The organism is Ruegeria sp. HKCCE4148 (assembly GCF_017872495.1).
Classification (GTDB): domain Bacteria; phylum Pseudomonadota; class Alphaproteobacteria; order Rhodobacterales; family Rhodobacteraceae; genus Ruegeria.
This window is the reverse complement of record NZ_JAEDOS010000017.1, coordinates 1-49,636: the sequence shown is the minus strand read 5'-3', so window position 1 is coordinate 49,636 and position 49,636 is coordinate 1. Positions and strand designations below refer to the sequence as shown.

The following is a 49,636-nucleotide window of genomic DNA, read 5'->3' as shown; positions in this document are numbered from 1 at the left end:
TTTCCGTTCCTAAGCCGTCATCTGACTGAAAGACTCATATGACTGCCTTGAGCCCAATCCAGTCGTTGTTGCGAAACGCAGCATTTGTTGAAAAGGGCGAAGCGCCGGTTTTTGACACTCATATCCTGTTGGGTAAATTGGCTCCGCAGATTGTGCGAAACGCTGCACGAAACATCGAAGAACGCCGAACCCGCCCAGTGCAGATAATCTGCTTAAAGCCCAATTAGTTTAGCATCAAAACTCTGAAAGTAGGGACCGCATTGCTCCACCTGCGCAGACGCTAGTCCAGAGTGCAGATTTCGGCTGACCGCTTGAATATTCAGGTCTGTGGAAGTGCATGTGTCTCCATTGCGGCCTTGTAGGAGCGGCTTTCATTCACAGATTCACACAGCGCGCTGAGCTTGGGTCGTGAGCCAAAGAGAGACTGTTTGTTGGCGTGCCACTCGGTCAGCATTGTGACGTAAAAATCCAGTGCGGTCAGACCGCGCGTCATGAAGTACGGATCGCCCGCAATTGCATCTTCGATCACATCGAAAAAGGCATCGTAATCGATAGCCGCTTTTGCGCCGACCTCCTCGATCGCTTTGCTGCTGTTCGCATAGCGCTCAGGGTGCCCGAGGCGCGCTGCCGTCATGTAGCCTGAGGTCGTCATGACATTCAGCCAATACAGAAACTCTCCACGATTATCATCACCGGGCGCTGGAGCGACCCTGCTCCCAGAGTACATCTCGCCGAGTAGCGTAACGATCGCGGCAGTCTCTCCAATCGTTTTGCCATCTGCGTAGCCGAGCGCCGGTATCCGGCCGGTTGGGTTTAGACGCAGGAAATCTGGAGTCCGATGTCCGTCTGCGCCCATGTCCACGTAGTGTAGTCGATATTCTGCACCGATTTCTTCAAGGACTGACTGCACCACAATCGAGCCTGCCAAATATTCCCAATAAAGCGTGAACATTCCCCGTCTTCCCCATGGTTCTGTTTTTCATGGCGACATCCTATGCACCAATGCTCAGTATGGGTGGGTTCGATTGCTTTGCACGCTTGATTTCATTTGGCCCCACTAAAGGAAACCTTTAGGGTGTCGACATGCATCTTTCTCATTTGAACGCGTTGCGCGCGCTGGAGGCTACATTGCGGCATGGGAGCTTTTCACTGGCCGCCAACGAACTTGGAATTACTCCGGCTGCAGTTGGGCAAAGGGTACGGTCCCTAGAACTTTACCTCGGAAAAAGTCTGTTCATTCGCTCCAGCTCGGGCATCGAGCCAACTGAGGATGCATTGCGGGTTCGGGAATTGTTGGAAGACGGCTTTGCAAGGCTTGCCGAGGCATTTGAGCAACTGAAGCCGAACTACTCGGCTGGCCGTCTACGCATTACCCTGCCGGAGTCCTTTTCGGAAAATTGGCTATCGCCGATGCTTGTGGAGTTCCACCTGCAATACCCGGATGCGGACTTATACTTGGACCCATCCAATCGCGATATCGACTTAGTGAGAGAAGACTATGATCTTGCGATCAGATACGGACCCACCCGTGACACTGTATTGGAAGAACGCGTGCTTTTCGGTGATTTTGTTGCCCCAGTATGCTCGCCCGCTTTTGCAGACCAGCAAGGGCTGGATCCGTATGTGCGATCGCTAAAGGGTGTACCGCTCATCCACGTCACCAATCGCACCAAGGACCCGGGATGGCTTGACTTCCAAGCATGGGGCGATTCCTTTGGGTTTGACCGCGATCATCTAAAACATGGCGTACGCATCTCTAGAACAGGTTCAGGGCTTCAAGCGGCGGCAGCGGGTCAGGGGCTGGCGCTTTGCGGGATTGTGGAAGCATTTCACGCGTTGAAAGCAGGATCGCTCATTCTGCCATTCGGACCGTCAATGATATGCCAGACAAAGTACGCCTATCGTCTCCTATGGGCGCGACCCCGAGCGAAATCTAATCTGCGGGCGCTATTCGTCGAATGGATCACAGACAGATCAGACCGTTTCGTCAGTGAGTTAGACGCATACCTCGCTTCCCAAGGCTCAAGAGCGTCCGGCTAGTGGCCGCATTGTCCGCGACCCGGTCATTTCGGGAAGCGGAATACTGCGAGATGCACGAATGTCTGGTTTGGTGAAGCTGCATTGCGGCGCTCAAGGATGCGACCAAGGTCCGCCTTGGGCCGCCCTCAACGAAGCCTAGCGGTGCAAGTTTTGAGATGCCGCGCTTGCTCCAAGGTCGGCTTAGAGCCCAACGCGGACCTTTTTTTGCCCGAGAGCCTCATTTTATAGATATAAAACGATAAGTTGCAGTTTGCCGGAATACACGATTTACTTGCTTTCAGCCCCCATAACGGCGGCAAACATGAATGGTCAACATAGTGGCGAAAAACATGGATGCCCACAAACAACAAGCTGGGAAATCACAACCGTTTCTCGTATTTGATAACGTGAAAAAAACTTACGACCAAAAGAACTTGGTCGTAAAGGGTTTCGATATGCAAGTCGAAGAAGGAGAGTTCATCACTCTTCTTGGTCCCTCAGGCTCCGGCAAAACAACTGTTCTGATGATGCTAGCAGGCTTTGAGAGCGTTACCTCAGGCGACATCGCAATAAAGGGGCAATCGATCAATCGTATCGCACCCTATCGTCGAAATATCGGGATGGTGTTTCAAAACTACGCGCTGTTTCCGCATATGACAGTGGCGGAGAACTTAGCCTACCCGCTTTCGGTTCGGAAAGTGGCAAAGGCTGAAATAGATTCCAGAGTGGTTGCCTCGCTTAAGCTCGTAGAGTTGGACGGGTTTGGCGGACGTTATCCCGGCCAGCTCTCTGGTGGTCAAAGACAACGCGTGGCCTTGGCAAGATCGATGATTTTTGAGCCGACGCTTATCCTTATGGATGAGCCGCTGGGTGCGTTGGACAAGAAGCTGCGCGAACAAATGCAGTATGAGATCTCGCGCCTACACGAGCAATTGGGGGTTACTGTCATATACGTGACGCATGATCAATCCGAGGCGCTGTCGATGTCCAACCGGATCGCTGTTTTTAACGACGGAGTCGTACAGCAATGCGCCCCGCCCGCGGAACTCTACGAGCGGCCTTCAAATGCGTTCGTGGCCGAGTTCATTGGCGAGAATAATTTTATCGATGGCCACGTTCAGTCGATCTCAGGCGATCAGGCCAAAGTCGTTACGCCGGGCGGCGAAACCGTGGTTGCTATGGCTGGCCAAGGGTTGACCGAGAATTCCGGTTGTCGTGTGTCGGTACGACCCGAGAAGCTGTTCATACACCCGACATCGCATGATCACGACAACGAGGTGACCGCGGCGTTCATAACGCGCATCTATGTGGGCGATTTCATCCGTTATTATTTCAGGCTGGCAAACGGTTCAGAGATTATTGTCAAAGTCCTGAACGATTTGTCCGCCCCTGAGTTTTCAGAAGGCCAGGACGGGAGTCTGATGTGGCTGACTTCGGATTGCATTGCGTTCCCTGTATGAGGTTGCGCGAAGTAATGAAAGGGAAAGCGGGACCCAAAGCTTCTCGCGACAACAGGAGGTGAATGTGATTAGAAATTCTGGATTGCTTACATATGCTGCTGCACTGGCAATGGTTTCATCGGGAGCCATGGCACAAGATCTGACCGTGACGTCGTTTGGTGGCGCTTACGGGGCGGCACAACAGAAACACATGATCGACCCATATATGGCCGACAGCGGCGTCAACGTTTTGTTTGAAGACTACGGCGGCGGCGTCGCCGAAATGAAAGCGCAAAGCGAATCCGGCAACATCCAATGGGATGTTGTTGATATCGAGGTGATCGACCTAGAGCGTGCTTGCTCGGAAGGGTATTTGGAAGTCATCGATCATTCGATTTTGCCTCCGGGCGACGACGGCACACCCGCTGCCGAGGACTTTATTCCCGAGGCATTGCACGAATGTGGCGTCGGGAACATCGTTTGGACCATTATTTTCGCATACAACAACGATGCGTATTCCGACGGCCCTACAACGATCGAAGACTTCTTCAATACGGAAGCGTTCCCCGGCAAGCGCGGCCTGCGCAAACGTCCACAGGTAAACATGGAATGGGCCCTTCTGGCCGATGGCGTGGCACCAGACGAGGTCTATGACGTTCTATCCACCGATGAAGGTCAGGCACGAGCCTTCGCGAAGCTCGACACAATCAAAGACGATATCGTTTGGTATGATAGCTGGTCACAAGCACCTGTTCTTCTGAACGACGGTGGTGCCCAGATGGTGCAGTCCGCCAATGGTCGTATCTTCGCCGCCATCAAGGAAGAAAACGCCCCCTTCACAATGGTTTGGGATAGCCATGTCTATGACCTTGATGTTTGGTCGGTCATGAAAGGTACTGATAAGCTCGATACTGCGCTTGAGTTCGTCAAATTCGCAACTCAAACCGTGCCTCTGTCAGGTATGCAAGACGTGGCTTACGGCCCAACGCGCAAGTCTGCTCAGGCGCTTTTGCCGGATGACGTAAAGCAGGATCTGCCGACAGCACATCTTGACGAAGGTGTCAAAGCAGACGGCATCTTCTGGGCCGACTACGGTGAGTCACTAGGCGAAAAGTTCAACGAGTGGCTGCTTCAATAGTCTAAGAGCACCAACCTGCGCCGTTCAATCGGCGCAGGTTCATCGACCGGAGACGAACAATTGCCCGAAGCCACCAGCGTCACCCCAGATGGGTTGAGCCGCGAAGATGCCCGTAACGCCGCGCGTGAATACCGGTCACGGCGTTGGAGAGCTTTTCTGTTCGTTGTGCCCCTTCTGGCATTTATTGGTTTCTCATTTGTCGCACCTATAGCCTCGATGCTGTACCGCGGTGTCTATAATCCGACTGTTGCCAGCCTCGTACCCGAGACGCTCGAAAAACTGCCAAGCTGGCAAGGCGAGGAACGTCCAAGCGATGAGATTCTTAGCATCTTCGCCCTTGATCTAAAGAGGCTCGCCAACGATCGCACTTCTGGTCAACTGGCGGAAGAAGTGAATCGTGCCCTTCCCGGGTCCTCCAGCGTCATCAAATCCTCCGCTCGCAAGCTGCGTCGTGTTGATGACAGCGAGCTAGCCAATAATGGCGCCGCGATCCTGATTGATGCTAACGCCAAATGGGCAGAACCAGAGATCTGGCAAGCACTAAAAAAAACCGGTCAGGTCTATACCGCCGGATACTACCTGACTGCGCTCGACCTCGAGAATGACCCTGACGGCGGCATCCAACGCCGCGAGACGCAGATTTACGTCAAGCTCTATGGCAAGACGCTTCGGATGGCGCTGATCATAACGATTTTGACTGTTATTCTTGGTTACCCGCTAGCCTATTTCATGGCCAACAGCTCCAGCGGAACGGCGAACCTCCTGATGGTGTTTGTCCTGTTGCCTTTCTGGACCTCGCTTCTTGTGCGAACCACCGCATGGATCGCACTGTTACAAACAAACGGAGTGGTTAATTCCACCCTGCTTGCCCTGGGTCTGACCGATGCGCCACTTGAGATGTTGTATACGCAATTCTCGACCATCATTGCGATGACGCATATCCTGTTGCCCTTCATGATCCTGCCGCTTTATTCGGTCATGCGTGGCATTGATCCCAGTTACATGCGCGCGGCAATGTCGATGGGCAGCCCACCGATCCCGGCCTTCCTTCGCATTTACCTTCCGATGAGCTTGCCGGGCCTGTCAGCGGGCGCGTTGTTGGTTTTCATAATTTCAGTGGGCTACTACATCACTCCGGCATTGGTTGGGGGCACGGATGGCCAGATGATCTCAAACATCATCGCCTTTCACATGCAGCAATCCAACAACTGGGAGCTTGCAGCTGCCCTTGGCTCGCTTCTGTTGTTCTTAATCCTTGCGCTCTACTGGCTCTATGACCGGTTCGTGGGCGCGGGCAATATCAAACTGGGTTAGAGCGATGCGGAAGTTCCCAGAGTATTTTACCTTTTGGCACATCGCTGGACATTATAGTCTGCGTTTCTCAGCTTACCTGGTACTCGTTTTTCTGATGTTGCCAATTTTAGTTATTGTGCCCCTGTCTTTCAATGCAGAACCATTCTTTACGTTCACTGAAGGTATGCTTTCGCTAGACCCGGATGCCTTTTCCCTGCGCTGGTACCAGGCAATCGCACAGGACCAGAAATGGACGCTTGCCATCTGGAATAGTTTTGTCGTGGGCATCGCCGCTGCGATTTTAGCAACAGGATTGGGAACACTTGCGGCGGTTGGTCTCGCGTCGCCTTGGATGCCATTTAAGCGCTTGATCACTGCGCTTCTTCTCTCGCCCATGATCGTGCCATTAATCATCATCGCTGCCGGCATGTTCTTTTTCTATACAAGCTTTAATTTGGTCAGCACCTACCCTGGCCTAATAATTGCTCATGCAGCCCTTGGCGTACCGTTCGTTATCATCACTGTCACCGCAACACTGACTGGCTTTGATCGTTCACTATTCAGCGCTGGCCTTAGTCTAGGAGCTTCGCCAACTAAAGTGTTTTTCGATGTGGTTATTCCGATCATCCGGCCTGGTGTCATCTCTGGAGGACTGTTTGCTTTCGTAACTTCATTTGATGAAGTAGTCTTGGTGTTGTTTTTGGCGGGTCCAGAACAAAGAACAATCCCTCGCCAGATGTTTTCAGGGCTACGCGAGCAGATAAATCCAACGATCCTCGCGGTAGCAACGCTTTTGGTGCTTCTATCCATAGCTCTCTTAGCAACACTTGAATTGCTGCGCCGTAGATCCGAGCGTCTTAGAGGTACTTCTGACTAATTGCACCGGATTTAAGAAACTGGATTACTTCAGCCACGAAGAATGGTGACGATTCATCATAATCAAAAGAGTGAGCTTTCTTTAACCCAAAATTGATGCACTAAAAAATTGGTGATTTGTCCTCCGAGCAGGCGCTCGAAGGGCGATTGAACGCTGATGTGCGGTTAGCAGACACAAATGGCGCGTTTGTCCGCGTAGCGGTCACTCAAACAGAGCCCAGCAAACGGCTGCTCTGAGCCCAGAGTTGACAGTCGTGCTATCCTCTTTTCGTTGTTAGAAAATGGATGGAGACTATGAAGATCGCGACTGTAGCGACAGGTGGAATTGGTGGCTATCTAGCTGTAAAATTGGGCTTGCGTGGGCATCAAATCGCGACCATTGCGCGCGGAGAGCATCTGGAGGCCATTTCCAAGACCGGTCTCAAACTTGAAACATCCAGCGGCACGCTCACCCACCACCCATGGATTGCGACGGATGATACATCCCAGGTCGGAGAGGTCGACGCGATCATCTTTGGGGTCAAGGGAGATGATCTGGAATCCGCTGCCGAGGTCTGCAAACCTCTGTTGGGAACCAATACTGTCGTCGTGCCATTCTTGAACGGCGTGGAGGCCTCCGACCGACTTGCGAAGATATTACCCGAGGCCAATGTCGCCAATGGAATGGCGCAGGTTTCTACAACCATCTCGACCCCAGGAGTGATAACACAAACCGGAGAGTTCAACCAATTTGTGTTTGCCGAACGCGACAGTCGCCCCTCGAACCGAGTTGCGGCACTCCAGCAGGCATTGACTGACGCGGGCGTTGCGGCGCCGGAAACAGATGATATCGAGTGCGAACTGTGGTCCAAATTTGTTCTCTTTTCAGCCGTATCAGGTGTTACCGCTGCAGCGCGCTGCACCATTGCCGACATCACAGGTATCCCAGAACTGGCTGCCGTCTTCCGGCAAGTTCTGAGTGAAACCGCAACATTGGGCCGTGCTTCTGGAGTTGCTCTGCCGGATGACATCGAAGCAAAGACATGGGAGCGGGTGCAAGCGCTTCCACCAACCATGCGGGCCTCTACCGCAGTTGATGTCGAACATGGTAGGCGGCTTGAGATCGAATGGATATCGGGTGCTGCAGCACGTTTGTCCGATAAATGGGGACAGGAGGCACCAATGAACAAAGCCCTCTATGCTTTGTTGCTGCCACATAAGGCCGGTCGATAAGGCATTGTGGCTTTCCGAGAGAGGGACCATGGTGGTGTCGCTTTTGCTCGCGGAGCGACGACTGGAACGACCTTGATGGAGTTACATCGCGGCCAAGGGCAGCTTTGTCCGCATAGCGGTCACTGATGCACTGCGCAGCGAACGTCTGCAGCGAGCCCTTCCCGACCGATGCAGCTTTTGTCACGAACGGGCAGAATGCCGACCTTACGGACCTTCGCTGCGGGCACGAGAAGTCAGAGTTCGCAGAAACCAAGGCGGTCAAGATGGGCGGCAAGCGGGAGTTCGCTGCGGATAGCATGGAGGTCTCCTTTCCCATCGATTGCTCCCCGCGAAGGGCTCGCCGGTTCATGCATCTCTTCGGCATTACCATTGGCGACCGAGGTTCCAAGAGATTGCGGTAGTCGAGAAGTCGCAGCGGGGTCAGGCTAATCTGCAGGCGCTCCGGCAATTTGGGCCTCTTGTGCCTCCTTATTGCGCCAATCTTTCGGGGATATGCCGAAGTTCCGCGTGAAGGCTCGGGTGAGTGCCGATGTTTCGGACAAGCCGACCAATTGGGCGATCTCCTTGATCGAATGATCAGATGTGGTGAGCAGTTCGGAGGCCTTTTCCATCCGCAGCCGGTTGATCACCTTGGACGCCGTTGTTCCGTAGGAGGACAAGCGCTTGTTCAGCACCTTGGTGGTGATGCTGCACATCCGGGCGGCCTCGCTCACCGTCAGCGCCGGATCGGACAGCCTTGATCGCACGAGAATTTCGAAGCCTTCGAGGTAGTCCAGGGGCACATCGACCTGAACCGGTTCTTCGATATCATTGTCGTGGTTCACGAGGAGTTCGGGGTTGATTGGAAGCGACAGCCAGGCCGCCGGAAAGCGGATGGAGAATCCCCTGTTGTTGCACTTGATGCCCCGCACGCCATGAAACTGCTCCGGCAGCAGGGTCGGATCGCAGAGGCGCAGAACAACCTGGGTTGGATCCCATCGGAAATCGAGAACACGGTGCAGCAGGGAGATCCAGATCCCGACGAGAAAGGCGTCCGAATGGCCCGGCGACACCTCGGGTTCGAAATTGCGACTGGTGGTGAAGTAGGCGTGTTCCTCCTCGATCAGGAGCCGGAAGGACACCGCGTTGCTTTCCTTCGAGACGATCTGGGTGAACCGGGTGAAGAAATCGCCAAGGGTCACCGACTGGCCGAGGAGCGCCCCACGCGGCAGGAACTTCAACAGGTCTGTCTGTTGTCCCGCCAAGGCGCAGATATCCGGCCGGGTGATGTCGGCGATGGAGGCCAGCGCCGCATAGACCGTGTCATGCGGGATGAACTCGGCCGGGTTCAGGACCTGTTCCTCGCTCAATCCATGCAGCCCGAGCGCAAAGGCCGGATCCGCATCGAGCCGCCGCATCATCGCTACGACGGGGCCGAGGACCGTAGCACGTACGAGGGACAAACCGTCCTTTTGTTCTCCTTGCGGCATCCACATCACCCTTTCGCTCTCCGACACGCTACGGGCGCGGGCGCCTGACGGCCAAGCAGAAATTGGCTGAAATTGACCGGATCGGGTCAGAAAAATGCACCACGGGATCAGCGGGTCAAAAGAATCTCGGGGCACATGTGCATAGTGGGAGGATCGGTCCGCAGGAAGACCGACCCCTGGGAGGACACCGAATGACAACACTCAACCTGAAGGCGTTGCTGCCGGCCATGTCAATGGCAATTGCGCTCACGACGCCTGCCATTGCGCAGGATATCCCCAACATTCCCTCGGAGGTCACGCTGTTCAAGAACGTGATGGTCTTCGACGGGGTGAATGACGGCTTGAAAGATGTCGACGTGCTCGTCGTCAAGAACAAGATTCACAAGATTGCAGAGGACATTCCCGAATCCGGCACGTGGGAAGTCGAAGTTCGAACGGGCGGAAGCAAGCGCCTGCCCGATCCTGTTGGCGGTATCGACGGCTATTCTTTCACCATCCAGACCGAACGCGGTATCGAGACCAAAGAGGTCGAGGTCAATGTGATCGACGGCGGCGGACGCACCTTGATGCCGGGACTGATCGACAGCCATGTGCATGTGAATATGTACAAGGATGGCACGATCCCGGGCCTTCAGGACACGACATGGGAGGAGATCGGCGCACGTTCTGCGGCCTTTGCGCAGGAAATGCTGGCGATGGGCTTCACAACCGTGCGCGACATGTGCGGTGCACATGGTGGACTTCGTGCGGTAATCGACGAGGGTTCGCTTCCGGGCCCGCGGATATACTCGTCCGGCGCCTGCCTCAGCCAGACCGGTGGTCATGGCGACTGGGGGATCGCCGGGCAACGCAAGAACGAAAGCAATCTTGAACGGCTGGAGATCACGCGGCTTGTCGACGGCCCTGCCGAAGTGCTCCACGGCGCGCGGCGGAACTTTGCGCTTGGGGCCAACTACCTCAAGATCATGGTCAGTGGTGGTGTGACCTCCATCAAGGACCCGATCTACCAGTCCGCCTTTACAGACGAAGAAATCGCCGCTGCCGTCGAGGTGGCCGGGGACATGGATTCCTATGTCGCCATGCATGTCTTCATGGATAGCGACCTGTCGCGCGCGCTCGATCTCGGGGTCAAAGTGGTGGATCACGGCCTGACCATAACGGAACCGACGATGCAGAAGCTGGTAGAGAAGGAAGCGTTCTTCTCGCCCAACCTGACCGCGTTGGCGCCCGAGGCGCTTGAGCATCCGATGCACCAGGACCCGACCTTCCCGCCGACGGCGAAGTTCCTCTGGTTGCGGAAAAACAGCGAGCAGTTGTTTGATCTGGTGCGGAAGTACAAGCCGAAGATGGTGTTCGATTCCGACTACGTGCTGCTGACCGGTGTGCCGTACCGGCAGTCGATGGACTTCACCAAGGCTTTCATGGCGCGTGAGTTCGGCAACCTCTGGGCCTTGCAGATGATGACCTCGAATGGCGGCGAACTGGCCGCACTGACGGGACGCGGAAACCCCTATCCCGAAGGCAAGCTCGGCGTGATCGAGGAAGGTGCCTATGCCGATATCCTCATCGTTGACGGAAACCCGCTCGAAGACATCACTGCCATCGGCGCTGTCGATACATGGTTCGATGCCGAGCCACGCGGGCAGGACGTGCCGAGCATTCGAGTCATCATGAAGGACGGCAAGTTCTACAAGAACACGTTGAACTGAACTTTCGGCGGGGCGCTGGCTCCGCCGTCAACATTGCGGAAGGGCAAACTTATGAAGCATCTTTTCAAGTCCACATTACTGGCGGGCGTGGTGTCGCTCGCTGCCGGCATGTCCTCTGCGCAGGACGAAGCGCTGCCGCAGACCCTGCTCACCAATGTCCATGTTTTTGACGGCGTGAACGAGGCGCGGATCGAAAACGCCAGCGTTCTGGTCGAAGGCAACCTGATCAAGGAAATTTCGACGGACGGGATCGAAGCGCCCAACGCAACCATGATTGACGGCGGCGGGCGCACGCTCATGCCGGGGATGCATGACCAGCACGTGCATTTGCTGGTGTTCAACCCGCTCAGTGACGGGTTGCGCCAGAACATCACGCCCTTCCATCTTGGTGGCGTTGCAACGATCCGGTCCGAGCGCATCCTGATGAACGGGTTCACGACGGTTCGTGACCTCGGCGGACCGGCAAAGTCCATCGCGCGGATCATCGATACCGGTATGTTCCCCGGCCCGAGGATCTATTCCTCGGAGGCCTTCATCACGCAGACATCGGGCCATGCCGATTTCCGCAAGCTGAACGACCGGCATCCAACCCTGTCGGGGCAAGGCCCATCGCATTGGGTCGACACGGACATGAGCTTCATCGCGGATGGCCCGGAGCAGATCCGCATGGCGGTGCGCGAGAACCTGCGGCGCGGGGCAACCCAGATCAAGGTCATGGTCAGCGGTGGGGTCACGTCCGAGTTCGACCCGCTGCATTCGCTTCAGTACCAGGCGGACGAGATCCAGATGGCGGTCAAGACCGCCGAGCAATGGGGCACCTACGTCACCTGCCACGTGTTCACCGAGCAGGCGATCCGCAACTGTATCGACAACGGTGCAAAGACCGTTGAGCACATCCCGTTCCTGACCAAGGAGGCCGCCGAGATCATGGTCGAAAAGCAGATCATGTTCGCGACGGCGGTAGCCCCGGTCTACTCGGTGACGACCGAACAGGCGGAAGCCTTCTACACGCCAGCCTCGTTCGCCAAATGGAAGAGTGTCCGTGACGCCGCCGCCAACATGATCGAGGTGATCCAGACGACACCGGGCATGATCGACCTCTACACTCTGGGCACCGATCTCATCAACAACTGGGACCAGACGCTTGAGCAGGACAAGAAGATGAACGACGAGTTCAAATACCTGCACGAGGCCAAGTTCAAACCCTTCGACATTCTGCGCATGGCCACATCGAACGGCGCCCGCATGAACCGGCTTACGGGCTTGAACAATCCGTATCAAGACGGCCCGCTCGGCGTGGTCGAGGAAGGCGCTTACGCGGATCTCCTGCTGGTCGATGGCAACCCGCTCGAAGACATCCTTCTTCTGGCCGATCCTGATCCCAACCTGAAGGTCATCATGAAGGACGGCGTGATCTACAAGAACACGCTGGACTGAGGAGAGCGCGGGGCGGTCTCCCTCGTCCGCCCCGCGTTTTTTTGCCCGACGCAATCATCCCGGAAGGACTGACCGTGAAACACCTCACTCTTGCCACTCTCATGGCCCTCTGCAGTTCGATGGCGGTTGCTCAGGAGTGCGACGTCGCGCTTCTCAACGGCCGCGTCATGGACCCGGAAACCAATCTTGATGCCGTGCGCAATGTCTGCGTGACCGGCGACAGGATCACCGCGATCACCGAAGATGCCTTGACGGGCAAGCGCGAGATCGACGTTTCCGGGCATGTAGTCGCGCCGGGATTCATCAACACCCATTCGCATTCCTTTGGCGGCTTCGATCAGAAGATGATGGCCCATGATGGCACGACGACGATCCTCGATACCGAGAGCGGCGTGGCGGATGCCGACCTGTTCTACGACAAGTACGAGGGCAATTCCTTTCTCAACTTCGGTTCCGGGATGGGGCACGAGGAGATCCGGCGTGTCGTGATGGATGGGGTTTCAGTCGAGCTGGCATCCGATCCGACCTACATCCTCAAGTCACGCGGTGCAGCCGAGGAAGAAGACGGACATGCCAGCTGGGCGCTGGATATTCCGACTGCGGATCAGCTCGTCGAAGTCATGACCATGTATGAAAAGGGTCTTCGCGCCGGGGCGATCACCGTCAACACGACGGTGGGATACATGGGATACAACACCTATCCGAAGGAGATTTTCGCGCTTCAGAAAATGGCGAAGAAGTATGACCGCTTCTTTGGCGCCCATACCCGTTTCGGTCCGACCGAGAGCCTGCCGCTCTACTATTCCCTGGGCGCAAACGAGGTGATCGCAAACGCCGTTGCGCTCGACGGGGCCCTGATCCTTTCCCACATCCAGAACCAGGGGTGGGAAGAAATCTACGAGCTTGCGCGCCGCCTGCAAATGCGCGGAATGACCATCTTCGCGGAATACTACCCGGCCATCACCGGCAATCCGAACATCGCGACACCGCAACTGCTGCCGGACAAGATCGAGGCGAACAATATCGTTCCGACCCGCGATATCTTCGATACCAGCACCGGCGAACTCTACGAGTCCGACGAGGAGTTCTTCCGGCAGCAGAAGGAGGATCCGAGCAAGCCGATTTTCATCACAGTCCGCCCCGAAGCAGACCTGGAGCGCTGGATCCACATGAAGGATATTGCGATCGCCAACGACATCGTCGGCTTCACCGTCGATGGCGAACCGCTGCCGATCGAGGCCGATTTCACGGAGTACGGGGGGCACCCGCGCAATGCCGGCACCTATGGCATCGTGTTCCGCGAGGCCCGTGAACAGGGCATCGCGCTGATGGAGATGGTGAACAACGCCTCCTACATTCCCGCGAAGTACTTTTCCAAGGTGGGCCTGAAGGCGATGCAGGAACGCGGCCGGATGCAGGAAGGCATGATCGCGGATATCACGATCTTCGACCCCGACACGATCACCGAAACATCATCGATGAAGAAGGGCATGAACGGCTCCTTCACCAAGGGAATCCCCTACGTTCTGGTGAGCGGGCAGGTCATTATCGACGACGGTGTCGCTAATATCGACCTGCGGCCCGGGCAGCCGATCCGTTACCCGGTCATCGAAGGGGGCGAGATCGATCTGGACCTCGGGGACAAGGAATTCACCTGGCACGCCGACATCGAAACGCCAGAGGATGAGCATTCCGAGTTCCCGCTCCGCCCTGCCGAGCTGGAACACTCCATTCCCGGAGCTCCGGGGCATTGAACCCACAAGAACGGTCAGGGCAGCCATGCTGTACTGACCACAACATCGAAGCAATTCCGGGTGGCAAGATGAACAGGATCCTTCTTTCGACAGCCCTTTGCGTCTCTGCGACAGTTGCAGCGGCGCAGGACACAAAAGACATGCGCACCTTCCTGTTTATCGGCGCATCCAACAGCGCCGCCTGGGAGATGCAGATCGCCAATCCCGGGGACCGCGCGGCCTCGGTGAAGGGTGGGATCGAGGCGCTCGGCGGCGAGCTTTTGAGCTACTATTGGGGGCTTGGGAACGGGAAGAACTACATCACCGTCGCCCTGCCGGACGACCCCACCTTCATCCAGGCCTTCTATGTCAGCCGTCTCGGTGACGGGTTGCTGGAGGATTACCAGATGATCGAGTTGATGAGCAGCGCCGACATGGCCGAAGCCCTCGCCCGTGTGCCGGAGATCAAGGCGCAGGACGATCTCAAGTAACCGGACTGCACACTCGGGACGATCCAGAAGGGAACATCAAATGAACTTCAGCCCTGTGTGTGTCGGCGGAGTCGTATTATGCAAATAGTTGCCATTGGCCTGCTGTCCGCCTTCTTTCTCTTCGCCAGTTCGATCAAGATCCTTGGCTGGCAGAAGCTCATCTTCGAAACGCAACTGGCGATGTTCGTCAAATACGGGCTGAACCGTCAGATCATGGCGCTTGTCGGTGGTGTCGAGCTTTTCGGGGCGGTGGCGATCTGGTTTCAAGGCAGCTTGCTCGGGCCGCTCGGGGCCGCTGCCCTTCTGGGCACGTCGCTTGGCGCAATCGGTTGTCATCTGATCTGGGACACTTGGAAAGACGGTGTGCCTGCCATGATCACGGCTACGCTTTCGGCCTTCGTCCTCTGGACGGGCCGGGATGTCGTACTGGCGATACTTGCATGAGCGGGCCGAAGAAGAATCAAGAGCAACAAGAGAGACCTCATATGGGACAGGCAAGGCTTCTCGGTACGGTCATCGTCGCTGGCTTCTGGTTATCAACCGGAGCCTTGGCGCAGGAAAGCCGGCCAACGTCCGCCCTGGAGGCCGCCGCAGCGGTCTCGCTCGGTGGCCCGGCATCCACGCAGGCCCAACTGGAACAAGACCGAGTGCGGCGGTTGCAGGACTCTCGCTGGCCGGGGCTGGATGCGGCATTGGACCCCTTGGAGGCATCGCGGCAACGCTTTGCCGAACGCACCGGCCTGAACCTCTCCTTCGACTACCAGGCCTATTACCAGTCCGCGACCGAGAGCCTGACCGATATCGACGAGGCCGCCTTGGGCCAGGCGCGCATTCTGGGCCAGTGGACGCTGCTCAATCGCGGCGGCGAAAATCCCGGGCAATTGGTCTTCACATTGGAGAACCGCCATCTGCTCGGCACGGACATCGCGCCAAGCGGGCTTGCCGGGGAAATCGGCTATGCGGGCGTCACCGCAACGACATTCAGTGACACCGACACGACCCTCTCCGTCGCCTACTGGTCCCAGACGCTCGCTGGCGGGAAGGCCGGTTTCGTGGCCGGCCGGATCGATCCGGGAGATTACTCGGACATCCTCGGCTACGTGAACCCACGCACGACTTTCTCCAATTTCTCGATCCTGTTCAGCCCGGTCCTGCCGATCCCCGATCCCGGCTTCGGCATTGCGGGGGGCGGTTTCCTGACCGACCAGATCTATGCCCTCGGTGTCCTGTCGGATGCAAACGGCTCGCTGACCGATGTCGAGTGGTTTCCCGGTGGCCCCGAGTTCTACAAATACGCCGAGATCGGATGGACGCCCGAACGCTCGAAGCGCTTTCTAACCAACGTTCACCTCGGGGTATTTCACGTCGATGAACGCACCGAGGCAGGCGTGCCGGAGAGCTACGGGGCGATCCTGTCTGCCAACCACACGATCAACGAGGAATTCATGATCTACGGACGCCTCGGCTGGTCGGAGGGTGAGGCGCCGATCGCCCGACGCGCAGCCAACGCTGGACTTCTATGGCGGCCGGGCCTCTATGACGACCTCTTTGGGTTTGGCGCGACCGTTGCGGACCCGGTAGATGAAACGCTCGACACCCAGACCACAATGGAGGCCTTCTATCGGTTGGACCTGTCGGACAATGTCGCCCTGACGGCGGACGTCCAGCACATGATCAACCCGGGCTTCAACGATCAGGACACGACCGTTTTCGGCTTGAGGCTGCGGATCAATCTTTGACCTGAGTAGCGGCGGATAGAATGCCGTCTGGTTGGGAGTGTCGTGCCTGCGCCGGAACGGCCCATGCAGCCATCGCGGCCAAGGAGGCGACCCCTTGGATGATTGGCATTGCGTCAGGCGAAAGTCTTGACGGCAGAACAACCGTCGAATTTGGCTTGTTGCTCTGCAATGTCAGCCATTCCAATGAAGCTGTCGGATGCTCTCAAGCGGGGGCATGGCGGTTCGCTTAGATCTTTCCACAGAAGGCGGCCACGGAGGTCGCCACCGTCAGAAAGGTTGGAACCGATGACAAACACCCTCAAGAACACCGTATTCGCCGCCCTTGCCGCCTCACTCGCCCTCGCTGCCCCGATGGCCGCCAATGCCGGTGACATCGGTGAGAAAGCCCTCAAGGGCGCTGTGGCCGGCGCCGTGCTGACCGAAATCACCGGCGGCGACGCCAAGGACGGCCTGGCCCTCGGCGCAGCCGCCGGTGCGCTCGGTGGCAAGATCGCCGAAGACCGGGATCGTCAAGATCGCAAGGACGATCGCAAGAAGGGTGGCAACAAGCACAAGCGCTGATCCCGCAACGAGACAACCGGAACGGTTTACCCCTTCCAACCGACGCTGGAGAGATCCGGCATCTGCTTCAAACCCGTTAGGCCTCATGCCTGCCGGGTTTGTTGCGTCAGGGTGGTTCAGGAAGACGGAGAAACGTGAAAGTGCGGGCCTATGATCCGAGCAGTCCGGCCTCTACTCAGATCGTTCGCCCTATGCCAGGGGCGCTTCTGTTGCTGGCTGCTCCCTGAAGTCGCTGGGGGGCTGTCCGTACCATCTTCGGAATGCCGTGCTGAAGGTACTGGCGTCGCTATATCCGAGAAGATAGGCGATCTCGGTGAGCGGAAGCGTGCTGTTGAGCAGATAGTCCCGGGCCAGAGCCTTTCGCAGATTGGCGACGACCGCTGCGAAGCTCGTGCCCTCGTCGGTCAGTCGGCGGGCCAGCGTTCGGGCGCTCATCCCAAGTTCCGCCGCAATTGCGTCCTGCTGGGCCGTGCCGGCTGCAAGACGCGCCGTGATCTGCCTCTCAACAACCCGGGCCACACTGTTGGGTGTCTGCGGCATCCGAGCCAGCGTGTTCTCGCAAATGACCGAAAGCGTCCGCTGCAAGTTGTCGTCGGCCGTCAACAGCGGCACATCCATATCAGCCGCCTTGAAGGCAATGCTGTTCTCCGCGGCACCAAACAGGACATTGCAGCCAAAGAACCTGTCGAGGGCCTCGGTGCCGGTCAGCCGCTGATGCGCGAACCGAACATGCGTCGGACGGATTTGCCGATTGGAGTAGTCCCGCAGGGCGAAGACCGTGCCAACGGCTCCAAACTCGGCATATTGCCCGGTCGGAACGCTTGCTGGCACATCGTAGTGCCAGGTCAGCCGGGTGGTTTCCGGGCCTTCTTCCATGGCCGTCTTGCTCGCGTCACCGATCACGCGCTGAAAACGGGTGATGTTTCGAAGGTAACCGCCAACGGTAGGTGCCGAAACGCCGACATAGGCGAGCAACCCGGCCTTCCTGACCAGGTCCGGCGACTGTGCCAGGCGGTATCCGACAAGGTCGTCCCTGGTAAAAGCGCTCGCCTTTTCAAACAACCAGGCAGTCTTGTCGAAGGACCAGCGAGCATCCGGGTCTTCGAGTTGAGATCTGGTTATCCCGAACTCCTTTCGGATATCCCGCTCGGAAAGGCCTGTTTTCTGCAACTCACCGACAATGATCTGTCCCCAGATTGCGCTGTGTTTTGGAATCTCGGATTTCATTTCTGGTCCGTAGTCTCGGTGTCTGACGTGTTGCGCCACGTTAAGGCCCGTCTGACCTTCTTGCCAGTTGCCAAAGCCAACGTTCGAACAACGCAACGCCCGTTTCGTTCAATACCCGCAGTGCCTTTCACACACTCGCCACCAAGGTAGGCGCGACGTCGGTCGCGAGTAACTCGAGATCCGTGCGGTGTGACACACCGAGTAGCGGCGCACATCGTCCGGGTTGGGCAGCTTGCTTGTTCGCTGTGGCTTTCGAAGCCGCCATTCTCGGCGCGCTACTTAAAAGTCCGCTCTGGGCCGTTCACGAGGGTCTGAGATCGTGCTGCGCTTGCGAAGTGCGGTGCTCGACCAACGACCGCAATGCGCAGATAGCGGCCGTATAGGGGCGCAAGGCGAACGGCGGGAAAGTCCGCGTAGCAGGCATTCATTGAATTCTGCCGAACGACTGCTGCGAGCCCAAAGCGGCCACTCATTTAGCGTGAATACTTGGTCAAAATCTGGCTTAAAAACTCTATAATTGTTGACAAAACACGACAAATTGCTTCTCTTGAGCCCATTGCGCCCCCCTAGCAAACAGACGATGCGCCAAATTCGGTTAATGCTCCGCTTCTTTAGGACACAATTTAGCTGCTTGGCCCAAGAGTTAGTGAGCTAAGTTGTGACTGAACGTGAAAATATCGCGGAACAACACCACGCTGAGCACGGTAATCTTCCCTACGACCCTGAAGAATGGGCAAAACGATTAGCCGAGGCGCGAAAGCAGCGAGAAAAAGTACTTTTGAACCGGTCTCCTGACCAAAATCAGAAAAAGGGCGTTTCCGACAAAAAAAAACGCCAAAACAATATGCTTACGCGAATGGCGATTGCCCGCGCACAGCGCGAAGAAGTACTGCAAAAAATAACCAAGCACAAAGTTCCAAATAGCCAAAAGGGCACCGAAACTCTAAAAGTTCTGGGCGTCCGGAGAAAGCTTGATACGACTTATAATGAAGCCAAGCTTGTTATTGGCACGGACGGTCAAACAAAGCTGAATGTCATGTCCTGGGCTTCGGATATTGATGAAGTCGAGGTCAAAAAGCCTATCCAAGAACCACCTGCCGAAGAGTTGACCCAATTTACACTGACCAATGCCGAAAAACCAAGGAAACACGCCTCTTCTCGTCCTACTTCCAAGAGAAAAATAGATGTCGAACAGTCAGGTAAAGCAAAATCTCTCAGGTCACGCGAAGCAATAATTGTTCCCGTTAAAACGCCCACTGAAACTTCTAGCTTTTCCAAGAAATCAGGAACGTGGATGAACCCACAACTTGGAGTTCTTTTGGCCTTTCTCATTGCCCCCGTTGGATTGCTGTACGCGAACTCCAGCCATTTCCAAGCGCAAATTGTAAGTTTTAGCAAAAACATTTCAAACTATCGATCTTCATTCCAAAGCAACGGATACAACATTCGTATCTCACCTGCTCCTTCACAACCAAAGCTTTCCGTTCGCAAAATGACGAATACCACGCTGAGAAGCATGACTTTGCCGCACATCGAAGAGCGACCGGAAGCCTTCTCTAAATTCTCAAAACCAATTGAAATGGTGTCGGGTGAAGAAACCATACATGTTATCCAGACAGGCCATGCAGGAAAACGACCCGCAATTGCACAATATAGCCCAGTCTTGGAACTCCCCGACTACATAACAGTGTCCAATACTGAAAACTGGCCCAGCCCTCCGGCGCCAATCTCAATTAAGTCAGCGTCACTTCTCAAGGAGGTGGACCCGGCATCCTTTGCCTTATCAGATTTTTGGGCCTCACCACTTTCTTTGGAAAGCGAAACTTTCATTGTCGTGCATTTACCGAAGAACCTTCCACAGGAGCGTCGCCGAAGTGTCCTAGAACGATTTGAGGCAGAGGGAATTTCGGTGGAATCCGTTGCGTCATCACCCTTCACAATAAAAAATACGCAAGTACGCTTCTACCATCTAGAAGATCAGCGTATGGGGGAGGACTTGGCGAACTTTTTCGACGGCGTCGCACGAGATTTTACCAGTTTCGTACCGTCACCAAAACGGGGGCTTTTAGAGCTCTGGGTGTCCGGAGATGGAGCTAAATCGACGCCCTCTTTTCAGAAGCCGCCAACAGTGGCCAAGCCCCAGGTTGTTGCGCGAGCTGTATTGGCAAGGCCTCCCATGCAACACAGCAATCTGTTCGGTAAGTTGTCGGGTATCTTCAAATCGGGAATAGAACGTGGTGAGAGTACCAAAGCTGGCTCTGACAGAAACAGTGTGGGCAGCGGCGTCACTACTGAAGTTGGAAGCAATTCGACAAGCGCTGGCGGCGGCAAAAACAATGCCAGTAGTGGTGGCAGCAAAAGCAGTACAGGCGGAAACGTTGGCGGTAGCAAAGGCGTAGACAATGAAGGTAGCCAGCCCGGTAAAGGTGGAAACCGTGGAGGTGGAAAGGCCGGAGGCAAGCCTGGCGGCAAAGGCGGAAACAGTGGCGGCGGCAAAGGCGGCAAGGGCGGAAACAGTGGCGGCGGCAAAGGCGGCAAGGGCGGAAACAGTGGCGGCGGCAAAGGCGGTCACAGGAACTGAAATTCTGAATGTAACCGCTTTATCATAGTTTTGTGCAGAAGCTGACTGCTGCAAAGCAGCGAACAACAGCTTAGTCCGCATGGCAGCCGTTCGTCAGATCGGATCGAATGACGGCTCCGAACCCAATTCAGACACTCCAACTCGAACCAACCTTCGGGTACGCGTTTTTTTTGGGCCGATGGCGACGACAAGGTGATCTTTCGAAAGGCACTTGATGTACCACCGACAGAACCAGCATTGGAAGGTCCGGTCGGTCGCTCTGAATAACGGAAACTCATTACACGCCCATCTTCAAAAAAGACCCGCATCGTTCGGAGGGAAACCAAGTGAACAACGCGGGCTGAAGTTTTGGGGTGTTGTTGTTACGACACTGATCGAAGGATGGATCAAAGTTCCCCGCGCCACCTTTATCTGGGATGATAGGCAACGCGGGGTGATAATCTGACCATGGGACTAGCCAGACTATGTCGAACGTGCGGTTAGCCGCTGGTGGTCAACCAAGTTGGCATGAGCGCAAATTCTGTTCGCTACTCTCCAAGTTCGTTACCCGCCATTTGCACAGCGCGGCCACGTTTTTCAACGCGGAGGTTTCGGCCGAAACAAACAAGAAATTTTCAAGCGCGCGAGATCAAACTTTTTGGCGCGCGTAAAATTACTTGAATTGTTGCTTTTTAGATTCAAGTATTCGCATGCGTGGCAAATTTGTATTACCTCTGCAGCTCGCGCATTCGCCAGATTTGTCTGGTTGCCTCCCGGAGATTCTAGTGAGTGGTTTCGTCGGGAGGCCATTATTTTCGGTTCAATGTTCAACAAATTAGAGGCCTGTGCGTTACCAAGCTACTGAAGCAAATTGGCTGCTTTGATCCGCGGAGCAGATTTTATTGGGCTTGAAACGCTCGTTCAGGAATGGCAACCCAGCATGAATCAGCGTCACGTGGGAAACGCCAAATGAAAAACCTTTTTCTAACGTGCTGCTTTGGAGCTATTGCTCTAGGAGTTGCAACGTTACCTTCAGCCGCGCAGCACCGGCTAGGTTGGGCATATCAGGTTGATGGGCTTGCTGCGTTTCAAGGGGACGCAGATTTAAGTAACGGTGGCGAATTCTCTGCAAGCCGAGCTTTTCTACGCGCTACCGCACTTTACAATCTGGAAGGAGGAAACTCCATTGGGCTTTCAACCAGCTTCGGCAAGCTGGACTATAGCTTTAGTCAATCGAACAACCAGCCATGGGAGAATATCCGTGACTTGCGCGTTGCTGTTCCCATGCGATTTCGTGCGAGCGATAGAGCAACAGTTTTTGTGTCACCACAGATCAGGTGGGATTATCAAAGTGGAGCTTCCGCATCTGATGGTAGGACCTACGGTGTTTTCGCGGGTATTGCTTGGCAACTTAACGAGCGCCTGACGATAGGACCGGCCTTTGGCGCGTTCTCTCAATTTGATGATGGTGGTACCGATTTTTTTCCGGCCCTTCTGATCGATTGGGACCTAAATGATCGCTGGAACTTGAACACTGGTTCAGGGATTGGAGCGACACAAGGCCCCGGGTTGACGCTGAGCTACACGTTGACTGAGACCATAGACCTTTCCTTAACCGCACGATCGGAGAGAATTCGATTCAGGTTGGATGGGGAAGGTCTCGCGCCAGACGGGGTGGGCGAAGACAAGAGTGTCCCCGTCGTACTTTCCGTTGGATACAACCCAAATCCTGGTGTTTCATTGAGCGTATTCGCAGGCGCAGAATTTGACGGCCGCCTTACGCTAGATGATGCGAATGGAGCAGAAATAAGTCGCCAGAGCTACGATACTGCGCCATTGGTTGGACTGGCGTTTAGGGTCAGGTTCTGATCACAGCATTGACCAGGTTTGCCAGTTGCGTGGGAATTGCTCTTGTGGCTGAGTTCGAACGCCCACTTTGTCCGCATAGTGGTCGCTCATGACTTTTCAGCAAACGTCTGCATAAAGCTCAAAACGGACGCGGAAGAGCGATTTGCTTGCCGCTGTCTGAAGTTTTGTATTCGGGAAAAATCGAAAAAATTTTTCTGAGGGGTGACGGGCTTTGGGGGTGCCAAGCTCCACTCGCCCCCGTGTTTTTGTTGGGGTGGGGGGGTAACTTCTGGATTTTGCCTGGCATCACAAAATCCACCCCGACGCTTGCCTCTTGATCGACGAAGCCCCACCGCATGCTGGTACCAAGTCTATCTCATTGTGTATCTCGATCGCCATTGGTTTGTGGTTTCGCGGGTTGAATGACGCAGGCCACGTCTCGCGTATTCTCATTCCTGCGCTTATGACGGTTCATGAGCGAGCCTCGGAAAAGATAAGTGCGCCAACACTGGCCAATTTGCGCCAACCGCTACCCCACCTCTTATTTGTAAATATTCAAATCGTGTTTGAGTTTTTCCGAACATATCTGCGCGGACGAATTGGCGCTTTTTGGGGTTTTGGGCGCATGTTAAATGAAATCAGGTACTTAGCTTTTTTTACTTTTCGATCCCCCAAACTCCTTCACAAACAAAACTCGGGCGCTTTCGCTAATTTCGGGTGCATCTTTCGTCCGCTCCACTCGAAACACCCATCTGGCCTTTCGACCGGTACGCCCGCCGAGGTTCATGCGCGCGGCCCTGAGTGTGTAGGCGTCATCGACCTTGGTGTCGCGGTTGCGTCGCAGGTATCCCGTCACCGCTTGGTTTGATGGTCTCGTCTCGCCCGGAAACGCCTTTTCCATGATGCGATCACCGACATGGGTGTTGATTTCCTGAGCCGTAACCCAGTCACCCTCGGGCGGTTGCAGCATCCCGCCGACTTCGATCAGGGTGATGGCTTTAAGGAGGTCGCTCAGGCCGGACGGTGCGACCCCTTTGACATCCTCCTCCCCTGCCTCGACCCACGGCTCAAAAAAACCCGGCGCGTCGACCACGTTCAGAACCGGTCTGGCAACCTCGCGTTCCCACTGAGGGAACCGGCTCTTGGGTTTTTCTGAGGCCACCTTGGCGGTGGCGATGCAGGCGAGTGCGCCGATGATGCGGCCTCGGTTCTCGCGCGTCCACCTGATGATGTCCGGGTGCTTGAAGTCACGCAGGACCATGTTTTCGATACCGCGCGGCACGAGGCGGATTTCGATGGCACGAGACGCTGTGTCCCCGACCATGAGGATGTTGTTGCCGTTCAGGGCGACAACCATGCCGGACGGCCCGGAGTAGGTCTTGGACACGCCCAGCACCCGACCGTTCCACATACCTGACGTGACGAGTTGGTGTAGGTCGCTGTAGCTGTTGCCGATGGTCGAGCCGGTGCGGACGTTATCGAAGGCGAGCAGCGACGCGCTTTCCATGACCGTGCTGGTGATCAGCTTGCCGCGTTCCTCCCGGTTGTCAGGCAACTGCGTCATGGCGGCGATTTGGCCGGTGACGGCGCAATTGAGGCAGTCGAGCAGGATAGACTTGCCGATGCCTGCGCTGGGCGCTGTCAGGGCGTTGAGTGGTATCGCCGACCCGTACAGGCTTGTTTTGTTTTTCAGCAGTGAAATCGCCAGCATCAGGGCGGCTGCAAAGTCCGCGTCTGTATCGAACGGGAAATCGCACAACCACTCGTCGCGCAGGAACGCGACGGCCTCATGTGGGTCGTCCCAATCCTCAATCTCAGCGTCACCTGTTTCCAGCCACAGGCCCGAGGGTTCGTGGTAACCAGACCCGGCCAACAACTGCCCGCCATACAGGACCGGATGCGAGACCACGCCTTTCAGGGTGGGCAGCATTGGTCCCACCGCCTTGGTCATGTGGTTGACGAGCGCGTTGGGGGCGAACACCGGCGTTGCAGTCACACCCCTGTCCGTATGTGTCACGCGCTGAAAATAAGCGATATGATGCAGGAGGCCGACCATGTGCCCGGTGGTGAGGGGTTCGGTGCGAACGACAAGGGCCGGGTCTTTAATCGGCTTGCCGTCCTCGTCGCGGATGACTTCGCCCGTGTGGTCCCGCCGTGTGGTGGTGAGGTAAGTTGAACGGGTCTTGCGGATACCGACACCGACGCCGCCATAAGAGAATGCAAGACACGCCTCGCCTAGCAACGTTTCAAGCAGCGGTGCACCATCCATGAGTAGGTTCGGGTCAGCGGTGTCTATCACCACCTTGTCGCCGGTATCTCGCGCCGCCTCGGTCACGAACACAGTGCGAGCGCGTTTGCGCGCCCGGTCCCACTCGGTCTTGGCTTTCTGGTCCCGTGCCTTCTGTTCCAGCGCCGCGATGGCCTCGGGGTTATCCTCGACGGCCAGGGCCAGTTCGATGGCGTCGAAGTCCAAGACATCCTCAACCCGCTCGACATGCAACGCCCAGCGCGCCCGGAGGTCCGCCACACGCGCCCGCCAAATCTCGTCAAATTCCTCGTCGCTGCCCAGAACGTAGGTTTTCTGGACGCCGTGTGCCTGACTGACGATGCGGCGGTTGCGGGTGTACACAATCGCCGTTGCGCGCCCACCGCCGTAGTCCGGTTCCAGCGGGTCGGACAGGTTTTCGCCCTCGTATGTGGCCGGATCTCTCAGCATGTTGCCGACTGTAACCGGTTCGCCGCTGCTCGCGAGGTACACCACATATGAAGCGTGGAGGATTGGGCGCTCGCTACTAGCCTGCTTTTCCAGCACCGTGCGACGCCCACGCTGGGTGAGCCGTTCAACCTCGGCGTCGACCTCCGCCTCACTGGCGTCCTCGCCCACGATGGCGATGGCTTCCTTCCTCAGGCGTTGCTCCAGCCAAATCTCGCGCTGGGCGGTGGCGTCCGCATCGGTTGCGCCTTTAGCCTCCTCCACCAAGCGGGTGTAGGTGCGTTCCTCAGCCGCAGTCAGGTCTTTGAACACCTCGCGGGTATCGATCAGGCGCTCACCCTCGCTGATGAGCCGTGCAGGCCACGGGCGGCGCTGCTCCAGACCCTCGCCACACACGGCCCCACCGGCATAGTCCAACCGCGAGGGTTGATACATGCAGGGGTCGGTCGTAGCGCGGATGAGTTGTGCGCCGCTGCCCGAGATGAAAATGTAGCCGAACCTGTTCAGCCACATACGCTTGAGCAGAACGTCAGCGGCACGGGGTATGTCCGTGGCATCCGCGACACCGATGTAGAGGCGCTGCCCTTTCAGCCCGATCAATTGCTCGTCGGTATCGCTGTCATAAACGAATGAGGATGAGGACGGTGCCCACACAACGTCATGTTCCTCAAGGTCGGGGATGACCCGGCACAACTGCTCCCACAGTTCGTCAGGTGACAGGACCGCGTGGCCCTCCCGTGGGTCGTAGTCCAATGCCATAATGCCGGGGCCGTCGCTCCAAACGAAATGGCTCTCGGTTCGGGTGATGCCTTGTTCCCTGTAGCGAGCCTTTGAAAACACACCCACGCCGTCGACGTCCACGGGAACGATTGGCAACCCGTAGGCAATGACATCCACACCCGGTATTACTTTGTCGTTCAAAACTGCGGCGAACTCGGCCATGTCCGCGACGCCATCCACGTAGGCGCGTCCCTCGTTTAGGTAGCCCACCGTTTCCTTGTGCAGCGTCCCGTCCGCGTCGCGGCGGTAATGCTTGCCGCCGGTCTTTGGGTCCACCAACTGGATGTTGGTGTATTTGATCTGTTTAGGATCCATTACGGCGTTCCTTCCTGTTGCGCCTACAGAAGCTTGTGTTGCGGGCAATTCATCGTTTTCCTGAGTGTTTCGGCGGCTCGGGCAGAGGCGATCACTGTTCGCGTCACTGATGCCCCTCCGAAGCAGCACTTATTTCCCTCACGCTCGCTGGTTCAGGAGCGCCAGGTCCAGATCACGCGGCATCGTCTCGCTCCTTTGGCTGGATGCGGTTCCGTTCCTTGAAGGCGTCGATGCTGGCGCGGTCGATGCGCGTGACGCGCCCGTTCGAGTAGCCGGTCAACTCGCCGCTACTGAGCCAGCGCCAGACGGTCGAGGACGACACTTGCAACTCGCGACAGGTTTCCTTGACGGACAGGTCCGAGGATTGATTTGGGGTAGGGACCGGGGCGCTCATGCTGCGTCTCCTGCCACCTTAGCCAAAAGGGCAGGGTCGGGCACGTAGGCGTTGTTCGCCTTGTACTCATCTAGTGAGGTTCGAGTGATGCGCTCTTGCTTGCCTACGAAGTAAGTAGACAATTGCCCGGACGCTATCAGCTTGCCGACCGCATTACGCGAGACGTTCATCTCAGTGCATGCCTCGGCGATAGTCAGGTCAGGCTCTCTAGCCATGTGTCACTCCATTAATTAGGTCGTGACACTTGGCTAACAGGGGGTGTTCCAGATGGACGAATTCGTAACTCAGTTACGCGCAAACTATCTTTTTAGCGGTCCATTTTTCTTGAATTCCGCTCGTATCCAGCGGGCTATGCTGCCCTCGGAAGGTAGTTTCGCCACCTCATCCGCAGTCCGTTCTAACGACATCTCATCATAAACCCGTTCCGCGAGGTGTTTCGCCGAACCTGCCATGTTTGGGCTGCGTTCAACTATCGCCATCGCTCGCCTAATCACCTCGTCATGGTGAGGACGACGACCGGGGCGGGCGTTCTTACCGCGCGCGCTGTTGCGCTCGCTCAGGACACTTTGCACTGCCGTGTAAGCCGATTCTGCCTCTATGTGATCCTCTCGGGGGTCAGGTCCGTCTAGGTTCAGCAGGCGCAATTTGATGAAGTCCAGCGCACTCACTTTACCCGGTGGCAGCGCCGCCAGCCGCTCGGCTTCTTCGCGGCTCACTTTCAGGCGGCGCATGATCGTGGCCGAGGTATCGACGCGCTGGGCGTCGGCGAACGGGTTGGGTTTCGGGTTGGTCATGCCCGTCCCTCCGACAACTGCACCACGCTCTCAGCGGTGAGCCCGTCGAGGAAGTCCGCCCATTTCTGCCACCATTCGGCGGCGGGCTGGTTCAACTCGGATAGCTGATAATGCGCGCCCGCCTCGCTGGTGTCAGGGCTATGTGCGGACAGGCGGTCGCGGATGTCCTTGCCGCCACCGTTTTCGGCAACCCAACTAAGCAGCGCCTTACGGTTGGCGTGGCTGGTGTAGTCGGTGGGCAGGCTCAACTCGTCGCGCTGCCGCGCCCAATTCAACGAGACAGTCTTGCGGCCACGACGACCGAACACACGACCCTTTCGCGTGGGTTGGTTGCGCAGCAACTCGACCGCCTGCGCCGAGAGCATGACCAGATGTTCTTTCTTGGCTTTCATGCGCTGGGCGGGAATGGTCCAGCGTCCATGTTCAAGGTCAATCTCCGACCACTCAGCGCCCAGCGCCTCGCTGATGCGGGTGCCCGTCAGCAGTTGCAGGCGCATGATGTCCCGGTCGATGTCTTGCAGTTCGTCAAGGCCCCGGACCATCGTGCGCAGTTCGGACATGGACGGGCGGTAGTCCTTGATCTGTGATTTCGGGGTCTTATCCAACTGCGGGACCGGTACGCCTGCGGGCATCATTTTCTTCTCGCTGGCCCACTTGAACATGCTTGCCATCGCCATGCGGATGTTGTGCGCCGCACCGGGCTTGTCATCTATCAGGTGGGTAAACGTCGCGTTCAGGGCCTCCACGTCCAGCGCGCCGAGGCGCATGCCGCCATGGTTGGGCAGAACGTTCTTGGTGAGGATGTTCTCTGACCGCCGCCACGACTTTGTGCCGCGCGTCTGCATGGCTGTGATGTAAGCCTCGGTCAGTTCGTCCAGCGTCGTTTCAGACCGCTTGTCGGCGACCTTGGTGACGGGCTGCGCCCACGCCTCTCGTGCCTCGGCAAGGCTCATGGCGGGGTAGTGCCCGAGGGTGATTTGTCGCTGCCGCTTGCCTTTCTGGGTGCGGTAAATCCAACGCTTGCCCCGCGTGGTGGCTACAAGCGTAAGGCCCGCATATTGCGGGTCCGAGAGACGCCGACCGGGTTTCAGGCGGCGGCAGGCCAGATCAGTCAATTCCTTGGCAGCGGTTCCGTTCGCCTGTTCGAGGGCAAACGCAACACTGGCGCGCAGTTCCTTGCGGATGCCCGTGTCGAGTGCAGCCTGCATCAGGTCAGCAACAACCTCGCGGGGGTCGCGGTCGTCCTGATCCACGAGACTTGCAACTGAGGTCAGAAAGTCAGATGTGTTCTTTGTCATGGCCGTGTCCTTATGCAGTTCGGTCGTGTCAGTCGGGCGGGTGTTGGCGCATCCCCCGACACCTTGGATTTAGCAACGCCATCGCACCGCTACCAGCCCTTCGTCACTGATGCGTCACTGTTGTGGCATGATATCCACGCGGGTTGAGTGGGTCTGACAGGGGCAGTGAAACGGTTTGGTGATACAAGCAAACGCCTGTTTTTTAGGTATTTTTCCATGAATTTGCAGGGGGTTCGCTGGCGCGGGGTATGAGAACGCCCGGTTGCGGGTTATGTGTGTTGGGTCGATTTGGCAGGTAGGGGGGCTGGTGTCAAGGGCAGGAGCGAGGGGCCAGCCCCTCGCGCACCCCGAGGTATTTAGAGCCAGATGAAGAGGGATCCGGGAATTGCACTTGGGTACGTGGCGTGCATGATGCTGCGAAAGGAAAGAGGATTTCATGGTAACGACAAGTTTTCTGGAGACGGCGCAGGGCCGTCGGTTGGCCTATCACAAAAGCGAGGGCGCGGGACCGACCATCGTTTTCCTGGGCGGTCTGAAGTCTGATATGGAGGGCACCAAGGCCGTGCATCTGGAGGCCTGGGCGCAGGCGCGGGGACAGGCGTTTTTGCGGTTTGATTACTCCGGGCACGGTGAAAGCTCGGGGGTATTTACCGATGGCTGTATCGGCGATTGGCATGAGGACGCCGTTTCGGCGGTGGCGGCGCTGACCGACGGGCCCCTGGTCGTCGTAGGGTCTTCGATGGGCGGATGGCAGGCATTGTTGCTGGCCAAGACGCTGCCAGATCGAATTGCGGGCATGGTCACAATCGCCGCCGCGCCGGATTTTACCGAGGACGGGTATTGGGCGGCATTCAGCGATGAACAAAAAGCCGCTTTAGACAGCGTTGGTCATGTCGAACTGCCCTCGGACTACATGGAGCCCTACATCATTACCAAACGAATGATCGAGGACGGACGGCGGCGATTGGTCCTTAGAGACCCGCTTTATCTGCCCTTTCCGGTGCGTTTCCTACAGGGAACAGCGGACACGGCGGTGTCGACGGAAACTGCGGTGCGGTTGCTGGATCACGCGACCGGGCCGGACATTCGCTTGCTGCTGGTCAAGGACGCAGACCACCGCTTTTCCGACGGGCCTTGTCTGGGGTTGATCGAAAACGCGGTTTTAGACGTGTTGGGGGCTAACTAATGCGGCGCTTTGGTTGGGTTCTGGGGCGGATTCTTCTGGCACTGATCGTCGTCGGGGGTCTGATCTTTTGGTTCGGACCGCGAGAGGATGTCGACCTGAATCCAAGCTTTGAGTCCCGCAAATTTGGCGAAGGGGTGCAGGTCTATTTTGAAAGCACCGAGGCGTCGTTTGATGACATTGTTCCGGGCGTCGAAAAACGTGTGATCTGGCAGGACGGATTCAAAGAACAGCGCACACCTTATTCTGTTCTATACATCCACGGATTTTCAGCCAGTTCCGAAGAAATCCGGCCCGTTCCAGATCTGGTGGCTGACGCGCTTGAAGCAAATCTTGTTTACACGCGATTGCAAGGCCACGGCCGCGATGGGCCCGCCATGGCGGAAGGCACGGCAACGGGCTGGATGCAGGACACAGCCGAAGGTCTGGCTGCGGCGCGCGCTGTTGGGGAAAAGGTCATCGTCATCTCGACCTCGACCGGCGGCACATTGGCGGCGGCGGTGGCGCTGGACGCCAACCTTAGTCAGAATGTGGTCGGGATGGTTTTTGTATCCCCGAATTTCGGGGTGAACACCGCGGCGGCATGGGTGCCGACATTGCCTTGGGCGCGGCATTGGCTGCCGTTGCTTATGGGGCAAGAAAGGGATGTATCAGGGCCGGATCCAGAAAAGAACACGTATTGGTCCGCTGTCTATCCCTGGGAAGCCGTCGTACCGATGTCCGTTCTGGTGGATACGGTTTATGCACTGGATTTCTCGCAGGCATTGGTACCTGCGTTGTTCTGGTTCTCGGACGATGATCAGGTTGTGCGCCCCGACAGGACACATAAGGTCGCCGAGGCCTGGGGTGCTCCTGCAAGGGTCGAGTTGGTCAAGATGGGGCCGGGGGACGATCCCGCGTCACATGTCATCGCAGGGCGGCTGATGTCACCGGGGCAGACCGATGCCGCCGTCACGGGTATCCTGGAGTGGTTGAAAGAGCTTGGGGTTCAGTGAAGCCTGATCAGAGGTAAGGAGATAGAATGCGAAAACCGGGAAGCATGTGGAGCCTCGAGACTTTGGGTCGCGTCCGCTTGTCCCGGCACTTCTTCATGCGTGACTTTCTGTATTCCGAGATTGGCAATTTTCACCAGCAACAGAACATCCCTGACAACCCGGATCTGGCGATTGAAACAGGGCGTGCGTTTTGCGAATCCCTGCTGGACCCATTAGAGGAAACCTTTGGCCGCATTGCCGTGCGGTCAGGGTACAGGTCGCCGTCGCTAAACCAGTTCGGCAATGAAAACCGGCTAAATTGCGCCCGCAATGACAATCCGTTGGAATGCCATATCTGGGATCGCGGCGAAGGCGATGCGCGGATCGCCGGAGCGTCAATCGTCATCCCCTGGTTTGCGGATCAATACGGGCAGGGGCGAGACTGGCGGGATTTAGCGTGGTGGATGCATGATCACCTGAACTATTCCGAGATTTGGTTCTTTCCGAAACTTTGCGCGTTCAATCTTGTGTGGCGGCCCAAACCAATGCGCAGGATTGACAGCTACATTGCCCCGCGCGGATGCTTGCTAAAGCCGGGTGCCGAACCCGGTGAAGACAAATCCGAGCGCCAGAGGCGTTACGTGGATTTTCCCGCATTTCGGGCCATCGCCTATCCGTAAAGTTTCCCTTGCCCGGCCGTGGCAAACCTTCCATCCTGAAGAAAAAGCAAAGAGTTCGGAAAACCGAGCAAATGGAGGCCCCTGCGTGATCGAGCCGCTGGTGTTCTTGCCTGGATTGATGTGTGATGCCCGACTGTTTCGCCCGCAGATCGAGCTGTTGTCCCGTACGAGGGCGGTGACCGTTGCGCCCATTTCTGGTGGCGAGCGCATCGAAGAAATTGCTTCGGGGTTATTGGACCAACTGCCGCATCGCTTCGCGCTGGCCGGACTCAGCATGGGTGGGGTCGTGGCTTTGGAATTGATCCGGAGAGCGCCGGAGCGAATTTCACGCCTGTGTCTGATGGCGACTGACGCTCAGGCCGATACACCGCAAATAGCCGCCAGTAGAGAAGATCTGATCATCGCGGCCCAAGGCGGGCGTTTGGAAGACGTGATGCGCAAACTTGTGGGGTCGGACGCTCTGGCACCGGGGCCGAAGCGTATTCCCATTCTCAATGATCTTTTGACGATGGCCGAGGGGCTGGGCTCTGAGGTATTTGTGCGTCAGATGCGGGCATTGCAGCGCCGCTCGGATCAGCAGGCCGCTTTGCGGAAAATCAAGGTTCCTACCTTGGTTCTGTGCGGCACGCATGACACTCTGACACCGGTTCGACGGCATTCCTTTATGGCCGATCTGATACCAGAGGCTGAGATACTTGTTCTTGAAAACGCGGGACACCTTTTGACCCTGGAAGCGCCAGATCAGGTCAACGAAGCCTTGCACACCTGGCTGAGTGCACCACAGCGTTTCGATTACGGATAAAGTGCGGCACGTTCGTCTTTGGATATCACGACGGGCGCCGCGACGGGTTCGCCGGTTTTCCTGTCGAAAAACGGTGTATTCTTCCAACGGCCAGACAGACGCGAAATCGCAACACGGCGTATCAGTCCGAAAGCGGCGAACCTAATCTTTTCGTGCTTTTGTTTGCCATTGGGCCGAGGCACAAATCCACGGGTTGTGACAGGACCCAAATCAGAAATGTCATCGGTGATCCTGCGCACCAGAAAACCGGCAAAGGGAAGTGATGCCCCTGGTGGCGTTGTCGCCAGCGGTGTGTTGCAGCAGTTGGCATACCATCGCAGCATGCCATTGGGGCTGAGCTTCATGGCCGCCAGGAATTGGCCGCCAGCGGAAATCTCAATTTCATCAGGCGCCATCTGCAGAATATCGACGGCTCCGGGCGCGGGGTCCGGTTGTTTGAAGTACAATTGCGCGGCCCGGCAATCGTGGCAGAAACACTCGACATGCGTCCCTTGCCGGACACCCCTTGCCGATATGCGCCCCTGCAGACTGCCGCACCGACAGGAAAAGGCGAGACCGCTATGCGCAGGCTCGCTCATGTCGCTCAGGCTACTTTGTTGGTATTCGCGGCGCGTCGGCGCGTCTTGCGGCTGTTTTCATTCATGAAATCAATCACAAGCGGGCGGATGTTGTCACGCCAACTGCGGCCTGCGAATATGCCGTAATGGCCTGCGCCGGGTTCCACATGGCTTGCCTTCTTGCTGTCGGGCAGGCCGGTGCACAGATCAAGCGCGGCGATACACTGACCAGGGGCCGAAATGTCGTCATTTGCCCCTTCGACCGTTTTCACTGCAACATTGGTGATCTTGGACATATCCACCTTGTGGCCAGCTACGACAAACTCGTTCCGGGCAATCTCGCGGTTCTTGAAGACGCGCTCGACGGTCGACAGGTAAAACTCGGCGGTCATGTCCATGACTGCCAGATATTCGTCATAGAAGCGATTGTGCGCATCCAAATCCGAGGCTTCCTCGCGAATGACACGTTGAATCTGATCCGAAAACGCCTTGGAGTGCCGTTCGGCGTTCATGGACATGAAAGAGGCCAGCTGCAACAGGCCGGGATAGACCATGCGGCCAACGCCTTTGTATTTGAAGCCAACACGCTGGATCATCGTCTCTTCCAGCTGCCCCATTGTCACGCGCCGCCCAAAATCCGTCACATCGGTTGGGGTCGCATCCGGATCAACCGGCCCACCGATCAGGGTTAGAGTGCTGGGCTGGGCTTTTGGTTCGACTTCGGCCAAATAGGCTGTGGCCGCAAGGGTCAGAGGCGCAGGCTGACATACTGCAACAACATGCGTGTCTGGGCCTAGCTCTTTCATAAAATCGACAAGGTATAGGGTGTAATCCTCGACATCGAACTTGCCGGCAGACACAGGAATATCGCGCGCATTATGCCAATCGGTGATGTAGACTTCGCAATTGACCAAAAGGCTTTTGACAGTCGAACGCAGCAGCGTTGCATAGTGGCCCGACATCGGGGCGACAAGCAGCACCTTGCGCGGTTGTTCTTCGCGGCCGTTGACGCGAAAATGGACCAGATCGCCAAACGGGCGTTCCAGAACCGTTGTAATTTCGACCAGATGGTCTTTGCCGTCTTCGCAGGTGAAAGTGCGGATGCCCCAGTCGGGCTTCACAACCATGCGTTGGAAGGTGCGTTCTGTCACCTCGCCCCAGGCCGCCATCCAGTTGAAAGCGGGGTTGGGAACCATGGAAAACATCGGGTAAGAGGCCATCGCGCTGGCTGTGGCACCAAGCCATTGGTTGGTGTTGCGCATGGTTTCCATAAGGTCGTAGGTCATCATATAGCGCATAAATGGGGCCTCCTGAGTGTCAGTCTGATAGTTCGGACCATTCGTCGCTTTGCCCCCCAGCACCCACGACGTTATTCTGCATAGCAGCGAGGTTAGGGGGGAATTGTTAAAATGACAACAAGTGAAGACCAAATGCCAGACGTATCAGACGAACACATTGAACGCCTTAAAGAAAATATGGAAAAGGTCGAGCAACTCTCGAAGCGTTTGATTGAGGTCATGGCTACTAAAAAGCCTCACACACCTGCATTAGATGGCCCGAATCAAGAGCTTTTCGCACGAGCAGCAACGGCATATTGGGCCGAAGCTTGGCAAAATCCCGCCAAACTGTTGGAGCAGCAGATAGAATTCTGGGGAAAGTCTGTTCTGAACTTTGCTGAAGCGCAGCGTGCGTTGACAAAAGGCGAAGCGGATGACGAAATCTCCTCCCCCGGAGACAAGCGCTTCTCGAACCCCTTGTGGGAAACCAACCCCTATTTCCGTTTGATCCGTCAACAATACCAAACCAACGCCCAGGCTATTGCGCAAGCTGTCGCTTTGGTCGACGATCTTGATACCAAGGACAAGCGGCGCTTGCAGTATTTCTCGCAACAGATCATCGACATGATGGCGCCGACCAATTTTCTGGCGACGAACCCTGATGCTTTGCAAAAAGCGGTCGAGACAGAAGGCCAATCGTTGATCAAAGGGCTGGAGAACCTTGTTGCCGACCTGGAAGCCAACGATGGCGAACTGGTGGTAAAGCTGGCGGACGAAAATGCGTTCGAGGTCGGCGGAAACCTGGCAACCTCACCGGGTGAAGTGGTCTATCGCAACCGGATGATGGAGCTGATTCAGTACAAGCCTGCGACAGACACTGTCTACGAGACACCAATCGTCCTGTTCCCGCCCTGGATCAACAAGTTTTATATCCTGGACCTTAAAGCACAGAACAGCATGATCAAGTGGATCACCGAGCAAGGCTACACCCTATTTGTTGTCAGCTGGGTCAATCCGGATGAAAGCTATGCCGAAACCGGCATGGAAGATTACATTCAGGACGGCTTTTTGACGGCAATCGACGTTGCCAAGAAGATCTGCAAGGTCAAACAGGTCAACGCGGTCGGCTACTGCATCGCGGGCACTACTCTTAGCCTGACTCTTTCGCTGATGAAGCAGCGCGGGGATAAGTCGGTCAAATCAGCCACGCTGTTCACGGCATTAACGGATTTTTCTGATCAGGGTGAATTCACGCCTTTCCTGCAAAACGACTTCATCGACGGGATTGAGGAAGAGGTGAACAAGGAAGGCGTGCTGCGCTCGTGGATCATGGCGCGCACGATGTCGTTCCTGCGGTCACGCGACCTGATCTATGGACCAGCCATTCGCAGTTACATGATGGGCGAGGTGCCTCCGGCCTTTGATCTGCTCTACTGGAACGGCGATGGCGCGAACCTTCCCGCGAAAATGGCCGTCGATTATCTGCGCGGCCTGTGTCAGCGTAACGAGTTCGCAACAGACGGTTTTGAGCTGTTGGGACACAAACTGTCCGTCAGCGATGTAGATGTGCCTTTGATGGCCGTTACATGCGAAACCGATCATATCGCTGCCTGGAAAGACTGCTACCGGGGCGTTCAGAAAATGGGATCGCGTTCGAAGACTTTCGTGGTTTCCGAGTCGGGCCATATCGCAGGCATCGTGAACCCTCCGAGCAAAAAGAAGTACGGACACTACACCAATCCAGACCTGAAACTGGATTCCGACACTTGGCTTAAGGAGGCAGACTTTCATGAAGGGTCCTGGTGGCCGATGTGGGACGCATGGCTGAAGAAACGGTCCGGGAAACAGGTGCCCGCACGCGTTGCCGGCGATTCGGAATACCCAAGCCTAGCTCCGGCTCCGGGTACCTACGTTTTGGCAAATCCAAACGCCTGATTTCATTTTGAAACTTAAATTTTTCTGCATCGCAGCAAGAAAAAACTTGCAATGCTGCGATGCAGCAATCATATTGTCCTCAAGCTGATGAAGCCCGGGGTGGGCCCGGACCGGCTAAAAGGATTAGGACAATGGCAAAGACCCAAGACTTTAGCGCGATCATGAAAGACATGATGGGCGCATTCCCGGTGGACACCACCGCAATGGAAGACGCATTCAAATCGACCGCTTCGCTGAACGAAAAGCTGTCGGGCGTTGCTTTGGAAGCTGCTGAGAAATCGGCCGAGATCTCGAACAAATGGACCAAGGACACCCTGGCCAAGCTGACCGAGATGTCGAAAGCAAAGACAGAGCCTGCTGACTACGCAAAAGCGGCAACCGATTTTGCAAGCGCGTCGGCTGAAGTCGCAGCTGAAAACCTGGCTGCTTTCGCTGAAATCGCAAAAAAAGTTCAGACCGAAACCGTCGAGCTGCTGATGGCTGCTGGCAAAGACGCTGCAGAAGAAGCAACTGCTGCTGTCAAGAAAGCAACCAACGACGTGACCACTGCTGCTAAGAAAGCCGCAGCGGCCAAGTAAGAACGTCCGCGATAGGCACCTTATCCTCCCTAAAGGTGCAATCGCGTTGGGCAGGTCCATTGACCTGCCCTTTCTTTTTGTGCTGCAGTCGCATAACCTGTGCTGCAACGCATCATCCTTGGGGAGGGTACCCGGTGTCGGACCAAGAAAAACCGCTGCTGATCAAGCGCTATGCCAGCCGTCGGCTGTATAACACCGAGACCAGCGATTACGTGACGCTCGAAGATATTGCGGGGTTTATCCGTGATGGGCGCGAGGTTCAGATCATCGACCTGAAAACCGGGGATGATCTGACACGTCAATATCTTCTGCAAATCATTGCTGAACATGAAAGCCGCGGTGAAAACGTACTGCCGGTTAATGTGCTGAACGATCTGGTCCGCAGCTATATGGTGCCGGGTGGGGGTATGATGCCACAATTCCTGCAAAGCTCGTTCGAGATGCTTCGTGAAAGCCAAAGCAAGATGATGGAGAATATGAGCGCCATGAACCCGATGTCGCAGATGCCGGGCTTCGACGCGCTGCAAGCGCAGCAACAAGCGTTCCTGAAAGCCATGACTGGTGGTTTGTCCAGCGGCTGGTCCTCGCCTGACGCGGAAGAGGAAAAGGCCGAGCCGAAAGAGGACCTGGACGACATCAAGAAACAACTGGCAGAGCTTCAGCAGAAGCTGTCCAAGCTGAACTGAAATCGAAAAGAAAAGGCCCGCAGTTAAGCGGGCCTGTTTTTTTAGGTGCCATAGACCGGCATCGGGCCGGTCACTTCGCCCACAGAAGCCAGCAGAATATCCGCGATCACATCCAGCTCTTCGCGTGTTAGTCGCACGGGAAGGCGCACGTCGCATGCTTTCATCAGCATGGCGCGGGTTTGGGGAAGCTCGAATTTCTCGGGCAAGAACTGCCAGTTCCAGAATGCACGGGCATTGTCCTCGCTCAGACCAAAGACCTGCACTTTCACACCACGTGCCTCGGATGCGGCGGCAAAGGTGCGAATCTCGGCCTCGTCCATGCCAACAAGATTGAACTGGATCGAGTCGGGCGCTCGCCTTTCAGGTGCCAGCGGTGCGGGAACATCGATATAGGGTGATGTGTTCAGGCGCTCGGCCACATAGTCGTGATTTGCCAGGCCGTCGCGAACACGGCGCGCAAGTTCAGGGATCTGAGGACGGATCACCGCCGCGCTCAGATTGCTGAGACGCAGGTTATACAGCGGCAGTTTGTTCTGCCAGCGGGCAAAGGCCTCTTCCAACTCGGACGAGTTGTCGCCGTGCGGAGTTTTGTGCTTCTTCCAGTTATGCTCATACGCGCCAGACATGATGACGGCGCGGGCCACCATATCAGCATCATCCGTGACCAGTATGCCGCCTTCGCCTGCGTTGATCATCTTGTAAGACTGGAACGAGAAACAGCCGACCTTGCCAATGGTGCCAATATTGCGGCCATGCCACGTGGTGCCCAGCGAATGTGCTGCGTCCTCGATCACCGGGATGTCGCGCGCGTCGCACAGGTCCATGATGGCATCCATGTCTGACGTATGTCCGCGCATATGGCTGATGATCACGGCTTGAGCGTTGCCCAGCTTGGCCTCGAAATCTACCATGTCGATGCGATAGTTTTCACCCACCTCGCACAGAACCGGAATGCAGTCCGCGTGCACGACAGAAGAGGGCACTGCGGCGAAGGTAAAGCCGGGTATCAGAACGCGTGCGTCGCGAGGCAAATCCAGCGCCTTGAGCGACAGGAACAGCGCGGCCGAGCAAGAAGAAACCGCAAGAGCGTATTTCGAACCCAGCAATTCCGCGAACTCGGCTTCCAGCAAGGCCACCGGGGCATCTTGCGGTGCGGTATAGCGGAACAGATCGCCTGATTGCATCAAGGCGTCGATGGCTTCGCGGGCGGCTGCGGGGATGGGTTCGGCGTCATGAACGTTTGGTGGAAGCGTCATATTTGGTTTTCCCGAATTCTATCTTTGGGAAAGATAAAGCTATTCACGTGGCAAGCCAAGCGCTCATTCCACGCTGCGGCGAGAATTCACCAATCTGTCATAATGTTTAAGTGGATCAGACCCCAAGACGGTCGCGCAGCGCGAACCAGGTCATCGCAAGTACCAGCAGCGGGTTGCGCAGGGCGGGTCCGCCGGGAAAGGGCAGGGCAGGCACACGCGCCATTGTATCGAACCCTTCAGCCTGTCCCTGTATTGCCATGGCCATGAGTTGTCCGGCATGTGTCGCAGTGCCGACGCCATGACCGGAATAGCCCGAGGCCGACAGGATATTTGGTGCCACGCGGGTAAGATAGGGCATTCGCCGCATGGTGATTGCGAGCGTTCCCCCCCAAGCATAATCGATTTTGACATCGCGCAGATGCGGGAAAATCTCGGTCATGGGTTTGCGAACCTTGGCGGCAATATCTGAAGGGAAACGGTAGCCATAGCTTTCGCCGCCCCCGAACAACAGTCGACCATCCGCACTCAGGCGGAAATAGTTCACAACGAACTTGGTATCAGCAACCGCGACATCCTGTGTCAAAACACGTCCGGCATCGCTGCCTAGTGGTTCGGTGGCGGCAATGAAGTTGTTGATGGGCATGACCCGAGAAGCCACAGAGCGATCGAGGTCGCCCAGATAGCCGTTACACGCCAGGATCACATGCTCGGCCCGAACGGTCCCGTTAGAGGTATGGAGTACTGCAGGTCGTGCTTCATCAATCCCGGTGACCTCGGTGTTTTCGTAGATCCGCACACCCGCTTTCGCCGCCGCGCGCGCCAACCCCAAGGCATAGTTCAAGGGGTGAAGGTGCGCCGCGCCCATATCCAGATAGCCGCCTTTGTAAGCCGGGGACGGGCAGAGCGCGCGGCCTGCGTTTTCATCCAATAGCTCAATCTGATCATAGCCATACCGTCCCGACAGATGACCGGCGTGATCATGCAGCTCTTTTTGCTCTGAAGAGCTTAGGCCCAAAACCGCAATTCCGGGTTTCAAGTCGCAGTTGATTTGGTGTTTGGCGATCAGAGACTTGACCAGATCCTTGGCGTCTTCGGCCAAATCCCACAGCTTGGTAGCATCTGCATCGCCAACAAGGCGTTCGAGATCTTCCTGATCCATCCGTTGCGCACTGCCCAATTGGCCACCATTGCGACCGGACGCGCCGAAGCCGACGCGATGGGCTTCGAGTAACACGACGTCGAACCCGGCTTCGGCCAGATGCAGCGCTGCTGACAGGCCGGTGTAGCCACCACCTACAACGCATACGTCTGCTTTGGTATCCTTTGACAGAGCAGGAAAACGATCCATCGGGTTCGCAGTCGCAGCGTACCAACTGGCAGGGTATTCGCCCTTGCGGTCATTCGAATAAAGCAGGTTCACGGCGTGTCTCAGACGTTGATCAACAGATGCTCGCGTTCCCACGGAGAGATGACCTGCAGGAACTCCTCGTACTCGGCGCGTTTCACGATGCCGTAGACGCGGGCAAATTCGGGCCCAAGGACCTCATGCAGGGCCGTAGCCTCGTCAAACAGATCCAGCGCTTCCCCCATGACCTGAGGAATATCCCCTTCGCCTTCATAAGCGTCGCCATAGAATTGGCGGCGGGGGCGCTCCTGTTCGACCAGGCCCAGATAGCCGCAGGCCAGTGACAATGCGATGCCCAGATACGGGTTGCAGTCCATCCCGGCGATACGGTTTTCGACACGGCGCGCCGCGGGGCCAGAAAGCGGGACGCGGATGCCGGTTGTGCGGTTATCGCGGGCCCATTCCAGATTAATCGGCGCTGCATGGTCTTTCACATAGCGTCGGTAGGAGTTCACATAAGGCGCCATCACGGCCAGGCCGGCGGGCAGATGGTTCTGTAACCCTGCAATAAAGTGGTAGAACGCGTCCGTCTCACCGCCCTGCGGACCGGAGAAGAGATTCTCTCCCGTTTCCATGTCGATGATCGAATGGTGGATGTGCATGGCCGATCCGGGCTCTTCCTCGATCGGTTTGGCCATGAAAGTCGCAAAGCAGTTGTGGCGCAACGCAGCTTCACGGATCAGGCGTTTGAAGTAAAACACCTCATCCGCCAGCTTGATCGGATTGCCGTGACGCAGATTGATCTCTAGCTGTCCGGCTCCACCTTCCTGCGTGATGCCGTCGATCTCGAACCCCTGATGTTCGGCGAAATCATAGATGTCGTCGATCACCGGACCAAACTCGTCCACTGCTGTCATGGAATAGGCCTGTCGTGCCGCCGCCGGGCGGCCAGAGCGACCCATCATAGGCTTGATGCCCTGTGCCGGGTCGACATTGGGCGCGACCAAGAAAAACTCCATCTCGGGCGCGACAACGGGTTTCCATCCCTTGTCGTGATAGAGTTGCACAACACGCTTAAGAACATTGCGCGGGCTGTACGGTATAGGATTGTAGTCCCGGTCATAAGCGTCGTGGATCACCTGTAGCGTCCAGTCTCCGGTCCAGGGCGCAGCGGAGGTGGTCGAGAAATCGGGTTTCAGGATCATATCCCGCTCGATAAAGCCATCTTCACCCGCGGCCTCGCCCCAGCCACCTGTGATGGTCTGGTAGAAAATGCTGTCGGGCAGGTGGAAATACGACTGCTTTGCAAACTTCGAAGCAGGCACAGCCTTACCCCGTGCGATACCAGGCAGGTCCGAGATGATGCATTCAACCTCGTCCAGCCTCTGTCCGTGGAAATACGCTTTGGCGGCGTCCGGCAGTTTATCAGTCCAATCAGCCATCAGGCTCTCTCTTTCTTTAGAAACTCGGCCATTTGGCGCGCGATTCTTGCATTGTCATCGGGTGCAGTTTCACGGTTTGCGGCTGCTCGCATAAGGTTATCGGGAACCACGCCTTTGCCGCGTGTCCGCATCAGGCCCGAAACGAATCCGTTAGAAAATTCTGGATGCGCCTGAACTGTCCAGATCGTGTCTCCATAGGCCAGCATCGCGTTTTCGCAGAATGCATTCCGTCCCAGAACACGAGCCTGATCAGGGAGTTGTACAACCTGATCCTGATGCCAGGCATTTAGCCAGACCTTGTCCCCATCATAGTCATACTCTGTCCGCCCCACGGCCCACCCGCCCGAGAATTTCTCGACCTTGCCACCTAGGGCCTGCGCAATGATCTGGTGGCCAAAACACACGCCAATGAGCGGCCTGCCGCTTTGGTGGATCTCTCGGACCAACGCTTCCAGCGGTGCAATCCAAGGCAGGTCGTCATACGCACCATGGCGCGATCCGGTGATGACCCAACCATCTGCGTCATCGGCTCCGTTTGGGAAGACATTGTCCACAACCGCAAATGTTTCGAAATCAAACCCGTGGCCATCAAGAAGTTTGGGGAACAGAGCGTCGTAATCCCCAAATTCATCCTGCAGCACATCTGGGGTGTGGCCGGTTTGTAGTATGCCGATTTTCATGTGACACCAAATTTGATCAAATTCATTCTAGCTGAGTCCGTGCAGGGCGGCAAGAGGGTCAAACCGCCTCAAGATAGCTCAGCCAGTGTGCCTCTGAAGGAATATTTTCAAATCGGGCAATCTCTTGCCGCTTGGTCATTGCCAGGTACCGGATTAGATCGGCAGGGAACAGGCGGGCGATCAGGGGATCTGCCTCAAACCGGTCTATTGCCGTGGACCAGTCTGGCATCAACTGCGGCAGGTCCGGATGATCGTAGGCGTTTCCGGTGATTGGGGCAGGGGGCTGCAGCCCGTCTTCGATACCTATTAGGGCTGCGCCCAGAACCGCACTCAGCATAAGGTATGGATTGATGTCGCCCCCAGCAACACGGTGTTCAATGCGACGTGCTGCCGGCGCGCCACCCGGAATACGAATGGCCGCGGTTCTGTTCTCGTAGGCCCAGCACGCTCCGGTCGGCGCATGTGCGCCCGGCACTAGTCGCGTGTAAGAATTTCCATGCGGCGCAAAGATCAATGTGCTGCCAGGCATGGCCGCAACACAGCCCGCTACGGCCGACGTCAGAAGCTCTGTGCCTTCGGGCCCGCCATTGTCAAACACGTTACGCCCGTCTTGATCCAGGACCGAGAAGTGCACATGCATCCCATTGCCTGCATCCTCGGCGTAGGGCTTGGACATGAAAGTTGCCGCAAACCCGTGTTTGCGGGCCAGCCCCCGCGTCAAGGCCTTGAAAAGCCACGTATCGTCAGCGCAGCGCATGGCGTCTTGGTGGTTCAGGTTTATCTCGAACTGGCCCACGCCGCTTTCTGAAATGGCAGTCTGCGCCGGGATTCCCATGTCGGCGCAACCGTCATACAGGTCAGTGAAAAACGCTTCGAAGGCGTCCATTTCGGCAACTGATAGAACGGCCTCATGCGAAAGACGGCGACCGGTGATTGGATTCAACGGAGGCTGCGGTTGCGGGCCAGAGGCATCAACAAGAGTGAACTCTAGCTCGGTTGCAGCCAAAACCGACCAGCCACGCTGTGCATAGCGCTCCAACGTGGTGGCCAGGGCATGGCGCGGGTCTCCGGCAAACGGAGTCCCATCGTCGTCAAAAAGGCTCATTGGAACCAACGCCGTTTCATTTACAAGCCAAGGAACCGGCACTGGTCCACGTTCCGTCGGGCGCAACACGCCATCGGCGTCGCCTGTTTCAAAGACCAAAGGGCTGCCGTCGATATCAGCACCCCACAGATCAACGTTCAAGGCCGAGAACGGCATCCGCACCGCACCTTTTTCCAGCTTGTCTGCATAATTAGCGGGGACGCGTTTGCCACGCATCTGACCGTTCAGGTCACATGCGGCAACTCGGAAATTGTGCAGGGCGCTCAGGTCCATTGGGGGCTCCGTCGGTGCTATTCCCCCGAGATGTACTTCAATGGATTTGCTTTGTCATCAAATTTGATCAAATTGTGCGGGAAGCAAAAGGGCGTCGACGCAAGTAACGCCGAAGCCCTAAAGTTTTCGGTCAGGCGAATGTAACGCCGTTTTCCGCCATCGGCAGGGTCGTGACCTTAACGCCCGTCAGGGCGCGGATCGCATTCGCCAGCGCCGGAGCGGATGGGGGCGTGCCCGGCTCACCCACACCGGTCGGCGCCTCAGCCGAAGGAACGATGTGCACGTCGATGGCCTGGATGTCACTGATCCGCAGCGGCTCGTAATCCGGGAAGTTTGTCTGATCCACGGCACCGCTGGTGAGCGTGATCTGATCGCGCATGACGTGGCCGATGCCGTAACCGACACCACCTTCGATCTGCGCCTTGATCACGTCGGGATTTACGGCGATTCCGCAATCGACGGCACAAGTCACCTTTTCGATGCGAATGCCGCTGTCCACGTCGCCGGACACTTCGACAACCTCGGCAACATACGAACCAAATGACTTGTGCACCGCGATGCCCTGCGCATGACCAGCCGGTGCATTTCCCCAACCCGCCTGTTCGATAGCCAGTTTCAGAACGCCGGCCTTGCGGGCCTGGTCGGCATTGGTCGCATCGTTCAGATGCGCCAGACGGAATTCAACCGGATCACGCCCTGCTGCTTCGGCAGCTTTGTCCATCATGGTTTCCATGACATAGGCCGTATGGGTGTGACCCACCGAACGCCACCACAAAAGCGAGGTCGCCTTGGCCGTGTCGGTCAAACCCAGTGACATGCCCGGGATGGCGTAAGGACTGTCTGCGATACCCTCGACCGAGCTGTGGTCGACGCCGTCATGGACCAGCACAGACTCAAACGGTGTGCCTTTCATGATCGACTGTCCCGCAACCTTATGCTGCCAGCCGACTACATTGCCCTGACCGTCCAGTCCGACACGGACCTTGTGGCCGAAAGCAGGACGGTAGTATCCACCGCGGATGTCATCTTCGCGAGTCCAGACCAGTTTCACCGGGCGCGTCCGATCAGTAAGTACAAAGGCCAAGGCGGCTTCGACCTGATAATCCGCATCCGGAGTGGCGCGGCGACCGAAGGACCCACCTGCAAGCAGCGTCTTGATCTGGATTTTTTCCGGAGGAAGCTGGAAAATCTCGGCGAAGGCGAAATGGGTGATCGTGGGGATTTGCGCAGCGTCGTGCAGCAGGATGCCACCATCTTCGGTTTGTTCGATGGTGCAGTTCATTGGCTCCATCGGGGCATGCGCCAGAAGCGGGAAGAAGAATGTCTCTTCGATCACCGTGTCCGCACCGTCGACTGCCTTTGCAACGGCTGCCATGTCCGCTTTATTCACATTGTGCTGTGGCTCGGCGTCCAGAGCGGCACGAATCTCGGCCTCGATCTCATCCGAATTGCGCGTTTCGGCTGCGGATATGTCCCACTCGACCTCAAGCGCATCACGGGCCTGAATCGCAGCCCAAGTGTTTTCGGCGTAGACAGCGACGCCCGCATTGTTGGGCAGAGTCGCAGCGTTGATGAAGCCCTTAATCTCTTTCGCGACACTATCGTCAAAGCCAGTAACAGTGGCACCGCGCGCCTCAGGGCGTTTGATCATGGCGATCATCTGGTTGGGTAAGTGCAAATCCATACCATAGATCGCCTGACCGTTGCCCTTGATGGCTGAATCCTTGCGGCGCACATCCGGGTTGCCGATCAAACGAAACTCTGACAGATCTTTCAGGCGCGGCTCTGCCGGAGTTTCGAGCTGCGATGCAGCCGCCACAAATTCGGCGATTGGAGCTTCGTTGCTGCCCGCCTTCACAACACCTTCATCGATCGTCACGCCCGACGCGTCCACGCCCCAGGCTTGCGCGGCGGCTGTGATCAGCATCTCACGCGCAGCGGCACCGGCCTGGCGGTATTGCTGCCATGAGTTGGCGATAGCGGTCGAGCCGCCGGTACCCTGGGCCTGACCAAATGCAAGGTTGGCGTAAACTTGGGGGTTTGACGGTGCAAAGTCATACTCGATCTGGTCCATCCGCAGGCCGATTTCATCGGCAATAATCGTCGGCAGACCGGTCGCTGGGCCTTGACCCATTTCAAAATGCTTCACGATCGCAGTCACGGTGCCGTCGGCATCAATCCGCACAAACGGATTGAGCTGAACGTTCTCGGACGACGCTGCGGCAATCGCGCCATCGGGACGCGCACCAACCAGCAGAACCGCACCGGCGGCAGCTGCACCCTTCAGAAACCCCCTGCGGGAAGTGTTGATAGTCATGAATCAGGCCTCCAGAATTTCGGATGCACGCTGGATACCGGCGCGGATACGTTGGTAGGTCGCGCAGCGGCAGGCGTTGCCGTACATGTATTCGTCGATCTCTTCGGTGCTGGGCTTGGGGTTCTCAGACAGTAGGCCAACGGCCGACATGACCTGACCCGACTGGCAGTATCCACATTGGACGACATCAAGCTCGACCCAAGCTTGCTGGACGGCCGAGCCGATCTTGTCCGCACCGATCGCTTCGATTGTGGTGATCTCGGCATCTTCGACATCTTCGATATACGTCTGGCACGAGCGGACGGGTTCTCCGTTCAAATGCACCGTGCATGCGCCACAAGAGGCAACGCCGCAGCCGAATTTGGTTCCCGTCAGTTTCAGTTCATCCCTGATTACCCAAAGCAAGGGGGTGCCGGGTTCGGCTTCGACCGTATGCGTCTCGCCGTTCAGTTTCAGATTTATGGCCATGAGGGGGTCTCCGTGTTGGCTTGTTGCCCGAGTCGGTAAACTGGCGGGTTTACATGTGGCACAATACTTCGCGCCTGTAAACTCCTGCGTTTACCTAGGGTTTGACCGGCCCCCGTCAATAGGTCTATAGCTCGGGTATGAATGAATGCAGCACACCGAATGCGTCCAAGTCCGCACAGATCATCGAAGCTGCCGTGGCCGAATTCCAGGAAAAGGGTTTTGCCGCAGCAAGCATGGATCGCATTTCTGCGCGGGCCGAAGTGTCGAAGCGTACGCTGTACAAGTATTTTGAAAGTAAAGAAAATCTGTTCCGGTCTATCGTGATCGAATTGTCCAGCCGTTTTGCCGAGGTGCTGGAAATCCGGTATGAAAAGGGTCGCGATATTCGCGAGCAACTCACCGAGCTGGCTTGGGCCGAGGGACGAATTCTAATGCTGCCGGATGTCATTGCGATGGCGCGGATGGTCATCAGCGAAACCTTGCGCAACCCTGTGCTCGCGGCTGAGGCGCAGGGCAAACTGGATAAGACCGCTACATTTATCGCCATGCTCAAAGATGCGGCTGAAGATGGGCAGCTGAGAATCGACGACCCCGAACAGGCCGGGCAAGAGTTTATCGGCCTGATCAAAGCACGCGCCTTCTGGCCTTTGTTGTTTACCGGCGGAACGCTGACCAAGGCTGAAATGGAGGACACGATCGAAAGCAGTGTTCAGATGATGATCAGCAGATACGGCATCGATCCGGACTTGCCCGCCTCTTGAGCGCACGTGGGTGTCACGTAGGCCACACATTGCGTCAACAACACGGCACCGATCCAGCTTAACCTTTCGCAATGCGCGGCGGCTTGCGGAAAATAGATGCAGCTATCGGATTCTTCCGAAATCGGCCAACCGGCATTGAAAGAATGCGCGCTTTGCCAACCAGCCCTAACCATCCAACTGTAACTCAATTTGGGGCTCCAGAAGCGGCGGTCCCAAGGCGTCTGTCGGCCGCGCGAAATCCTTGGCATTCTGTACTGATCGAAAAGAACGCGACCCAACATCGGATTTCAAATTATCAATACGACGGCTGACTGCTGATTTCGGTGTTTTCAGTTCTTAGGCGGTACGACGAAGTCCCGAAATCGCGCTACCACTTCAAGGGTTATCAGTGAGCTCTTGGGCGGCAATTTTCGTAAGTGGAACATCATATCAATTTTGGTATGAGTATGAGCACAAAAAAGCAATGGGAATGCAAAGCAAAACAGTTCTAACTCTCTACCAGGTTTCTCCAAGGGAACAGATGAGCGATGAACAGTTACGTAAAGCCACCCAAGTGGGAAAACCCCAAGGTCAAGCTCTTTCCGCATCAGGTTGGTTTTACTTGTCCTCCGCATGACTTTGACGCGGCCCCGTCTGATTTCTTGCGCATGGCACCGCGCAGTGTTGGTGTGCACGGCCGTATGCTTCATGTGCCGGACTATGCTCACAGGCTGGATCAACGCAAAAAGAACTTCGGCCTGCTGGAAGAATTCATGGAATGCATGGCCAACAATGGGGCGGACGTCTGTGGGCAGGTCGGTTCAAATTGGGTGCATGCCAGTGGTCTGGGTGTAGAAGGTATCCGTCAGCATATCGAAATGCTGAGCGACAAGTACGAAACACCGTTTCACATGGCAGGCTATTCGATGGTTGAAGCGCTGCGTGATCAGAATGTGGAAAAGGTCGCGCTCAACGCCTGCTATCACAGGGACACTTGGTATCAAGGCACAGTTGGGTTCCTGAAAGAAGCCGGGTTTGATGTGGTCTGGGCCGGTAACTTTTTTGATCAGGGTTGGTTCAACAGCCAGGAAGCGGTCGATGATTGCATTTGGTGTTTTGAAGAAGAGCTGATCTACAAGTCCTTCGATTATACTGCTGACAAGGCCCCCAATGTCGATGCTTATCTGATCAACGGGATGAGCAATTATCGCCGCCCGACCGACGGTATTGCCCAGCGTCCGGTTCACTATGAAGTCGAACTGGAGAAACGGCTTGGCAAGCCGGTCATTGGCCATGACACCGCGCTTTACTGGCGCATTTTCAAAACCCTGGGCTTGGCTCCGGAAACCCAGCAGGGCAGCCTGCTTTCCTCACTGAAAGACTGAAGCGAATGCACAAGATTGTAGCTCTCTGGGCGATTCCCCGCTCTACCTCGACCGCGTTTGAATGGATGATGCGCCAACGTGGCGATCTGGATTGCCTGCATGAACCATTTGGCGAAGCCTGGTATCAGGGTGAAGACCCAATGTGGCCGCGTTTTCAGGAAGGTGAAGTCACAACCCCCGGCCTGACCCTGGAAAGTGTGTGGGACGATATCAAAGCCCGTGCCGCAAAAGGGCCGGTCTTCATCAAGGATTTCCCACATTATATCAACCATATGTGGGACCCCGAATTCTTGTCGCATTTCACACATGCCTTCCTGATCCGCGACCCGGCCAAGACGATTTCGTCCATGTACAACAAATGGCCGGATTTCGATGAGCTCGAGGTCGGGTTCCCCGAGCAGCGCGCTTTGTTTGATCTGCTGACAGCCTTGAACGGCGGCAAAAAACCTCCGGTTGTTGACAGTGACGACCTGCTGGAAAACCCGCATGACATGACCCGGGCATTCTGCGATGCGGTTGGCATCCCCTTCGTCAAAGAGGCTCTGACCTGGAAAGCTGGTGGCGACCCGTCCGAGCATAGTTGGTGGGACGGTGGGTCTTTTCATGCCAACCTGGCCCAGTCTACCGGTCTGAAACCGCAAAAACGAAAGTACGTTGAAGTGGCTGATGCCCCTGAACGCGTGCGCCGTGTGCACCGTCGGATGAAGCCTCACTATAATCACCTGTACAAGCACCGCATCCGCGTGTCGGAAACTGCCTGAAAAGAAGCAAGATCAAAAAGCGAGTCAAAACAGCGGCGGTTTCACGCCCCGCTAAGGTTATGCCTTACGGTCCAATCCCGGAACTTTATGTGTCCTATGAGTCTGCTCAGAAACTTAAGTTCGAAGCTTCTGATCTGACCAGCCATG

General features: G+C 56.6%; 42 protein-coding genes. 25 read left to right on the top strand and 17 right to left on the bottom strand.

Annotation, left to right across the window (positions count from 1 at the left end; all coding sequences use genetic code 11):
* Positions 1 to 319 precede the first annotated feature (319 nt).
* Entirely contained in the window at positions 320 to 952 is a 633-nt protein-coding gene (locus I9187_RS21545) for a glutathione S-transferase family protein (RefSeq protein ID WP_171181268.1), read from the bottom strand.
* A 131-nt stretch (positions 953 to 1,083) separates the two neighbouring features.
* On the opposite strand from I9187_RS21545, the gene I9187_RS21540 reads away from it, so the two are divergent.
* The 6 genes from I9187_RS21540 to I9187_RS21515 all read left to right on the top strand — a co-directional run bounded on the left by I9187_RS21540 (position 1,084) and on the right by I9187_RS21515 (position 7,977).
* Complete coding sequence (locus I9187_RS21540) at positions 1,084 to 2,040, top strand: LysR substrate-binding domain-containing protein (protein WP_171181270.1); 957 nt, start codon at positions 1,084 to 1,086, stop codon at positions 2,038 to 2,040.
* A 329-nt stretch (positions 2,041 to 2,369) separates the two neighbouring features.
* Positions 2,370 to 3,479, top strand: coding sequence for an ABC transporter ATP-binding protein (locus I9187_RS21535; protein ID WP_171181273.1), 1,110 nt, complete (start codon positions 2,370 to 2,372; stop codon positions 3,477 to 3,479).
* Positions 3,480 to 3,606: 127 nt separating this feature from the next.
* Entirely contained in the window at positions 3,607 to 4,596 is a 990-nt protein-coding gene (locus I9187_RS21530) for an ABC transporter substrate-binding protein (protein ID WP_245223352.1), read from the top strand.
* Between the two features lie 60 nt (positions 4,597 to 4,656).
* The gene (locus I9187_RS21525; protein WP_245223351.1) at positions 4,657 to 5,910 is read left to right on the top strand and encodes an ABC transporter permease; all 1,254 of its coding nucleotides are present in this window, start codon (positions 4,657 to 4,659) and stop codon (positions 5,908 to 5,910) included.
* Positions 5,911 to 5,914: 4 nt separating this feature from the next.
* Positions 5,915 to 6,766 carry an ABC transporter permease gene (locus tag I9187_RS21520; RefSeq protein ID WP_171103639.1) on the top strand — a complete coding sequence of 284 codons (852 nt, stop codon included), beginning with the start codon at positions 5,915 to 5,917 and terminating at the stop codon, positions 6,764 to 6,766.
* A 293-nt stretch (positions 6,767 to 7,059) separates the two neighbouring features.
* Positions 7,060 to 7,977, top strand: a complete 918-nt coding sequence (locus tag I9187_RS21515; protein WP_171181278.1) for a 2-dehydropantoate 2-reductase — start codon at positions 7,060 to 7,062, stop codon at positions 7,975 to 7,977.
* 425 nt (positions 7,978 to 8,402) lie between these two features.
* Here I9187_RS21515 and I9187_RS21510 read toward each other — a convergent pair whose 3' ends face one another.
* Positions 8,403 to 9,446: an AraC family transcriptional regulator gene (locus I9187_RS21510; protein WP_170357385.1), complete on the bottom strand. Its 1,044-nt coding sequence runs from the start codon at positions 9,444 to 9,446 to the stop codon at positions 8,403 to 8,405.
* 191 nt (positions 9,447 to 9,637) lie between these two features.
* Here I9187_RS21510 and I9187_RS21505 point away from each other — a divergent pair, with 191 nt between their 5' ends.
* The 7 genes from I9187_RS21505 to I9187_RS21475 all read left to right on the top strand — a co-directional run bounded on the left by I9187_RS21505 (position 9,638) and on the right by I9187_RS21475 (position 17,116).
* The gene (locus tag I9187_RS21505) at positions 9,638 to 11,155 is read left to right on the top strand and encodes an amidohydrolase family protein (protein WP_170343540.1); all 1,518 of its coding nucleotides are present in this window, start codon (positions 9,638 to 9,640) and stop codon (positions 11,153 to 11,155) included.
* 51 nt (positions 11,156 to 11,206) lie between these two features.
* The gene (locus I9187_RS21500) at positions 11,207 to 12,592 is read left to right on the top strand and encodes an amidohydrolase family protein (protein WP_209509426.1); all 1,386 of its coding nucleotides are present in this window, start codon (positions 11,207 to 11,209) and stop codon (positions 12,590 to 12,592) included.
* Between the two features lie 74 nt (positions 12,593 to 12,666).
* Positions 12,667 to 14,346, top strand: coding sequence for a hypothetical protein (locus tag I9187_RS21495; protein ID WP_170392031.1), 1,680 nt, complete (start codon positions 12,667 to 12,669; stop codon positions 14,344 to 14,346).
* Positions 14,347 to 14,486: 140 nt separating this feature from the next.
* Positions 14,487 to 14,816 (top strand): hypothetical protein, encoded by a 330-nt coding sequence (locus I9187_RS21490; protein ID WP_170357382.1) that lies wholly within the window; start codon positions 14,487 to 14,489, stop codon positions 14,814 to 14,816.
* A gap of 78 nt (positions 14,817 to 14,894) precedes the next feature.
* Positions 14,895 to 15,260 carry a DoxX family protein gene (locus I9187_RS21485; protein WP_170342826.1) on the top strand — a complete coding sequence of 122 codons (366 nt, stop codon included), beginning with the start codon at positions 14,895 to 14,897 and terminating at the stop codon, positions 15,258 to 15,260.
* Positions 15,257 to 16,555, top strand: a complete 1,299-nt coding sequence (locus I9187_RS21480) for a carbohydrate porin (RefSeq protein ID WP_170364430.1) — start codon at positions 15,257 to 15,259, stop codon at positions 16,553 to 16,555. The genes I9187_RS21485 and I9187_RS21480 overlap by 4 nt, the downstream gene beginning before the upstream one ends.
* Before the next feature lie 285 nt (positions 16,556 to 16,840).
* Positions 16,841 to 17,116: a glycine zipper domain-containing protein gene (locus I9187_RS21475; RefSeq protein ID WP_170343544.1), complete on the top strand. Its 276-nt coding sequence runs from the start codon at positions 16,841 to 16,843 to the stop codon at positions 17,114 to 17,116.
* Positions 17,117 to 17,305: 189 nt separating this feature from the next.
* Here the strand turns inward: I9187_RS21475 and I9187_RS21470 are convergent, their stop codons facing one another.
* Positions 17,306 to 18,343, bottom strand: coding sequence for an AraC family transcriptional regulator (locus I9187_RS21470; protein WP_209940332.1), 1,038 nt, complete (start codon positions 18,341 to 18,343; stop codon positions 17,306 to 17,308).
* Between the two features lie 658 nt (positions 18,344 to 19,001).
* On the opposite strand from I9187_RS21470, the gene I9187_RS21465 reads away from it, so the two are divergent.
* Positions 19,002 to 20,924 (top strand): hypothetical protein, encoded by a 1,923-nt coding sequence (locus I9187_RS21465; protein ID WP_209509901.1) that lies wholly within the window; start codon positions 19,002 to 19,004, stop codon positions 20,922 to 20,924.
* A gap of 948 nt (positions 20,925 to 21,872) precedes the next feature.
* Positions 21,873 to 22,772 (top strand): hypothetical protein, encoded by a 900-nt coding sequence (locus tag I9187_RS21460; protein ID WP_209509902.1) that lies wholly within the window; start codon positions 21,873 to 21,875, stop codon positions 22,770 to 22,772.
* A gap of 625 nt (positions 22,773 to 23,397) precedes the next feature.
* On the opposite strand, the gene I9187_RS21455 is transcribed toward I9187_RS21460, so the two are convergent.
* From I9187_RS21455 to I9187_RS21435, 5 genes are all read right to left on the bottom strand, one after another.
* Positions 23,398 to 26,559 (bottom strand): hypothetical protein, encoded by a 3,162-nt coding sequence (locus tag I9187_RS21455; protein WP_209940331.1) that lies wholly within the window; start codon positions 26,557 to 26,559, stop codon positions 23,398 to 23,400.
* 172 nt (positions 26,560 to 26,731) lie between these two features.
* The gene (locus I9187_RS21450) at positions 26,732 to 26,953 is read right to left on the bottom strand and encodes a helix-turn-helix domain-containing protein (protein ID WP_171177354.1); all 222 of its coding nucleotides are present in this window, start codon (positions 26,951 to 26,953) and stop codon (positions 26,732 to 26,734) included.
* Positions 26,950 to 27,168 carry a helix-turn-helix domain-containing protein gene (locus tag I9187_RS21445; protein WP_170602299.1) on the bottom strand — a complete coding sequence of 73 codons (219 nt, stop codon included), beginning with the start codon at positions 27,166 to 27,168 and terminating at the stop codon, positions 26,950 to 26,952. The genes I9187_RS21450 and I9187_RS21445 overlap by 4 nt, the downstream gene beginning before the upstream one ends.
* A gap of 84 nt (positions 27,169 to 27,252) precedes the next feature.
* Entirely contained in the window at positions 27,253 to 27,747 is a 495-nt protein-coding gene (locus I9187_RS21440) for a hypothetical protein (protein WP_171177352.1), read from the bottom strand.
* Positions 27,744 to 29,045, bottom strand: coding sequence for a tyrosine-type recombinase/integrase (locus I9187_RS21435; protein ID WP_209940330.1), 1,302 nt, complete (start codon positions 29,043 to 29,045; stop codon positions 27,744 to 27,746). The genes I9187_RS21440 and I9187_RS21435 overlap by 4 nt, the downstream gene beginning before the upstream one ends.
* Before the next feature lie 436 nt (positions 29,046 to 29,481).
* On the opposite strand from I9187_RS21435, the gene I9187_RS21430 reads away from it, so the two are divergent.
* From I9187_RS21430 to I9187_RS21415, 4 genes are all read left to right on the top strand, one after another.
* Positions 29,482 to 30,231 carry an alpha/beta hydrolase gene (locus I9187_RS21430; protein WP_171177347.1) on the top strand — a complete coding sequence of 250 codons (750 nt, stop codon included), beginning with the start codon at positions 29,482 to 29,484 and terminating at the stop codon, positions 30,229 to 30,231.
* Positions 30,231 to 31,223: an alpha/beta fold hydrolase gene (locus I9187_RS21425; protein ID WP_171728194.1), complete on the top strand. Its 993-nt coding sequence runs from the start codon at positions 30,231 to 30,233 to the stop codon at positions 31,221 to 31,223. The genes I9187_RS21430 and I9187_RS21425 overlap by 1 nt, the downstream gene beginning before the upstream one ends.
* 44 nt (positions 31,224 to 31,267) lie before the next feature.
* Complete coding sequence (locus I9187_RS21420) at positions 31,268 to 31,882, top strand: hypothetical protein (RefSeq protein ID WP_171178072.1); 615 nt, start codon at positions 31,268 to 31,270, stop codon at positions 31,880 to 31,882.
* Between the two features lie 85 nt (positions 31,883 to 31,967).
* Complete coding sequence (locus tag I9187_RS21415) at positions 31,968 to 32,684, top strand: alpha/beta fold hydrolase (protein ID WP_171177343.1); 717 nt, start codon at positions 31,968 to 31,970, stop codon at positions 32,682 to 32,684.
* On the opposite strand, the gene I9187_RS21410 is transcribed toward I9187_RS21415, so the two are convergent.
* Both I9187_RS21410 and phaZ read right to left on the bottom strand, forming a co-directional pair.
* Positions 32,675 to 33,262 carry a DUF6151 family protein gene (locus tag I9187_RS21410; RefSeq protein WP_171177341.1) on the bottom strand — a complete coding sequence of 196 codons (588 nt, stop codon included), beginning with the start codon at positions 33,260 to 33,262 and terminating at the stop codon, positions 32,675 to 32,677. The genes I9187_RS21415 and I9187_RS21410 overlap by 10 nt on opposite strands.
* Before the next feature lie 5 nt (positions 33,263 to 33,267).
* On the bottom strand, positions 33,268 to 34,539 hold the full coding sequence (phaZ, locus tag I9187_RS21405) for a polyhydroxyalkanoate depolymerase (RefSeq protein ID WP_171177338.1): 1,272 nt from the start codon (positions 34,537 to 34,539) through the stop codon (positions 33,268 to 33,270).
* A gap of 111 nt (positions 34,540 to 34,650) precedes the next feature.
* Here phaZ and phaC point away from each other — a divergent pair, with 111 nt between their 5' ends.
* The 3 genes from phaC to phaR all read left to right on the top strand — a co-directional run bounded on the left by phaC (position 34,651) and on the right by phaR (position 37,717).
* The gene (phaC, locus tag I9187_RS21400; RefSeq protein ID WP_171177336.1) at positions 34,651 to 36,453 is read left to right on the top strand and encodes a class I poly(R)-hydroxyalkanoic acid synthase; all 1,803 of its coding nucleotides are present in this window, start codon (positions 34,651 to 34,653) and stop codon (positions 36,451 to 36,453) included.
* 131 nt (positions 36,454 to 36,584) lie between these two features.
* Positions 36,585 to 37,031: a phasin family protein gene (locus I9187_RS21395; protein ID WP_171177334.1), complete on the top strand. Its 447-nt coding sequence runs from the start codon at positions 36,585 to 36,587 to the stop codon at positions 37,029 to 37,031.
* A gap of 134 nt (positions 37,032 to 37,165) precedes the next feature.
* A complete protein-coding gene (gene phaR, locus I9187_RS21390) occupies positions 37,166 to 37,717 on the top strand; it encodes a polyhydroxyalkanoate synthesis repressor PhaR (RefSeq protein ID WP_171177332.1) in 552 nt (183 codons plus the stop codon).
* Positions 37,718 to 37,758: 41 nt separating this feature from the next.
* On the opposite strand, the gene I9187_RS21385 is transcribed toward phaR, so the two are convergent.
* From I9187_RS21385 to I9187_RS21355, 7 genes are all read right to left on the bottom strand, one after another.
* Positions 37,759 to 38,973, bottom strand: a complete 1,215-nt coding sequence (locus I9187_RS21385) for an aminotransferase class I/II-fold pyridoxal phosphate-dependent enzyme (protein WP_171728196.1) — start codon at positions 38,971 to 38,973, stop codon at positions 37,759 to 37,761.
* A 115-nt stretch (positions 38,974 to 39,088) separates the two neighbouring features.
* Positions 39,089 to 40,393 carry an FAD-binding oxidoreductase gene (locus I9187_RS21380; protein ID WP_171177328.1) on the bottom strand — a complete coding sequence of 435 codons (1,305 nt, stop codon included), beginning with the start codon at positions 40,391 to 40,393 and terminating at the stop codon, positions 39,089 to 39,091.
* Positions 40,394 to 40,401: 8 nt separating this feature from the next.
* A complete protein-coding gene (locus I9187_RS21375) occupies positions 40,402 to 41,760 on the bottom strand; it encodes a glutamine synthetase family protein (protein ID WP_171177326.1) in 1,359 nt (452 codons plus the stop codon).
* Positions 41,760 to 42,440, bottom strand: coding sequence for a type 1 glutamine amidotransferase (locus tag I9187_RS21370; RefSeq protein ID WP_171177324.1), 681 nt, complete (start codon positions 42,438 to 42,440; stop codon positions 41,760 to 41,762). The genes I9187_RS21375 and I9187_RS21370 overlap by 1 nt, the downstream gene beginning before the upstream one ends.
* Positions 42,441 to 42,498: 58 nt before the next feature.
* Entirely contained in the window at positions 42,499 to 43,818 is a 1,320-nt protein-coding gene (locus I9187_RS21365; RefSeq protein WP_171177322.1) for a glutamine synthetase family protein, read from the bottom strand.
* A gap of 130 nt (positions 43,819 to 43,948) precedes the next feature.
* On the bottom strand, positions 43,949 to 46,135 hold the full coding sequence (locus I9187_RS21360) for a xanthine dehydrogenase family protein molybdopterin-binding subunit (RefSeq protein WP_209509904.1): 2,187 nt from the start codon (positions 46,133 to 46,135) through the stop codon (positions 43,949 to 43,951).
* Positions 46,136 to 46,138: 3 nt separating this feature from the next.
* The gene (locus I9187_RS21355) at positions 46,139 to 46,603 is read right to left on the bottom strand and encodes a (2Fe-2S)-binding protein (protein ID WP_171177318.1); all 465 of its coding nucleotides are present in this window, start codon (positions 46,601 to 46,603) and stop codon (positions 46,139 to 46,141) included.
* A gap of 137 nt (positions 46,604 to 46,740) precedes the next feature.
* Here I9187_RS21355 and I9187_RS21350 point away from each other — a divergent pair, with 137 nt between their 5' ends.
* The 3 genes from I9187_RS21350 to I9187_RS21340 all read left to right on the top strand — a co-directional run bounded on the left by I9187_RS21350 (position 46,741) and on the right by I9187_RS21340 (position 49,489).
* Positions 46,741 to 47,364, top strand: coding sequence for a TetR/AcrR family transcriptional regulator (locus I9187_RS21350; RefSeq protein WP_171239091.1), 624 nt, complete (start codon positions 46,741 to 46,743; stop codon positions 47,362 to 47,364).
* 527 nt (positions 47,365 to 47,891) lie between these two features.
* The gene (locus I9187_RS21345) at positions 47,892 to 48,728 is read left to right on the top strand and encodes a hypothetical protein (protein ID WP_209940329.1); all 837 of its coding nucleotides are present in this window, start codon (positions 47,892 to 47,894) and stop codon (positions 48,726 to 48,728) included.
* Positions 48,729 to 48,733: 5 nt separating this feature from the next.
* Positions 48,734 to 49,489 (top strand): sulfotransferase family protein, encoded by a 756-nt coding sequence (locus I9187_RS21340; RefSeq protein WP_171177312.1) that lies wholly within the window; start codon positions 48,734 to 48,736, stop codon positions 49,487 to 49,489.
* Positions 49,490 to 49,636: the final 147 nt, after the last annotated feature.

Excerpts from the sequence above, each read along its gene's own strand:
- I9187_RS21545 (WP_171181268.1), bottom strand. The coding sequence starts at position 952 with ATGTTCACGCTTTATTGGGAATATTTGGCAGGCTCGATTGTGGTGCAG.
- I9187_RS21540 (WP_171181270.1), top strand. The coding sequence starts at position 1,084 with ATGCATCTTTCTCATTTGAACGCGTTGCGCGCGCTGGAGGCTACATTG.
- I9187_RS21535 (WP_171181273.1), top strand. The coding sequence starts at position 2,370 with ATGGATGCCCACAAACAACAAGCTGGGAAATCACAACCGTTTCTCGTA.
- I9187_RS21530 (WP_245223352.1), top strand. The coding sequence starts at position 3,607 with ATGGCACAAGATCTGACCGTGACGTCGTTTGGTGGCGCTTACGGGGCG.
- I9187_RS21520 (WP_171103639.1), top strand. The coding sequence starts at position 5,915 with ATGCGGAAGTTCCCAGAGTATTTTACCTTTTGGCACATCGCTGGACAT.
- I9187_RS21515 (WP_171181278.1), top strand. The coding sequence starts at position 7,060 with ATGAAGATCGCGACTGTAGCGACAGGTGGAATTGGTGGCTATCTAGCT.
- I9187_RS21510 (WP_170357385.1), bottom strand. The coding sequence starts at position 9,446 with ATGCCGCAAGGAGAACAAAAGGACGGTTTGTCCCTCGTACGTGCTACG.
- I9187_RS21505 (WP_170343540.1), top strand. The coding sequence starts at position 9,638 with ATGACAACACTCAACCTGAAGGCGTTGCTGCCGGCCATGTCAATGGCA.
- I9187_RS21500 (WP_209509426.1), top strand. The coding sequence starts at position 11,207 with ATGAAGCATCTTTTCAAGTCCACATTACTGGCGGGCGTGGTGTCGCTC.
- I9187_RS21490 (WP_170357382.1), top strand. The coding sequence starts at position 14,487 with ATGCGCACCTTCCTGTTTATCGGCGCATCCAACAGCGCCGCCTGGGAG.
- I9187_RS21485 (WP_170342826.1), top strand. The coding sequence starts at position 14,895 with ATGCAAATAGTTGCCATTGGCCTGCTGTCCGCCTTCTTTCTCTTCGCC.
- I9187_RS21480 (WP_170364430.1), top strand. The coding sequence starts at position 15,257 with ATGAGCGGGCCGAAGAAGAATCAAGAGCAACAAGAGAGACCTCATATG.
- I9187_RS21475 (WP_170343544.1), top strand. The coding sequence starts at position 16,841 with ATGACAAACACCCTCAAGAACACCGTATTCGCCGCCCTTGCCGCCTCA.
- I9187_RS21470 (WP_209940332.1), bottom strand. The coding sequence starts at position 18,343 with ATGAAATCCGAGATTCCAAAACACAGCGCAATCTGGGGACAGATCATT.
- I9187_RS21460 (WP_209509902.1), top strand. The coding sequence starts at position 21,873 with ATGAAAAACCTTTTTCTAACGTGCTGCTTTGGAGCTATTGCTCTAGGA.
- I9187_RS21455 (WP_209940331.1), bottom strand. The coding sequence starts at position 26,559 with ATGGATCCTAAACAGATCAAATACACCAACATCCAGTTGGTGGACCCA.
- I9187_RS21450 (WP_171177354.1), bottom strand. The coding sequence starts at position 26,953 with ATGAGCGCCCCGGTCCCTACCCCAAATCAATCCTCGGACCTGTCCGTC.
- I9187_RS21445 (WP_170602299.1), bottom strand. The coding sequence starts at position 27,168 with ATGGCTAGAGAGCCTGACCTGACTATCGCCGAGGCATGCACTGAGATG.
- I9187_RS21440 (WP_171177352.1), bottom strand. The coding sequence starts at position 27,747 with ATGACCAACCCGAAACCCAACCCGTTCGCCGACGCCCAGCGCGTCGAT.
- I9187_RS21435 (WP_209940330.1), bottom strand. The coding sequence starts at position 29,045 with ATGACAAAGAACACATCTGACTTTCTGACCTCAGTTGCAAGTCTCGTG.
- I9187_RS21430 (WP_171177347.1), top strand. The coding sequence starts at position 29,482 with ATGGTAACGACAAGTTTTCTGGAGACGGCGCAGGGCCGTCGGTTGGCC.
- I9187_RS21425 (WP_171728194.1), top strand. The coding sequence starts at position 30,231 with ATGCGGCGCTTTGGTTGGGTTCTGGGGCGGATTCTTCTGGCACTGATC.
- I9187_RS21420 (WP_171178072.1), top strand. The coding sequence starts at position 31,268 with ATGTGGAGCCTCGAGACTTTGGGTCGCGTCCGCTTGTCCCGGCACTTC.
- I9187_RS21410 (WP_171177341.1), bottom strand. The coding sequence starts at position 33,262 with ATGAGCGAGCCTGCGCATAGCGGTCTCGCCTTTTCCTGTCGGTGCGGC.
- phaZ (WP_171177338.1), bottom strand. The coding sequence starts at position 34,539 with ATGCGCTATATGATGACCTACGACCTTATGGAAACCATGCGCAACACC.
- phaC (WP_171177336.1), top strand. The coding sequence starts at position 34,651 with ATGACAACAAGTGAAGACCAAATGCCAGACGTATCAGACGAACACATT.
- I9187_RS21395 (WP_171177334.1), top strand. The coding sequence starts at position 36,585 with ATGGCAAAGACCCAAGACTTTAGCGCGATCATGAAAGACATGATGGGC.
- I9187_RS21385 (WP_171728196.1), bottom strand. The coding sequence starts at position 38,973 with ATGACGCTTCCACCAAACGTTCATGACGCCGAACCCATCCCCGCAGCC.
- I9187_RS21375 (WP_171177326.1), bottom strand. The coding sequence starts at position 41,760 with ATGGCTGATTGGACTGATAAACTGCCGGACGCCGCCAAAGCGTATTTC.
- I9187_RS21370 (WP_171177324.1), bottom strand. The coding sequence starts at position 42,440 with ATGAAAATCGGCATACTACAAACCGGCCACACCCCAGATGTGCTGCAG.
- I9187_RS21365 (WP_171177322.1), bottom strand. The coding sequence starts at position 43,818 with ATGGACCTGAGCGCCCTGCACAATTTCCGAGTTGCCGCATGTGACCTG.
- I9187_RS21360 (WP_209509904.1), bottom strand. The coding sequence starts at position 46,135 with ATGACTATCAACACTTCCCGCAGGGGGTTTCTGAAGGGTGCAGCTGCC.
- I9187_RS21355 (WP_171177318.1), bottom strand. The coding sequence starts at position 46,603 with ATGGCCATAAATCTGAAACTGAACGGCGAGACGCATACGGTCGAAGCC.
- I9187_RS21350 (WP_171239091.1), top strand. The coding sequence starts at position 46,741 with ATGAATGAATGCAGCACACCGAATGCGTCCAAGTCCGCACAGATCATC.
- I9187_RS21345 (WP_209940329.1), top strand. The coding sequence starts at position 47,892 with ATGAACAGTTACGTAAAGCCACCCAAGTGGGAAAACCCCAAGGTCAAG.
- I9187_RS21340 (WP_171177312.1), top strand. The coding sequence starts at position 48,734 with ATGCACAAGATTGTAGCTCTCTGGGCGATTCCCCGCTCTACCTCGACC.